The sequence below is a fragment of the Microbulbifer sp. 2205BS26-8 genome, from assembly GCF_030731025.1.
Lineage (GTDB): Bacteria > Pseudomonadota > Gammaproteobacteria > Pseudomonadales > Cellvibrionaceae > Microbulbifer > Microbulbifer spongiae.
The window spans coordinates 57672-104482 of record NZ_JAVAMR010000008.1 but is presented as its reverse complement, the minus strand read 5'-3'; the positions used below and the strand labels follow the sequence as shown (position 1 = coordinate 104482).

General features: G+C 55.6%; 41 protein-coding genes and 1 tRNA gene (1 of these 42 only partly in view). 15 read left to right on the top strand and 27 right to left on the bottom strand.

What is annotated here, in order from left to right:
- Positions 1–123: 123 nt before the first annotated feature.
- The 3 genes from nfuA to Q5Y71_RS04750 all read right to left on the bottom strand — a co-directional run bounded on the left by nfuA (position 124) and on the right by Q5Y71_RS04750 (position 2607).
- On the bottom strand, positions 124–714 hold the full coding sequence (nfuA, locus tag Q5Y71_RS04760) for a Fe-S biogenesis protein NfuA (RefSeq protein ID WP_306040513.1): 591 nt from the start codon (positions 712–714) through the stop codon (positions 124–126).
- 108 nt (positions 715–822) lie between these two features.
- On the bottom strand, positions 823–1503 hold the full coding sequence (locus tag Q5Y71_RS04755; RefSeq protein WP_306040511.1) for a type 1 glutamine amidotransferase domain-containing protein: 681 nt from the start codon (positions 1501–1503) through the stop codon (positions 823–825).
- A gap of 72 nt (positions 1504–1575) precedes the next feature.
- A complete protein-coding gene (locus tag Q5Y71_RS04750) occupies positions 1576–2607 on the bottom strand; it encodes an NADP-dependent oxidoreductase (protein WP_306040509.1) in 1032 nt (343 codons plus the stop codon).
- A 310-nt stretch (positions 2608–2917) separates the two neighbouring features.
- On the opposite strand from Q5Y71_RS04750, the gene metH reads away from it, so the two are divergent.
- The gene (gene metH / locus Q5Y71_RS04745) at positions 2918–6613 is read left to right on the top strand and encodes a methionine synthase (RefSeq protein ID WP_306040507.1); all 3696 of its coding nucleotides are present in this window, start codon (positions 2918–2920) and stop codon (positions 6611–6613) included.
- A gap of 4 nt (positions 6614–6617) precedes the next feature.
- Entirely contained in the window at positions 6618–6839 is a 222-nt protein-coding gene (locus Q5Y71_RS04740; RefSeq protein ID WP_301414319.1) for a DUF2970 domain-containing protein, read from the top strand.
- A 91-nt stretch (positions 6840–6930) separates the two neighbouring features.
- On the opposite strand, the gene Q5Y71_RS04735 is transcribed toward Q5Y71_RS04740, so the two are convergent.
- Complete coding sequence (locus tag Q5Y71_RS04735) at positions 6931–7068, bottom strand: hypothetical protein (protein WP_301414320.1); 138 nt, start codon at positions 7066–7068, stop codon at positions 6931–6933.
- A gap of 244 nt (positions 7069–7312) precedes the next feature.
- On the opposite strand from Q5Y71_RS04735, the gene Q5Y71_RS04730 reads away from it, so the two are divergent.
- From Q5Y71_RS04730 to csrA, 3 genes are all read left to right on the top strand, one after another.
- Positions 7313–8974 (top strand): nitrite/sulfite reductase, encoded by a 1662-nt coding sequence (locus Q5Y71_RS04730; protein ID WP_306040504.1) that lies wholly within the window; start codon positions 7313–7315, stop codon positions 8972–8974.
- Entirely contained in the window at positions 8958–9500 is a 543-nt protein-coding gene (locus tag Q5Y71_RS04725; protein ID WP_306040502.1) for a DUF934 domain-containing protein, read from the top strand. Before Q5Y71_RS04730 ends, Q5Y71_RS04725 begins: the two co-directional genes overlap by 17 nt.
- A gap of 705 nt (positions 9501–10205) precedes the next feature.
- A complete protein-coding gene (csrA, locus tag Q5Y71_RS04720) occupies positions 10206–10394 on the top strand; it encodes a carbon storage regulator CsrA (RefSeq protein WP_301414324.1) in 189 nt (62 codons plus the stop codon).
- A 461-nt stretch (positions 10395–10855) separates the two neighbouring features.
- Here the strand turns inward: csrA and Q5Y71_RS04715 are convergent, their stop codons facing one another.
- Positions 10856–11017 (bottom strand): hypothetical protein, encoded by a 162-nt coding sequence (locus Q5Y71_RS04715; RefSeq protein ID WP_306040501.1) that lies wholly within the window; start codon positions 11015–11017, stop codon positions 10856–10858.
- Between the two features lie 839 nt (positions 11018–11856).
- Between Q5Y71_RS04715 and Q5Y71_RS04710 the strand changes: the two genes are divergently transcribed.
- Both Q5Y71_RS04710 and Q5Y71_RS04705 read left to right on the top strand, forming a co-directional pair.
- Positions 11857–12561, top strand: a complete 705-nt coding sequence (locus Q5Y71_RS04710) for a helix-turn-helix domain-containing protein (protein WP_306040499.1) — start codon at positions 11857–11859, stop codon at positions 12559–12561.
- A 30-nt stretch (positions 12562–12591) separates the two neighbouring features.
- Positions 12592–12780 carry a SymE family type I addiction module toxin gene (locus tag Q5Y71_RS04705; protein WP_306040497.1) on the top strand — a complete coding sequence of 63 codons (189 nt, stop codon included), beginning with the start codon at positions 12592–12594 and terminating at the stop codon, positions 12778–12780.
- A 191-nt stretch (positions 12781–12971) separates the two neighbouring features.
- Here Q5Y71_RS04705 and Q5Y71_RS04700 read toward each other — a convergent pair whose 3' ends face one another.
- The 4 genes from Q5Y71_RS04700 to Q5Y71_RS04685 form a co-directional block, all read right to left on the bottom strand.
- Positions 12972–13640, bottom strand: coding sequence for a hypothetical protein (locus Q5Y71_RS04700; RefSeq protein ID WP_306040494.1), 669 nt, complete (start codon positions 13638–13640; stop codon positions 12972–12974).
- A gap of 1 nt (position 13641) precedes the next feature.
- Complete coding sequence (locus tag Q5Y71_RS04695) at positions 13642–14163, bottom strand: M91 family zinc metallopeptidase (protein WP_306040520.1); 522 nt, start codon at positions 14161–14163, stop codon at positions 13642–13644.
- A gap of 777 nt (positions 14164–14940) precedes the next feature.
- A complete protein-coding gene (locus tag Q5Y71_RS04690) occupies positions 14941–15516 on the bottom strand; it encodes a hypothetical protein (RefSeq protein ID WP_306040492.1) in 576 nt (191 codons plus the stop codon).
- 816 nt (positions 15517–16332) lie between these two features.
- A complete protein-coding gene (locus Q5Y71_RS04685) occupies positions 16333–17193 on the bottom strand; it encodes a delta-class carbonic anhydrase (protein ID WP_306040490.1) in 861 nt (286 codons plus the stop codon).
- 702 nt (positions 17194–17895) lie between these two features.
- On the opposite strand from Q5Y71_RS04685, the gene Q5Y71_RS04680 reads away from it, so the two are divergent.
- Entirely contained in the window at positions 17896–19110 is a 1215-nt protein-coding gene (locus tag Q5Y71_RS04680; RefSeq protein ID WP_306040488.1) for a sorbosone dehydrogenase family protein, read from the top strand.
- 222 nt (positions 19111–19332) lie between these two features.
- Positions 19333–19779: a DUF6265 family protein gene (locus Q5Y71_RS04675; RefSeq protein WP_306040486.1), complete on the top strand. Its 447-nt coding sequence runs from the start codon at positions 19333–19335 to the stop codon at positions 19777–19779.
- A 293-nt stretch (positions 19780–20072) separates the two neighbouring features.
- Here Q5Y71_RS04675 and Q5Y71_RS04670 read toward each other — a convergent pair whose 3' ends face one another.
- From Q5Y71_RS04670 to Q5Y71_RS04615, 12 genes are all read right to left on the bottom strand, one after another.
- Positions 20073–21071, bottom strand: coding sequence for a carbon-nitrogen hydrolase family protein (locus Q5Y71_RS04670; RefSeq protein WP_306040484.1), 999 nt, complete (start codon positions 21069–21071; stop codon positions 20073–20075).
- 559 nt (positions 21072–21630) lie between these two features.
- Positions 21631–21707, bottom strand: a tRNA-Pro gene (locus tag Q5Y71_RS04665).
- Between the two features lie 111 nt (positions 21708–21818).
- Positions 21819–22055, bottom strand: coding sequence for a hypothetical protein (locus Q5Y71_RS04660; protein ID WP_306040482.1), 237 nt, complete (start codon positions 22053–22055; stop codon positions 21819–21821).
- Between the two features lie 842 nt (positions 22056–22897).
- Complete coding sequence (locus Q5Y71_RS04655; RefSeq protein WP_306040481.1) at positions 22898–23929, bottom strand: NAD(P)-dependent alcohol dehydrogenase; 1032 nt, start codon at positions 23927–23929, stop codon at positions 22898–22900.
- Between the two features lie 202 nt (positions 23930–24131).
- Complete coding sequence (locus Q5Y71_RS04650) at positions 24132–24527, bottom strand: glycine zipper family protein (protein ID WP_306040479.1); 396 nt, start codon at positions 24525–24527, stop codon at positions 24132–24134.
- Positions 24528–24719: 192 nt separating this feature from the next.
- The gene (locus tag Q5Y71_RS04645; protein WP_306040478.1) at positions 24720–25424 is read right to left on the bottom strand and encodes a hypothetical protein; all 705 of its coding nucleotides are present in this window, start codon (positions 25422–25424) and stop codon (positions 24720–24722) included.
- Positions 25417–25932, bottom strand: a complete 516-nt coding sequence (locus Q5Y71_RS04640) for a DUF2878 domain-containing protein (protein WP_306040477.1) — start codon at positions 25930–25932, stop codon at positions 25417–25419. Before Q5Y71_RS04640 ends, Q5Y71_RS04645 begins: the two co-directional genes overlap by 8 nt.
- 1 nt (position 25933) lies before the next feature.
- Positions 25934–27202 (bottom strand): cyclopropane-fatty-acyl-phospholipid synthase family protein, encoded by a 1269-nt coding sequence (locus Q5Y71_RS04635; RefSeq protein WP_306040519.1) that lies wholly within the window; start codon positions 27200–27202, stop codon positions 25934–25936.
- A gap of 2 nt (positions 27203–27204) precedes the next feature.
- Positions 27205–27990, bottom strand: coding sequence for a DUF1365 domain-containing protein (locus Q5Y71_RS04630; protein WP_306040476.1), 786 nt, complete (start codon positions 27988–27990; stop codon positions 27205–27207).
- Positions 27991–28003: 13 nt separating this feature from the next.
- Positions 28004–29254: an NAD(P)/FAD-dependent oxidoreductase gene (locus Q5Y71_RS04625; protein ID WP_306040474.1), complete on the bottom strand. Its 1251-nt coding sequence runs from the start codon at positions 29252–29254 to the stop codon at positions 28004–28006.
- A complete protein-coding gene (locus Q5Y71_RS04620) occupies positions 29254–30033 on the bottom strand; it encodes an SDR family NAD(P)-dependent oxidoreductase (RefSeq protein ID WP_306040472.1) in 780 nt (259 codons plus the stop codon). Before Q5Y71_RS04620 ends, Q5Y71_RS04625 begins: the two co-directional genes overlap by 1 nt.
- Positions 30034–30465: a nuclear transport factor 2 family protein gene (locus Q5Y71_RS04615; protein WP_306040470.1), complete on the bottom strand. Its 432-nt coding sequence runs from the start codon at positions 30463–30465 to the stop codon at positions 30034–30036.
- A gap of 188 nt (positions 30466–30653) precedes the next feature.
- On the opposite strand from Q5Y71_RS04615, the gene Q5Y71_RS04610 reads away from it, so the two are divergent.
- Both Q5Y71_RS04610 and Q5Y71_RS04605 read left to right on the top strand, forming a co-directional pair.
- Entirely contained in the window at positions 30654–31271 is a 618-nt protein-coding gene (locus Q5Y71_RS04610; protein WP_306040468.1) for a sigma-70 family RNA polymerase sigma factor, read from the top strand.
- A gap of 7 nt (positions 31272–31278) precedes the next feature.
- Positions 31279–31953, top strand: a complete 675-nt coding sequence (locus Q5Y71_RS04605; RefSeq protein ID WP_306040466.1) for a ChrR family anti-sigma-E factor — start codon at positions 31279–31281, stop codon at positions 31951–31953.
- Between the two features lie 19 nt (positions 31954–31972).
- Here the strand turns inward: Q5Y71_RS04605 and Q5Y71_RS04600 are convergent, their stop codons facing one another.
- Entirely contained in the window at positions 31973–35485 is a 3513-nt protein-coding gene (locus tag Q5Y71_RS04600; protein ID WP_306040464.1) for an indolepyruvate ferredoxin oxidoreductase family protein, read from the bottom strand.
- 355 nt (positions 35486–35840) lie between these two features.
- Here Q5Y71_RS04600 and Q5Y71_RS04595 point away from each other — a divergent pair, with 355 nt between their 5' ends.
- Together Q5Y71_RS04595 and Q5Y71_RS04590 are read left to right on the top strand one after the other, a co-directional pair.
- The gene (locus Q5Y71_RS04595) at positions 35841–36332 is read left to right on the top strand and encodes an Lrp/AsnC family transcriptional regulator (RefSeq protein ID WP_306040462.1); all 492 of its coding nucleotides are present in this window, start codon (positions 35841–35843) and stop codon (positions 36330–36332) included.
- Positions 36333–36491: 159 nt separating this feature from the next.
- On the top strand, positions 36492–36866 hold the full coding sequence (locus Q5Y71_RS04590) for a DUF4870 domain-containing protein (protein ID WP_306040460.1): 375 nt from the start codon (positions 36492–36494) through the stop codon (positions 36864–36866).
- A 187-nt stretch (positions 36867–37053) separates the two neighbouring features.
- Here Q5Y71_RS04590 and Q5Y71_RS04585 read toward each other — a convergent pair whose 3' ends face one another.
- The 5 genes from Q5Y71_RS04585 to Q5Y71_RS04565 all read right to left on the bottom strand — a co-directional run bounded on the left by Q5Y71_RS04585 (position 37054) and on the right by Q5Y71_RS04565 (position 43915).
- The gene (locus Q5Y71_RS04585) at positions 37054–37824 is read right to left on the bottom strand and encodes a reprolysin-like metallopeptidase (RefSeq protein WP_306040459.1); all 771 of its coding nucleotides are present in this window, start codon (positions 37822–37824) and stop codon (positions 37054–37056) included.
- A gap of 237 nt (positions 37825–38061) precedes the next feature.
- A complete protein-coding gene (locus tag Q5Y71_RS04580; RefSeq protein ID WP_306040458.1) occupies positions 38062–38745 on the bottom strand; it encodes a hypothetical protein in 684 nt (227 codons plus the stop codon).
- Positions 38746–39081: 336 nt separating this feature from the next.
- Positions 39082–43035 carry a cobaltochelatase subunit CobN gene (gene cobN, locus Q5Y71_RS04575; protein ID WP_306040456.1) on the bottom strand — a complete coding sequence of 1318 codons (3954 nt, stop codon included), beginning with the start codon at positions 43033–43035 and terminating at the stop codon, positions 39082–39084.
- A 2-nt stretch (positions 43036–43037) separates the two neighbouring features.
- Entirely contained in the window at positions 43038–43385 is a 348-nt protein-coding gene (locus Q5Y71_RS04570; RefSeq protein ID WP_306040454.1) for a DUF2149 domain-containing protein, read from the bottom strand.
- Entirely contained in the window at positions 43385–43915 is a 531-nt protein-coding gene (locus tag Q5Y71_RS04565) for a MotA/TolQ/ExbB proton channel family protein (protein WP_306040452.1), read from the bottom strand. Before Q5Y71_RS04565 ends, Q5Y71_RS04570 begins: the two co-directional genes overlap by 1 nt.
- Before the next feature lie 396 nt (positions 43916–44311).
- On the opposite strand from Q5Y71_RS04565, the gene Q5Y71_RS04560 reads away from it, so the two are divergent.
- Positions 44312–46480: a TonB-dependent hemoglobin/transferrin/lactoferrin family receptor gene (locus tag Q5Y71_RS04560; RefSeq protein WP_306040451.1), complete on the top strand. Its 2169-nt coding sequence runs from the start codon at positions 44312–44314 to the stop codon at positions 46478–46480.
- A 206-nt stretch (positions 46481–46686) separates the two neighbouring features.
- On the top strand, positions 46687–46811 hold the 5' portion of the coding sequence (locus tag Q5Y71_RS04555; protein WP_306040449.1) for an amidohydrolase. Its footprint extends 1528 nt past the window's final position; 125 of the gene's 1653 nt are visible here — the first part of the coding sequence; it begins with the start codon at positions 46687–46689; the stop codon falls past the right edge of the window.

Below are 46811 nucleotides of genomic sequence, written 5' to 3'. Positions count from 1 at the left end.
CTAGGGGCAGCCGCTGGGGATGCGGACGCGCTCCGGCCTGTGGCCAACAACAGCGCGCCCGCCGGGTGCGCGGGTTCAAACAGATACTGCGAAGGGAGCTGTCCCTACGCTGGCAAGGTCCATTCAATAATAAGCCTGGGACTTGTCGGAGTGGTCGGTAATATCTTTCACACCGGCAAGCTCGGGAATTTTTTCTTTCAGCGTTTTTTCAACGCCCTCTTTCAGGGTCATATCCACCATGCCACAACCCTGGCAACCACCGCCAAACCGCAACACGGCATATTTGTCCTCGGTAACCTCCACCAGGCTCACCTGCCCCCCATGGGCCGCCAGGCCGGGGTTGATCTCGTTGTAGAGCACATAATTGATGCGATCCTCAATCGGGCTGTCATCGGTGATTTTGGGCATGCGGGAGTTGGGGGCGCGAATGGTGAGCTGCCCGCCCATTTTGTCCGGGGAATAGTCGACGCGGGCCTCGTCCAGATAGGGCACACTGCGCTCTTCAAAGTAGGCCCTGAAACCGTTCATCTCCATGACCACATCGTCTTCCTCCTCTTCCCCCGGGCGGCAGTAGGCGATACAGGTCTCGGCATTCGGCGTGCCCGGACTGGAGACAAACATGCGAATGGCAATACCCTCGCACTCCTGCTTGTCCAGCAGCTCTTTCAAGTATGCCTGAGCGGATTCGGTAATGGTCACATTCAAATCTGACATAAGCCTTCTCAAATAACCGAGTTTCTCTGTCGGGTATTTTACGCCCCCAAGCGCACAAGGGAAACCGCTCTGTTTGCGAGGGCGCGCGAGCAGCGCCCTCGCCCGGCCTCAGACCGGGATAAACCCCAACAGGGTTTCGGCGGCCTCCACAGAGGACGCGGGGTTTTGCCCTGTCACCAGCTTGCCATCCACCACCACATAAGGTGCCCAATCCGCGCCCTTGGAATAGTGACCACCCCGGTCCCGGAGCATCTCCTCCACCAGAAAGGGCACCACGTCCAGCAGTTCCACTGCAGCCTCTTCAGAGTTCGAGAAGCCCGTGACACTCTTGCCGGATACCAGTGGCACGCCGCCTTTGCGCTGGGTATGGCGGAATACCGCGGGTCCATGGCACACCGCGCCAATGGGCTTGTCCGCCCCGTGGAAATCCTCGATCAGGGCGATGGACGCCCGGTCCTCCGCCAGGTCCCACAGGGGACCGTGTCCACCCGGGTAGAAGACTGCATCGAAATCCCGCGCGTGCAGATGGGCAAGTTTCACTGTATTGGCCAGCGCCTGTTGCGCCGCCGGGTCGCCGTGGAAGCGCCGGGTGGCCTCGGTCTGGAACTCCGGCTCGGCACTTTTGGGGTCCAGGGGGGGCTGTCCTCCTTCCGGGGAGGCCAGGGTAACTTCGGCGCCAGCGCCCTTAAAGACATAATAAGGGGCGGCAAACTCCTCCAGCCAGAAACCGGTTTGCTGGCCGGTTTCACCCAGTTTGTCGTGAGAGGTCAATACCATCAGGATCTTCATCGCATTCTCCGCATGCTTTCATGTCCCTGGCAGCCCATCGGCGTGCCAGGGCGTCAATACAGACAGGACAGCTCAGTCGTCGGCGCCTACGCGCACCACCAGCTTGCCAAAGTTTTCGCCCTGTAACAGGCCCATAAACGCCCGCGGGGCCCGCTCCAGGCCCCGCACGATATCCTCGCGATAGCGGATTTTGCCCTCGCCGACCCATTGGCCCAAAGCCTCACTGAATGCACCGAAGCGCGCATACTGGTCGAAGATGATATAACCCTGGATTTTCAGGCGCTTGATCAGCACGTCGCGCATCAACAGGCTCATCCGATCGGGCCCCGGCGGCAGTGCAGTGGCATTGTACTGGGAGACCAGGCCGCACAGGGGGATGCGCGCAAAGTCATTCAGCAGTGGCAACACTGCATCAAACACCGCACCGCCAACACTTTCGAAGTAGATATCGATTCCGCTGGGGCAGGCCGCGGCCAGCTGTTCGGGAAAGTCGGCATCGCGGTGATTGAGGCATCGATCAAATCCCAGTTCCTCCACCCCGTAGCGGCATTTCTCGATGCTGCCTGCAACACCGATGACACGACAGCCCTGGATCTTGCCGATCTGTCCCACCACCGACCCCACAGGTCCGGTGGCTGCCGCCACAACGAGGGTCTCATCCGGCCTCGGCTCACCAATTTCCAGCAGGCCAAAATAAGCCGTGATACCCGGCATGCCCAATACGCCCAGGGCATAGGAGGGATGATCGGGGTTGGCGCCCATATTGACGAGACCGGTACCATCAGAGAGCGCATAGTCCTGCCAGCCACTGTAGCCCAGTACCCAATCGCCGACCGCGTAGCCCGACAGGCGGGATTCGACAACACGGCTCACGGTGCCTCCCACCATGGTATCGCCGAGGGCGACAGGCTCCGAATAGGACTTGGCATCGCTCATACGGCCGCGCATATAGGGATCCAGAGATAAATACACTGTGCGCAACAGCACCTGACCGTCTTGCGGCTGTGGCACGGCCACCTCCTCAATACGGAAGTTATCCTCTCCGGGGGGCCCCTCGGGCCGGGAGGCAAGTATCACCCGGCGGTTCTTATCACTGGTTTGCATCCTGTTCTTCTCCTTGTGGCTGTGCAATCTGGAACGCCTGGTATGCGGGCGCATTTTATGGACATTCAGTACACCCCGCCGCCTCAATCTGGTTTTCCAGGCACGCAAAGGTAGTACCAGGCAGACGGAACGTCTAGGGCTTTATGGCCTACGCGCCAGACCCTGTAGGATACAGTGCCTGTAGCAGACAAAAATCGACCAGTGAAGTGGGCGCAGCGGCCGAAGGCAATCAGGTCGCCATCCGTCAAAGGGCGTGCCTGTGCTAAGATTGACGCCTTTCCCGCCCCCGACACCAAGTAAGGACTGGTACATGTTGCAGCCGTCTCGCAACCGGCGCCTCGAGCAACTCAACACGGCACTGGCTCAGCGTATCTTGATCCTGGATGGCGCCATGGGGACCATGATCCAAAGGGCAAAGCTGGGGGAGTCCGACTACCGGGGCGAGCGCTTCGCCGACTTTGCCCGGGACCTCAAGGGCAACAATGACCTGCTGAGCCTGACCCGCCCCGAACTGATCGAGCAGATCCATCGGGAATACCTGCAGGCGGGCGCCGACATTATCGAAACCAATACATTTAACGCGACCCGGCTGTCCCAATCCGATTACGATATGGCGCATCTGGTGGAGGAGCTGAACCGCACCTCCGCCGAAATCGCCCGCCGCGCCGCGGATGCCCTCTCCACACCGGCGCGTCCCCGCTGGGTGGCCGGGGTGATCGGGCCCACTTCCCGCACCGCCAGTATCTCGCCGGATGTCAATGATCCCGGCGCGCGCAATGTCACTTTCGAGGCTCTGGTAGAGAACTACCTGGAAGCCGGGCGCGCCCTGATCGAGGGCGGCAGCGACCTGATTCTGATCGAGACCATCTTCGATACCCTCAATGCCAAAGCGGCCATCTTCGCCATGCAACGGTTGTTCGAGACGCTGGGTTTTGAACTGCCGCTCATGCTCTCCGGCACCATTACCGATGCCTCCGGCCGCACCCTGTCCGGCCAGACCACCGAGGCGTTTTACTATTCCATCGCCCATGCCAAACCGCTTTCCGTGGGCCTCAACTGCGCCCTCGGCGCCACCGAGTTGCGCCCGTATATAGAGGCATTGTCAGGCGTCTGCACCGCCTATGTCTCCGCCCACCCCAATGCGGGCCTACCCAACGAGTTTGGCGAATACGACGAAACCCCGGAGCAAACGGCCGCAATTGTGGCGGAGTTTGCCCGCAGCGGTTTTATCAATATCCTCGGTGGCTGCTGCGGTACCACCCCCGACCACATCCGCGCCATTGCCGGGGCAGTCGCCCCAGTGGCCCCGCGCCAGCCACCGGAGATCAAACCGGCCCTGCGCCTGTCCGGCCTGGAGCCCTTTGTCGCCGATGAAAGCGCGCTGTTTGTCAATGTGGGCGAGCGCTGCAACGTCACGGGTTCCGCCCGCTTCAAACGCCTGATTCTGGAGGAGGACTACGATACCGCCCTGCAGGTCGCCGCCACCCAGGTGGAAGACGGCGCTCAGGTGATCGATTTCAATATGGATGAGGCGATGCTCGATGCGCTCGCCGCTATGCGCCGTTTCCTCAACCTCGCCGCCACCGAACCGGACATCGCCAGGGTGCCGTTTATGGTGGACTCTTCCAAGTGGGCGGTGATCGAAGCGGGCCTGCAGTGCATCCAGGGCAAGCCCATCGTCAACTCCATCAGCCTCAAGGAAGGCAGGGAGGAGTTTATCGATAAAGCACGCTTGTGCCTGCGCTATGGTGCGGCTGTGGTGGTAATGGCCTTTGACGAGGAGGGCCAGGCAGACACCTTCGAGCGCAAGATCGCAATCTGCCAGCGCAGCTACGATGTGCTCGTACGGGAAGTCGGGTTCGATCCCACGGATATTATTTTTGACCCAAATATTTTCGCCGTCGCCACCGGTATCGAGGAGCACAACAATTACGCGGTGGACTTTATCCGGGCCTGCCGCTGGATTCGCAACAATCTGCCCGGTGCCCAGATAAGCGGCGGTGTCTCCAATGTCTCCTTCTCCTTTCGTGGCAACAACCCGGTGCGCGAGGCAATCCATTCGGTATTCCTGTTCCACGCTATCAAAGCCGGTCTCAATATGGGCATCGTCAACGCCGGCCAGCTGGCGGTCTACGACGAACTGCCGCAGGAACTGCGGGAAAAGGTCGAGGATGTCATTCTCAATCGCAGCAGTGAGGCCACCGAGGCCCTGCTGGATATCGCCCCCAACTATCAGGGCGAAGGCGGCGCCACCGCGCGCAAGGAGGACCTGAGCTGGCGCCAGCTACCGGTGAACGAGCGCCTGGCCCACGCCCTGGTAAAGGGTGTCAACAGCTATATCGAAGAGGATACCGAGGCGGCCCGCGCAAGCGCTTCCCGCCCCCTGGACGTCATCGAAGGGCCGCTAATGGACGGTATGAATATCGTCGGCGACCTGTTTGGCGAGGGTAAGATGTTCCTGCCCCAGGTGGTGAAATCCGCCCGCGTGATGAAACAGGCAGTGGCCTACCTGCAGCCGTATATCGAGGCGGAAAAAACCGAAGACAGCCGTTCCAACGGCCGTATTCTGATGGCCACGGTAAAGGGCGATGTGCACGATATCGGCAAGAATATCGTGGGGGTGGTACTGGCCTGTAACAATTACGAGGTCATCGATCTCGGTGTAATGGTGCCCGCCGAGACCATCCTGCAGACCGCGCGGGAAAAAGCCTGCGACATCATTGGCCTGTCCGGCCTGATCACCCCCTCCCTGGATGAAATGGTGCACGTGGCAGCCGAAATGGAGCGCCAGGGGTTTGATATGCCCCTGCTGATCGGCGGCGCCACCACCTCCAAGGCGCATACCGCCGTCAAGATTGAGCCCCAGTTCAAGCGCAACCAGGTGGTCTATGTGGCCGACGCCTCCCGCGCAGTGGGAGTGGCCAGCAGCCTGATTTCCGATACGCTGCGCCCGCCCTTTGTAGAAAAAATACGCGCTGAGTACGAAAAAGTGCGCCACCGCACCGCCAACCGCAAGCGCAACGACACCCCCCTGACCTATATGCAGGCGCGCGATGCGGCGCCGGAATTTGACTGCCAAAACTACCGCCCTACTCGACCCAACAAACTGGGCCTGACGGTCATTGACGACTTTCCCCTGCAAAAGCTGCTCGACACTCTGGACTGGACGCCCTTTTTTATTGCCTGGGATCTGGCGGGAAAATTCCCCGGCATTCTGGACGATGCCATCGTGGGTGAAGCCGCCACGGATCTCTACAGGAATGCGCAGCGCATGCTGGACGAAATAATCCAGCAAAAACACCTGCGCGCCCGCGCCGTGTTCGGGCTCTGGCCCGCCAACAGCATCGGCGACGATATTATTGTTTACAAAGACGAAAACCGCAGTGCAGAGCTGGCGCGCCTGCACCACATGCGTCAACAGGTGCAAAAGCGCGGGGGCGATGGGCTGTGCCGCTCCCTGGCAGACTTTGTCGCCCCACTGGCATCCGGCCAAATGGATTATGTGGGGGGCTTCGCGGTCACCACCGGTATCGGCGCGGATGCGCTGGCGGACAGCTACGCCGCCAAAAACGACGACTACAACGCCATTATGGTCAAGGCCCTGGCAGACCGATTGGCGGAGTCTTTCGCCGAAACCCTGCACCGCCAGGTGCGCACGGAATACTGGGGCTATGCACCGGACGAGGCGCTCAGCAATGCACAGCTGATCAAAGAGGCCTATCGGGGTATTCGCCCCGCCCCCGGTTACCCGGCCTGCCCGGATCATTCGGAAAAAGCCACCCTGTTCAGATTGCTGCAGGCGGAGCAAAATGCAGGGGTCAGCCTCACCGAGCACTTTGCCATGATGCCTGCAGCGGCGGTGAGTGGCTGGTACTTTGCCCATCCGCAGGCAAAGTACTTCAATGTCGGCAAAATCGGCAGGGACCAGCTGCAAAGCCTGGCAGAACGCAAAGGGGTCAGCGCGCGGGAACTGGCGCGCTGGCTGCGCCCCAATCTTGAGGAGTGAGCCTGTGCAAGAGAGCAACGGCAAGAAAGCAGACAAGCCCGGCTTTGGCCAGATAGTGCTCAGCACCCTGGCGGCCGCCATCGGTGTGCAGAGCAACAAGAACCGCAAGCGGGACTTTCAGAGCGGCAGCGTGATGCACTACCTGGTAGCCGGCATCGTTTTTACAATCCTGTTTGTGCTGATCCTGGCGGGGATTGTGAAGGGCGTGCTCAGCAATATGGGCTGAGCGGCGCACTTGCGCGGTCGCGGTATGCAGCCCCGGCCAGCGCTTGAGGAGGGTTTGCCCGGCACCGCTCAGCTCCGGGCCTGGGGGCCGACTATCGGGTGGCGACCCAGAAAACACAGGTAACGACGAACACAGCCACCAGTGCCACGGCGGCGAGGGCGTCTACGACGTTGTCATCTTCCGGGGCGGCAACAACTTCATCACTCATCGAATCTCTCCGATTGCTCATTATTGTTATTCAACGCAGATAGGCCGTTGGCAACGGCCAGTCAAGTAGACCAAATCCCCGCGGGGGGCGCAAGGCGGACCTGCTGGACCCACCACCTACCTTATAACCGTTGGTTACAGACATAGCGAAAAATATTGTTATTTTTTGCATAAGCGCGCTGGTATGTTATGCGCCCTCGGAGAACCGCCCGGGGCCCGCCCCTTTCTCCGCCACCAGCGCACACAGGCAATGGAATCAAGCTGTAATGTATCGATACGACGATCGGGACCGCGCCATACTCAATGACCGCGTGGCCCAGTTCCGCGGCCAGACGCAACGCTTCCTCGCAGGCGAGCTGAGTGAGGAGCAGTTCCTGGTGCTGCGACTGCAAAATGGCCTCTATATCCAGCGGCTGGCCCCCATGCTCCGCATCGCCGTGCCCTACGGCCTCCTCAACAGCACCCAGCTGCGCCGCCTGGCCCGTATAAGCCGCGACTACGATAAGGGCTACGCGCACTTCACCACGCGCCAAAACCTGCAGTTCAACTGGCCGCACCTGGAAGATGTGCCCGATATCCTCACCGAACTGGCCGAGGTGGAAATGCACGCAGTGCAGACCAGCGGCAACTGTATCCGCAACACCACCTCGGACCCCTTCGCGGGCATCGCCCCCGACGAGATTGCCGATCCCCGCCCCTACTGCGAATTGATCCGCCAGTGGTCCAGCTTCCACCCGGAATTCGCCTTCCTGCCGCGCAAATTCAAGATCGCGGTGAGCGGTTCCCAACAGGACCGCGCCGCCATCCGGGTACACGATATCGGCGTGCAGATCACCAAGCGCGACGGCGATCTGGGATTCCAGATACTCGCTGGCGGCGGCCAGGGGCGCACGCCGGTGATTGCCGAAACCATCCGCGACTTCCTGCCGGAAGCGGACCTGCTCTCCTACCTGGAAGCCATTGTCCGCGTTTACAATCGCCTCGGCCGCCGCGACAACAAGTACAAGGCGCGCATCAAAATCCTGGTGAAAGCCCTGGGTCCCGAGGAGTTTGGCCGCCGGGTGGAAGAGGAGTGGCAGCAGGGTAAAGACGGCGCAGAAAAACTGACCCCGCAGGCGCTGCAGTGGGCCAGATCCTTCTTCACCGCCCCCGCTTACAAAAGCTTCGACGGCAGCGCCAGCGAAGCCGCCCTGCAACAGCAGGCAGAGGGTGACAAAGCCTTCGCGCGCTGGTTGGAGCGCAACACCTATTGCCACCGGGTAGCGGGTTACCGCGCCATCAAGTTATCCACCAAGCCCACCGGCGTCCCCCCCGGCGATGTGACCGACCGCCAACTGGATGCCATTGCCGATCTCGCCGACGCGTTCAGTTTTGGCGAGGCACGGGTCACCCACGATCAGAATGTGGTGCTCGCCGATGTTGAACAGGGCAGGTTGTACGCACTGTGGCAGCAGGCGCGCCAACACGGTTTCGCCACCCCGAATATCGGCACCCTCACCGACATGATCTGCTGTCCCGGTGGTGACTACTGCTCCCTGGCCAATGCCAAATCCATCCCGGTGGCGGAGGCGATCCAGCGCCGCTTTGACGACATGGATTACCTCTACGACCTGGGCGATCTGAACCTGAATATCTCCGGCTGTATGAACGCCTGTGGCCACCACCATGTGGGGCATATCGGCATTCTCGGCGTGGATAAGAAAGGCCAGGAGTTCTACCAGATCCAGCTCGGCGGCAGCGCCGCCAATGATGCCAGCCTGGCCAGGGTGCTGGGGCCCAGTTTCTCCCGCGCGGAAGTCCCGGAGGTGATCGGCAAGATCCTCGACCTCTATGTGCAACAGCGCCGCACCGCCGAGTCGTTTCTCGACACCTACAAGCGCATTGGCCTGCAGCCCTTTAAGGAGAGCGTTTATGCCAAAGCCGGCTAAACCGGGCCCGCAGCCGGGCAACCCCAGCGAGCTGATTATCGACGGCGAGGTCCGCCCCAACCAGTGGCGCTTGCTGGCGCAAACAGCAGCGGGGGAAAGCCCCGATATCCCGGCTGCGGGAAAGGTGATTTTGCCCCTGCGCCAGTGGCAGACCCAGCGCCGGGCGCTCACTGCGCGCAGTGGCGAAATCGGCGTATGGCTCGACAGTGACGAGGGCGCGGAATCGATTGGCGCAGCGGCGACCGAATGCCCGCTGATCGCCGTGCACTTTCCCGCCTTCGCCGATGGCCGCGGCTTCACCACAGGCCGTTTGTTACGCGAGCGCTTCGGCTTCAAGGGCGAGTTGCGCGCCGTGGGCGGTTTTATGCGCGACCAGCTTACCTATCTGCGGCGCTGCGGCTTTAACGCCTACGCTTTCGAGGGTGACGAGCCCCTCGCCAGCCTGCACGACTCCCTGCACGACTTCAGCGACAGCTACCAGGCCGGTGTCGACCAGCCGCTGCCCCTGTTCCGACGCCGCCTGTAAACCGGCGTTTAACGCCCCCCTGCCAGGGTGCTGGATGCTTCCAGGGAAGCGAAAAAAGCATGGCAGGGGCAACCGCACATCAACAGCCGCCCCCTGCTGTGCCATGGCAACACCGGGACAGGCGCTGACAAGAGTCAATGCTACTTGTAGGTTTCAGGCGGGCATTGCCATTTTTCTATTCGCAGGCAGTTAGAAATACAGGCATCAAAATAATCTTATTGGATTGCATTTCGTTTTCTTTCGTGTCAAAGCGGCGTAGAATCCAGGTGCATTCAGCGGTATTGGGGCCGTGATTGGGCCAATGTCTGCTAACCCATAAGGCCCAAAAAAATCCGGGCATTTTCCAGCCCGGGCATAGTCTCTAAAAGCCCTCCCTGCAACAGGAGAACGGTACGTGACCTGAGCGTAAGTAAAAGGCGCTGACCCAAGGTGGTGCAACACCAGGGGCCAGCTAACCAAATTGATAACATCACTATCAAAATGGCTCTATGGATAATACGCTAGAAGCCCGCTCGTCTTCAATAAAGTGGGACATTATCAGACGCCAGGGGTGGTTGCCCAGGCTCTGGAAGCGTTGCACGCGCCTGTTTTGCTTTACCGCCTACCGTTCCCGTGCCCCACCCTGCTTTGCCTCCAGTCGTTATTTTCCAGCTATTCCCATCACGAAAAATCAATCCAGGATTTGCGATCCGGAAGGAAAGACTTATGTTGGTTGTAAAACGCCGGCCAGGCGAGAACCTCAGAATTGGAAAAAATGTTTCCGTCACCGTATTGGGTATTTCCGGCAACCAGGTCAGGGTGGGCATCGCCGCCCCCAAATCCCTGCCCGTGCACCGGGAAGAAGTGTATCTGCGCATTCAAAAGGAGCGGGCGCTGGACAGTGAAAATGGTTGAGAAACGGATTCTCCCGGTAGGGAGGGTCCGTCATACTACCGGGCCGGAAGGAAAGAATACCCCTCTCCCAGGACACGCTGTGAATACATCCTTGTACGCTCGTAATCGGCATCCATGCCTCATACGATCCTGAGAGAGGGGTATTCTTCCCTCCTGCTCTACTAGTAAATCGCCAACACTCTGCATTATTCACGGACGTGCCCGCCCATCAGGTCCAATTAGCGAGCCAGTAGAAATCGCAGCTGGGAAGGAAAACTCAGCACCCATTGGCGAATGGGTACTTCTGGAAAGACTTCATCCATGCTTTCTGCCAGCAAGCGGTTGTATTGCCGTGGCGGGCTGTGGGGTATAGAGACAGGGCAAACGCCCACAAATATAGCAAGCGCCCTCACCTAAAACCTAGACCACGCTACCAATGCCATGCGCGGATAGGGTTCCGTGCCGTATGGATTAGTGGGCCCTTAGATCAACTGGTGTGTTGATTCAAGGGCAAGCCAGTTGGTTGGGCCATTTCGCTTTTCACCCGCGCTTGCATGGTGTAGCGCATTCAGGTTGAAACGCTCTCCAACATCGGTGGTGATTGCGTTGCCGGCAATGACCGGTCGTTGGTGAACCTTACACATAGTTTCACTCCCTGTTGTCTTTTGGAGGTTCTTGGTTGCAGCGCGCAATAGTGTTTGCGCACGTTTGGCGCAATGGGAAGCTCATCAATTTTCATGTATAATCTCGCTGCTTACATTCATGCCTAAATGGCGTGAATATAAAGCAATCAAAAACGCTTGCTGTGGTAAGACTATTGTTACAATAGCGTGCAAAAAGAGCATATTAGATTAGCAGGCTGCTGAAAAACTCGGATTTTGAATTAAAGCATCATCATCTTGAAGTTTTAGAATCAAAAAAACACTTGTTTTGTAGGCTCTGAATTTTCTGATTTTATAAGAGTTAAGGTAAAAATTTCGTTAAAGGGACTTTTTCAGCAGCCTGTTAGTTAGGTAGAACATGAAAATTTTATATTTCGGTGGATAAAAGAGCGGCAAGGGTAATGCCGCGACGACAAGAGTATTGTCGTTAAGCGAGAAAAAGCCACATTGTGTTACAACCTATGGCAACTCGTTCCATAACGAAGTCAGAATAGAGTGCGTTATTAAGCATTAACAATCCCGTTTGGCTCAGCTACATACCATTGCAGCACCAAGAGATATTGCGAGCGTGCTTACGAATGGCGAGGGTTATTGGGCAGTGTGCCTTCCAAGCATTGTGATAAATTTTACCGAGTCAGTCTTGGTATTGAAGAGCGCCTAAAATAGATAATTTTATTTTTAACAACACCGTTTGGACAATTTTAAGCAATATTCCTAAGTATTCGTGGGTTATTCTAATAGTATTCCTGTTAAGACTTGCTAAGAATATTGGAGGTCAAGTCGATGAGATTAAAGATTAAATTATATCAAGGAAATCTATAATGAAATTTGGTGTATACCTTCGAAGCCTAAGAGAAAAAGCGGGCTGGACTCAGCCTGAAGCCGCTGAAAAAATTGAAATTGAGCAATCATATTTGTCAAAACTGGAAACTGGCAAGTGTTTTCCATCGGAAGATATATTTTCAAAATTAAGCCGTGTATATCATATTAATTCGCAACAGATGAGCGAGACGATAGATTCCAATGAACTGGAAAAGTTAAAAGAAGTGAGTGAAGTGCGTAAAGTGGTGTTGGCAAAGCATCAATCTCACAAGTTGGCATTTCGACGATGGCTAATCACTGGATTGGTGTTCCTTATGTTCGGCGGGGCGTTAATGGGTGCCAGTACATTAAGTCGCACTGAACGCCAGTATCACTATCGCAGTCAAGGTGTTTTGCTGGCTGGAGAGAGCTTGGATGCCTTCTCAATTCTTAACATGAGCACCAGCGGCTCTAAAGATGAGCGTCGTGATTTTGACAAACTGAAGCAGGAAATGACAAGTCGAGTTGATCAGCTGGATAATATTTCATCTATTAATCGCGGCAGGACTTATCTCGAAGAGGTCGATGGAGGCAAACGCCTCTATAAACTGTACGCAGACCCTTATGTTGGCGTTAATACAATACTGCAATGGTTCATTATACCGGCAATGATGTTTTTAGCTGGCAGCCTTGGTTGTTTTTTTATTAGTTATCGTTGGCGTTAATTGGCTATTCGATTTAATGGATAATGGCCAATGAAGAATTACGAGTATCCGGGCCACTGGCCCCCGCGACCCTCGAAGCAAGTACCCTGGTTGCGGATGGGAGACCATTGGCTCGCCGCCGCCGGGTTCAACATACAAGCCCCAGTGCGCGTGCGGGTGATGCCGGGATTCCTGGTGTTGGCCGTGGATCAACCCGAACAGGAAAGCGACAAAAACTGAGCAACCCAAAACAACAAAGCCCTGGCTGGTTATCCCTGCCGAGGCTTTGCTGGTGGGGTCGGGAAAAAAGAGGAAGCGTTCCCTTTTTCTCCGGTAGCGGAAAGGACTCGATCTCAAAACGAGATCTCTGTAAAAACTGTTGTGTCAAGATTTTACTCCACCTTCTCTACGTAGCGGCGCCATTCGTAAATTTATTGCTTCATTTCAAAAAATAGATTATTCCAAATTCTATTCTTCAATAAAATTAACTCTTCTTCTGAAGGGATTTTTCTTTCAGTATTTTCGGCAATCTTTCCATTCATTCTTTTGGTAGATTCTTTTCTGAGATCAAAGAATAACTTTGTAGCGTGGTCAAGTTCCGAGTCGTTAATCAAACCAATATAAACGATATTAATTTGCTTTTTCGGTGAGCTAAAGCGAATAAACTCACAAGGCACATGGCTGAGATTCTGAAAATTATTCTTGATAATTTTGCTTTCGATAGAACTTGATTTCTCAAGTACTGCAGCGAATTGTGCTGCATTATCACTTGAAACCTTTTCAATTATTGGGTTATCATACTTTGGGCTAATATAAATGGTTTTAAACTCACCGTCCATTTCGAGAATACCAAATAATTCATATGATGCTCTACCGGATATACCAGACTTAACAATTAACGATTTATCAGGCTTACCGATGTTCCGATCAATAAAAATTTCTGCTTCCTTAATCGTGTAGTAATTACCAACCCAATTGGTAACGCAAGATTGGGCGACTTTGGGCAATTTCTCAATACTACCGTCCCAGTGAGTACTTGATTCCTGGCAACCTACAAAACATACAATTACAAGTGGAATCAATAGATTAGCCAATTTCACTTTAGCAACCCTCGACACAAAATTGATTACCATTATGGCTATAGTGTGTGCGTATATATTTATATCCCAGTTGTCTGCGAACTAGGTTGGTATGCCTTGTAGCCCACATCTCTTGCCCAGGCAGCCCTCTAATGGCATTCCCTATTCGGGGTACGCCGCTACCAAACCAACCTGAAGCAGCGTTATTCCACGCATGACAAAGTTCGTGAGAAAGCACCATAGTTGTGTTTGCATTTCTGAAAATATTCCCAGAGGTCACTATTGATTCAACATGATTAGGGTCGAAGTAAATAGTAGAATTTTTCCCAAACCATTCACCTTCGGCAGCGAATACTCCTCTCCTATATTCAAACGTAATTTCACCCTTCGACGCTACAATTCCTCTTAAAATATCACCGCCTGCTTCTGTACCAGCTATTGTAGACAAACTCTTAGCTATTTCCTCTGAAAAAGAGTTATAACCGAATCTGGTGGCAGTGCATGGCGAGGAGTGTCGAAATGAGCGGCTTTCTGCCCAAGAGATCTGGGGATGTGCTTGATTAATATCGGACTTTCAATCCCGGCACTCACCTTGACGTAACCGCGGCAACGTCCACGGGCTTCAATACTGATGTTCAAAACCCGTTTAAGTCGCTGCATCCAGGTCATTGTTTCTTGCCATTCTATACAGCGCTTAGGGAGCCAGTCATCCCCTGGAAATGTCGGACTGCCCTGTTTACTGCCAAGAAAAACCGAAGTAATTAAGAATCCGGTGCTTGCTATTGGGCGCAAAGATGCCGTGAAATCGGATAAGATTGACAAAAGGAAAATTTTGGGCCAGCTTTCTGTTGAGTATGCAGTGGTTTGTAAACTCTATACCCAGTGGAGCACTCTACCACTGACAATAAACCACCCAAGATAGATCGCTGTCCTTCCAGGCGCTGTAATGCTGCCGCCAAGAATCGACTTTTCTCTGAGTGGCTTTTGACCCATTTGATCGTTAAAAATCAGGCGACTAGAGAAAATCTATCTGGTTGTTCAGATAGGAGTTAGTCCTCCCATTTTTTTCTGAAGTTAAAAATGGGAGGATTACCATAGCTCAGCGATTGACTTACTATGGCAGTCCTTGCCAGCAACTCAGTAATGATACAACACTGTTTAGGATAATCAACCGATTATCTCAATCCCAGCTTTATCTATAAAGAGCCACTTAATTTCCTTAGAGCAATTGGTGGTGCCTGAAAGTACCTATTTCAAGGGTAATTTTTGCATAGAGAAGATTTAAATATAAAAAGCCCCAAGCAAGGGGTTTTTTATATTATCATTGTGGATCAGGTATACAACAGACACCGCATCGGCAGCACCCAAAGGGATCACAGCAAACAAGTCTCCACCGATTATCATCTCTGCATCTTTTTTCACAACAGGGCAGCGCTGTTGTTGAGTCGTTAGAACTGCACTTTTCAAAACTTTTTATCTCCGATTCACTATTGCCAGGCTGTGTCGTTACGAACAACTCATAGTAATCTGTATCATCATTATCCCATCTTAAATACGCTTCCTGGCCAGGGGATGTGCCCATAAATTCCGGATAACCCAATAATTGCCAGGACCCATTAACATATTCCTCTATTTTAAAAGCGACTGGGATATAAAGATCGTCATCCATATATTGTTGCTTTGTGGTTACACGCATCCGCCAAAGTGGATCATCATTCTCATTATAGTTCTCTATAATTTTTGGTTCGCCGTGTTGAGTATTAATATGAAAATTGTAAAAGTCACCATTGCGATTATATATTACAGAAACCTCAGAGACTTTAATAGCTTTTTCGGACGCGAGTACAAATTGCGGGACGAGTAAAACAAATACTACCATTAAAGTTAAATATTTCATTGTTATTTAATCCTTTCTACAAGTTAACGTAATTATTGTGATTTCAGTACAGCATAACTCTACCCCTCCACCTCTGCTGCTACCATACCCTATCCTTTTTAGTATGGTAAAGCTGATTTTGTGGGCAATGCCGTACTTGCAGCCTGCACCTTTCTTGCCAATTCAAGCCTCTTTTTTGCTGGTGCTGGGCAGCTCCGGATATAACAGATGCCTGAGGAGGCGCGATTTACTTTGTGCGGCTGCTGATGATCGCGATAATTGCCAATAGGGAACAACAAAATAAATAATCGAACACTCTGAATAACAGGGCTTCAATGCGCTACTGTTAAAGTCAATTCTGTTTTTGTGCTGGATATGGTGACAAGGAATGAAAGTGTAATTTCATGCCAACTTAACAATTTAGAGCTGTTATATTCAATATGATTTTAAGAATAATTAATAAATTGATAATCCCATCTAAATAATAAGTAATTACGAGTTTTTGGCGTATTTACATGCTATAGATTGCCGCGTATTTTTTGTTTTTTATTTTCTGTCAGACAAATCAATCTACACATTGAGAATTTATTAAGTTGAAAGAATTAGATTATTTATCCTCCTCCTGAATTGGTGTGAGCACTCGACGGAAGGAGCTGACTATAACCCATTTTTTTAATTTGGTAAGTGGTACAGATGGGGCCCACAGGCCGTACTGTTCAATCCCATCGTCCAGGTGCTCTGGCAGTACTCATCAGCGCCAGCCCCTCCAGTCCTATTTAAACCTATAAACCAGATCTACAACCACAGCCAATCGGAAATACAGGCTGTATTGCTAGGTTACTGCTCAATGGGAGATAAGAGGTCTGTATTCATCACAAGGTTTCTTACACCATGCGCATGATTTTCATTGAAAACATTCTCTTCACACCATTTCCCAACGGTCTCTATATTGACCTTGGCAACATTGGGACGAACGCTCCAGGTTACCTGGAATGGGGAACCCACTTCATTGTAGCCAGGACCCGTTGTAGAACCACTGTACACAATGGGTGTGCCGGTATTATCGGGTATATTTAGGGCCTGGTAAAATGTATTTTTTTGACCAAGCTTGGCCAGCACCATAAAGTTCATCGCACTGCTATCATTGACTAAAACAACAACCTGGGCTTCCACACGTAATTGTGGGTTCTTGATCGAGTCACTCAGGCAGGCACCCAGTGTAGGACCGGGTTTTACCTGGGCCGAGGAATGCACATAGTGCACCTCGATAGTGTCTCCAGACTGGAGACTGCCATGCTTGCCAGAGCATATCTCTCGGCTCACAGGTAAAATCTCGCCCTGGGTTAACTTGCCTGAATAAACGTACCCGGTTTGATACCCATTTCCGTCACCGTTGCCCGCATATTTTGCATATTGACCGCCTGCATGCTCGGCAGACTTGTGAAAATGTATGTTGCATAAATGCATTTCGTTGTAGGCAGGCGCCGCGGCAAAAACAATCTGATTATTCCCCGATAGGGAATCGATGTTACGCGGGGACTGGGGACCAAACCCTTTACCCTGGGTATTTTTTTTAAGATTTAGCCGTTGCTTGGCAATTACTGCGTCGCCAACCGTACCCGAATGACGGGATTCAGCTGTAACACTGGGTGATAGAACCACTGTTGTCAGTGATAATAAGCAGGCTAATTGCTTCATAAGATCTCCCGGGGTTTATAAAAAGATAGCCAAAATGTCTGGATTACCATCGTGCTCATACTAGCTGCTGAGACGCCTGCCATCCCGGCCGGAGTCCAAGTTCACAGAGTGCGTTGTATAGTATGTCCAGACGCCAGACACTCCTGCCTCTGCCATCCGCTACAGGTTTTCCGTGCAGCACGGGCCTATCAACAATCGCCATCACTGACATCCAGACGCTGTAAGCGGGTTGGTTGGCGCCGGGAATTGCCCTGTTTACACAGTCTATCGCTCTTACGGGTGCCTGTGTGAACCGGGTGCCTGTGTGAACTCTGCTTCAGCAGTCCTACTCTGTCACAGGCGTTAGCGCGTTTTTTCTTGAATCCAGGAGTACCCCCCCCCTCTTTGTCTCTCTTGTTCCACACGGCTCAACGCACTGGCAGGAGACAGGAGCCCAGTTGGGCCTACAGACTATCTCCTTTTCACCAAAATAGGTGCAGACTGCAACTAAAAACCATCAGGCACTGGATAAATTCTATTCAAAAACCGGTATTTTCGTCCTGTCATAGCGGACAATTCATGCCCTGGACCGCCTCGGGTAATACTTGCGCCGATAAGGCTATCTGGCTGGCAAAGAATTTTATACACTCCAATGCGCTGAAATAATTATATTAGCGCTTGCACTCCACATAACATACAAGAAACTCAAGGAGAAGAGTACAAATGTCAATCACAACCCTCATCAGTTTGGCTGTATTGGGCCTGAGCATCACGGCACTGCAGGCGTCACCATTACCGCAAGCACCCGCCTCTCTCTCCGGGAATTCCCAACAGGAACAGATACAGCTTGTTGAAACTGGCGTCTTATCATCTTTTGAATTCGCCAGCGGCTTGACCCGGCCGGTTTTTGTAACCCATGATGGAACGAATCCCGACTGGATCTATGTGGTTGAACAGCGTTCCGGGTCCACCGGGCGGATCAAGATCCTTGATCGGGCAAGCGGCGCCTTGGTCTCGACTTTCCTGTCGATCAGCAACTTAAACACCAGTTCTGAACAGGGCCTGCTCGGCCTCGCATTCGACCCCGATTATGCAAACAACGGCTTTCTCTATATCAACTATACCCAAAACAATCGAACCTTTGTAACACGCTATCAACGCTCCAGTACCAATCCGCAAACAGCGAACCCCGACTCTGCGCAGGTTGTATTTTCCATCAGCCAACCTTTTGCCAACCACAATGGTGGCTGGATGGCTTTCGGTCCCGATGGTTACCTGTACATCGGTATGGGTGACGGCGGCTCAGGCGGTGATCCGGATAACCGCGCGCAGAACCTCAATGACCTGTTGGGAAAGATGCTGCGTATTGATGTGAGTTCGCTGCCCTATTCGATTCCTGCGAGCAATCCGTTTGGAGACGAAATCTGGAGCTACGGCCTGCGCAACCCATGGCGTTCCAGTTTTGACCGCGACACCGGCGACCTCTGGATTGGTGATGTCGGCCAGAACAATTGGGAGGAAATCAATTTTCAACCAGCCTCCAGTAGTGGCGGCAACAACTGGGGATGGCGCTGCTACGAAGGCAACAATGCGTATAATACCAGCGGCTGCCCGAATCCCAACACCTTGGACTTCCCAATTTGGGAATACAGTCACGGCGGCTCCCCTTTCCGCTGCTCCCTCACCGGTGGCTATGTCTATCGAGGCACCAGCATACCCTGGCTGGACGGAACCTATTTCTTTGCCGATTACTGTTCCAACCAGATCTGGTCGCTGAAGTATGACGGCAACACGGTATCCGAGTACACTGACCGCACCGCAGAATTGGCTCCGAGCAGCGGCAGCATTAGTAGAATTTCAAGCTTTGGTGAAGACTATTTCGGAGAACTGTATATCTGTGACATAAATGGAGACATCTACAAGATCATACAAAATTAGTCCAATAGAGATCGGGATGGTTTAATATTGACCGCCATTAAGCCATCCCTGTCGGTGTAAAGGGCATGGACGCTGGGAAAATACGCCGCCGTGAGTAAGACCCGGTCCCATTTGGATAAATGATCGGGGCCGGATTTTTACAACAAACTCAGTATTATTACTGCAAGCATAGTTTGATCAAAGGGTGTGACCACCATGTATTTACTGAGATATGCGATATTATTGACCATTATTTTTGCACCACTCACCCAGGCATCGACGGATTGCCGTTCTTTGGATGCACTTGACTGGATCCTGGGCAGTTGGGTTTCCGAATCCTCCCAGCGAACCTATAAGGAACATTGGAGTAAGGTCAGTGACGATACCTATGAAGGCTACAGTGAAGTCACTCTCAGCAGTGGCAAAAACTCCGGCTATGAGTCGCTCAGACTGGTAAATATGGCTGAAAATATCTTTTACCTTGCCAAAGTCTCAGAAAATACTCTGCCCATCGCCTTTAAATTGGTCTCCTGTTCAAAAGACCGGCTGCACTTCGAGAACATTGATCATGATTTTCCACAATCGATTCAATATTCCTATAACAGTGCAGGAAATCTCTCGGTATTAGTTGCGAGTAGTGGAAATAAAGGGTTTAAGCTCAATTTTGACCGCAGTACTCTGATTAAATAAAAAGCCACCAGCACAGGAGATCTATTGTTTGAATAGGCATAATACCACTGTTCTCCTGTTACAGAAGCAGCCGTGGGAAAACGTGAAATCCCTATTGATGACTTGGCTGTAAAGCAAGCGTTTTATGATAGTGTCCATAGCAGAAAACTCTGTTGAGCGGGAAATCCTCCGCAACAGCAATCTCAAGCAGGCTTCTCCAGCTCTAACCACAAGGAAACTGCCTGGCAGCTCTCGCCCCAAGAAGCAATAGGCCAAAGCAGGGCTTAAGCCCGGGATTGTACCGCGAGCCGGTTTTATTCGGTATCAATAAAATCGGCAAGCTGCTGGCGTTTGCGGTCAACCACCAGGCGGGTCACATCAGGCCTGCTGTAGTGGCCGGTGGGATCGAAGTTCTGGCGCTCGCCCCTGACAACTGCGTGGCCCAGCTCTGCGGTGATCAGGATTTCCTTATCCACCTGGGGTGCCACCACCCAGGCTCCATCCGGCGCAGCAATACAAGAACCTCCATTTGCCAGAAATGGGTCCGCATTCTCGAGTATTTCCGTCCGCGCCAGTGTATCCTCGGGAAAATCTGCAGGGCGCATCAGGCCGGAGACCGAGATCACAAAGCTTCTGCTTTCCTTGGCAACAAATCTGGTGGTGTCTTCTGTATTGTGTAGCCCTCCGGGCCAAACGGCCACATGCAGGTCTTCCCCTTGAGCATAGAGCGCCGCGCGTGACAGCGGCATCCAGTTTTCGTAACAATTGAGGCCCCCCACAGTAAAGGGGCCCAGGGAGTGCACACGCAATCCATTGCCATCCCCCGGCGCCCAGGCGAGGCGCTCTTCATAGGTCGGCTGCAGTTTACGATGCGCAGAACCGATCATCCCCTCCTGGTTGATATAAACCAGGGTACAATAGAGGCTGTGTCCGCTTCTGTTCGCAGCGCGCTCCATAATGCCGAGATACACAGCAATACCATACTGCCTTGCAAGGCTGCAGATTGTCTCCAGATGACCACCCTCAATGACCACACCCTGTGCAAGATACTCCGCGTAGATGGCTTTTTGCTTGGGATCATTGAAGCGGGCACCATTCGTGCGCTCAATCCAAAACGGGTACCCGGGCACCAGTGCCTCCCCAAAGGCAACCAACTGACACCCCTGCCTGCCGGCCAGTTCAACCGCCCCGGCAACTTTATCGAGTGTTTCCCCGCGTTTCAGCCAGACCGGTGCGATCTGGGCAAGGGCGACCTTGATTTTATCCACAGCAGAAATTGTCTGCACCTTATCCGCAACTGAAAAAATTTCCATAGAGGTCTACCCAGGTTGCAACAGACATAGCACAAAGCTGAAAAGCAGAAAAACAACCGAACTGTGATGCTTATCTTCACCATCACTAAATTTCGGCCTTCCAACACAATAACCTGACCGAGTTCATCAGGAGCGTGATTACCGGTTAGAGAGGACAGTGTTGATCCACAAGGTTAACATCGTCGCACCTGCCAAAACAGCCACGACCCTGGTACCAGCTTCTCCGCGGGGTTTTCCCCTGCCGCATCATAACCCTGTCAGAATGCCATTTCCATTGACTGCAAGCAAAAGGGTACGCCGGATATAGCAACCGCGGTAATGCGGCACTGCAGGGAAACGTCATGACAGGCTCTTCGCAAAAAATATACTGTGGATCGGAGAGCAACAAAGAGAAGGCCAGTAGACAAAACGGACATAAACCACAGACACGCAGGGCAACAGGCGCTGTTAGATTCGGACCCTTGAATGGATGGTATGCGTGAGGCGGGATGCCACACCCGAGCAGGTTACTTTCTCCTTCGACTGTAGGTTCTGTTGTTTCGGCGAGGGGAGAGAAAATTGGTCGGGGATAGAGGATTCGAACCTCCGACCTTACCGTCCCGAACGGTACGCGCTACCAGGCTGCGCTAATCCCCGATAAAGGCGGTGCGGATGGTAGCGGTAAGCCTGGCCCTTGTAAAGAGGATTGTACCGCCCTGCGCGCACCGGTGCGTAATACCGGTATAATCTACTGCTTGTAAAGGGATTTTAGATGCGCTCAGCGTGTTTTTCTGCAGCAAAGGGGACCACATCGGGGCTGCCCCCGCCTCTAATGCAAAGGCCTCGCCCCTGGCGGGTTTTTGATGGTTGAGGCAGATTTTTCAAGATGGGTATCACCCGCTCAAGAAAAATTGGCAGCATCGCGCTTTCGTTGAAGACCGGTACAATGATCGACAGCAACACACCCTCAAGATGGTTTGCTACCGCGTTAAGAGTTTTTTTCATGGAATACCAATCTTTTATAAACAACAAAATTCAAGCCGGCTACCAGTGCGGTAGTGGCCACCTGTGCTGTAACGATGAGAAAATGGACAACTCGGGTTAGCAGGAAAAAGAAAGTCACATTGGCACTCTATGCAAGAACACAGGGGGCGAGGTAGCGAAAAAATGTCCGGGCATATATGTCGGCATCCGGAAAAGCCAACCGGTGCTGAAGCCAATAATTAGTTATCGCACCGAAGGCAATACCGATCAGGGTGGCAAAACAGGCCGATCAGTCAGCCCGACAAACAGTGCCATGACCGCCCAGCGCACTGTGGTAGCCAGGCCTCCGGCCGCGAGGAATCCAATAAAGGGCGCACGAAAACGGCTGAGCGAGAAATAAGCGTGCATAGGGCTCCGGGTCTTGAAACTTGGGGCGCTGGCCCATTGGCCACAATGGCTATAGGTCCGTATTCTATGAATTCGTGTGTCAGCCTGTTGTGCGGTTTTTGTCAAGAAGGTGTCAAATCATCGAAGCTTGTTCATTCTTCGACGTGGGTGTCTATGGAAGCTCGCACCAATGGTATCTGGCTTTAGCGGGAGGATATGACTTTGGCCTTCGTGCCTGGCCTGTTAGAATACATTACTCGCAGGCACTTTCAAAATGCGAAGACAGGCTTGAGTGTAAAACCGGTAGGTTGGTAAACCCATGCAATTCAAGTGCGCCGCGCTGACCGCTGTTTGACTCAAACCACCAAAAGTGCAGCACATCCACCCACTGACCCGAACATTTCCTCGGTGATCAATCAAGGGTGTCTGGAATATCCAGTGGATCAGCGGGAGAGAGTTACCAGCACCGCGCTGGTTCAATTAGGAGTGTCCCCCTCCCGCGAAAGCACAACCCGGTAATTTGCCTTGCCGGATTTCAGGTGCTGAAATGCCGCTTCAATCCGGTGCATGGGGTAAACCTCCACCCGGGGTCTGATGCGGTGGCGGGCGCAGAAGTCCAGCATGGTCTCCATGGTCGCCGGGCTGCCCACCGGTGAAGCGGACACAGTGCGCTGGCCGAGGATCATGGGCAGCAGCGTGCATTGAATGGGGTCTACGACAACACCCACAAAGTGCAGACGCCCCTTTGGTTTTAACGCCTGGATGTATAAATCCCAATCCAAATTGACATTGACTGTCGAGAGAATGAAATCAAAGTACGAGTCGGCCGCTTCAATCTCTGCCGGGTCAAGGGAATTGAGGGTGTTGTGCGCACCCAGGGCCAGTGCATCCCGGCGCTTGTACACGCTGGAAGTAAAAGCGGTCACTTCACAGCCCCAGGCATTCAAAAACATCACCGCCAGGTGCCCGAGCCCGCCAATGCCAATCACCGCCACCCTATCGGTTGGTTTGATATCAAACTGCAGCAGCGGGTTGAAGACGGTAATGCCCCCGCACAACAGTGGACTGGCAGAGACGAGGTCAACCCTGTCCGGAATCGCCACCAGGCTGTTCACATCCGCGCGCACTTTATCTGCAAAACCCCCGTTGGTAAGCACGGTGAATTTGGCTTCCCTGCAGAGGTTACGGTCCCCCATCCGGCAAAGGTGACATATTTCACAATACCCCGAATTCCAGCCCAGTCCCACAATCGCCCCCGGCGCAAAGCGCTTCACCTGCCTGCCTGTGGCCGCAACCCGCCCGATCACTTCGTGCCCGGCGATCATCGGGTACTGGGACAGCCCCCATTCGTTCTCAATCATGCTGAGGTCACTGTGGCAAATGCCGCAGTAGAGGACATCCAGTTCCACCTCCGTCGCCCCCAGCGCACCCATCCGAACCCGGTAGGGTTGAAACGGCCCGCCGGCTTGCAGAACCGCATAGGCATTGATGCCGGTCGTGTTAGACATAATGGCTCCCAGTGCTGTTGCCAGTGCGCTGTCCGGTGTCTGCCGCAATTCAATGTGCTATTGGGGGAAGCCCATCGGGCAATCGGCCGCGCACACCCCTAAAAAAAGGGCCGGTGTTTATCCCGGCCCGAACCAAGTCCTGTGAGGTTGCCGTATACCAGAGGACCTGCGGGAGAAGCTGGTCACTCCCCGGCGGGAGAAATCAATTCAACACGCGATAGCCGCGGCCACGCAGACAGTTCTTGATAATCTGATTGGCTTCAGAGCCGGCACTGCCCGCGCCGGAGAGGCCGCCCACCAAAGCACCGGCACCGGCACCGGCAGCGGCCGAACGGCTGCTGTCACCGACAATGGCGCCCAGCGCACCCCCAACTACAGCACCCCCGGCAGCACCGGTCAGGCCGCGGCGCCCCTGGTCGCTGTAAGTGGAGTAGGCAATGCCCTTGCACTCGACAAGGTCAGCCTGGTACTGATTGATGTTGACACCCCAGGTGTCGATCACGATGCCCCCGGCACCGGGTACCTGCTCCGGTTGGGCGGCACAGGCCGCGATCAGTACCATGCAGAATCCATTGGTGGCAGCAAAACCCGTTTTCATCGGATACCCCTCAGAGCGACAGCCAATAGCGGAGATGTCACGCTTTTCTTCTTTAGGTGTAGCTGTTGGTTGAAGTTGGCGCCAGTATCCCAGGGAAGAAAAACACGGAAAAAATGACCAATTGGCCGGGCTTGGGAGGAGACACGCCGGTGAGGGGTTATTCCCACACACTGGCCAAAGCCAGCGGGCAGGTCAGGGACTGTACTGGTAGTAAATTCTTAAACGCTGGGTTTGCGCCTTGGGATCGAGAATATTCACCACGCCGTCAAACCACAGGAGATTGCGGCTGGCCCCATCGTAGACAAGGTCGAGATTCCCCGCGAACAGGCGCAACAGCGGTTGCGCAACATCCACGCGGATACACACCGCTTGCGGCCGGGCATTAAAACAGGCCACCTTGCGCGCACGCAGCCGAATCGCGCGGCCGTGGAGGGGTGAGGCGAAATTGAAAGTCAGGGTGTCGCCGCGCACCAATTCAGCCCAGTGCTCGCGCACATAGACATCAAAGCCGGCATCCACCACATCGATACCGGCAAGATCGTAGCGAGCTGTTTTCCAGTCCGCATGCGCAGATTTTCGGTAGCGCATCAGCCACTGCCCCCGCTCCTGGCGCACCTCGCGGATTTCCCCATGGCGAAAGTCCCTCTGCACCACTTCCGGCACCGCCGTGCCGCCGCGGGGGCTGCCCGAGTGGTCCAGCAGGGTTTTCTCGGCAAAGCGCTGCCCATCGGCAGTAAAATACAGGACCTTGATTTGGTTCTGTGCCGAAGGCAGGTAATACTCGCAGTATTCCAGCGACTGGCTGTCGGGGTCGAACGCCAGGCCCCAGGCTGTGGACGGCCCCTGGTATCCGCAGCCTGCGGCTGTCACCGCCAGGGCGGTGAGCAGTTCAAGCATGTTTCCTCTCCTTCAGGTATTGGCTGCGGGCAATGCGGGCAAACCCCGGCAGCATCAGGGCCCAGAGCAGCGAGAGTACCAGCAGGGACTGCCAGAGGGGCTGCTGTAATGTCACAGTGCCATTGAGGAAGGCACCTGTATAGTAGCTGAAGGGTCCGAAAATCCCGCCCAGTAACGCCGCTAGCCACAGATTGCGTTGTAGAAAAACCAGGCTGTAGCGGAGCGTCATGGCAAAATTCAACCACAGGCATATCAGCCATAGCGGAGGCCAGAGGTGTCCACTTTGATTCTGTAACAACCCCAGGTGAAAAAGGATCGAATCCACTCCCACACCAAACAGGAAGACGCCGGCCAGCCACAGGGGCTCCCTGCGCAAATTGGCCACAAACACCAGGTGCAGGAACAGATTAATCAGGGTAAAGGGCACAACGATCCAGGGCCTGGCCACAATCACGCAGAGGGGCCAGGCAATATCGAACAACAGGGCATTGGCGACAAATCGCCACATGTCAAAAGCCGCCGAGAAACCGCGGCTTGGCGAAGACACATTGTGCGGTACTGATTACTCTCTGCATGAAGCCACCCTGGCAATAGCACAAATAGAATTCCCACAGTCGGATAAAGCGCTCATCGAATCCCAGTGCCCGCACTTCGTCTGCCCGGGCCAAAAAGGCCCGGTGCCAGGCACCCAGGGTACGCGCATAGTGTGCGGTAATATCTTCCAGGCCCACCATTTGCAGATCCGTGGCTGTGGCAATATGGTGGGCGATCACCTGATTTGATGGCAGGCAGCCGCCGGGGAAAATATAGCGCTGGATAAAGTCAACTTCTTTGCGGTAATACTGATAGCGTTGATCCTGGATAGTGATAGATTGCATGAGCATCAGCCCATCCTTCTTCAGGAGCCGGCTGCAGGTGGAGAAAAACTGCCGGTGGAATTCGTGCCCCACGGCCTCCACCATCTCAATGGAAACCAGTTTGTCATAGCGCCCGTGCAAATCGCGATAGTCCTGCAACAGCAGGGTAACGCGGTCCTGCAGCCCCTCCCTGCTCACCCACTGCTGCGCATACGCGTACTGCTCGCGGGAGATGGTTGTGGTGGTTACCCTGCAGCCGTAATGTTTTGCAGCATAGATAGCCATGGCACCCCAGCCAGTGCCGATTTCCAGCAGGTGATCGCTTGCCTTTAACTGCAGCTTGCGGCAGACAAGTGCCATTTTATGGACGGAAGCTTCGTGGAGTGTGGCGGATTGCGAGGGAAATACCGCCGAGGAATACAGCATGCTGGGATCGAGAAACAACCGGAAAAAGTCATTGCCCAGATCATAGTGTGCGGCGATATTGCGACGCGAGCCGCTGCGGTTATTGGCATTGAGACGGTGCAGTCCGCGCAGTAGCTTGCGCGGCAAGTAGCTCCAGCGGCTGTCCATATTCTCGATCAACGCCATGTTGTCAACCATCAGGCGAATCACATCCACCAGACTCTCTGAGCGCCAGGCACCCTGCATATAGGCCTCCCCGGAACCGATGGTACCGTTTGCCAGCACCTGCATATAGACACTGCTGTCCTCTATGCGGATATGCGCGCACAGGTGCGCCTGCTCCCGGGGTTCGCCAAAGCTGTAGCAGCGCCCGGCCTCTTCCAGTACCAGGTGCCCCCGCTGGATCAGGCGCAGCTTGTTCAGCACCAGCTTGCGGGCAAACTGTATCAGCCGGGACCTGCTGGCCCGCGCCATTGGGGCCTGCGAAGTCCGCCCCGTGTCCTGCACGGCTCTCATCACTACTTCTCTCCTGTACGAGCTCCGCGACCACCACGGGGATGTGCAAACACCGGGCTGCGCTTGAGCCACAACTTGAATGCTTGCCAGTAGATGGCAGTGATTACTTTTACGGTCATGAGCGGGTACTGGATCAGAACCCCGTTGAGGACGCCGGGACTCGGATCCTGCCTGCGCAAACTCAAGGTGGCATCAAACAGGGGGCACTCGCCCTCCCCCGCCGCATTGGAGTCGACATTCTGCAGATAGGCAGTAAGCCGCTTTCCAGGGGTGGTACTTCGCCAGCGATAGCGCTGTGCCATGGGCATAAACGGGGAGACATGGAATGTCTTGGCAAACGCAGCCCGCTGCACCCGGGCACCGGAACGGCAGTCCAACACATAGCTGTGGCGCTCCTGCCAGGGGGTGTTGTGGACTTCCAGCAATAACCATTGCACCGCCTGGCCTCGCGCATCGAAACAGTAATAGATACTGATGGGGTTCATGTTATAGCCAAAGTAGCGCCAGTTGGCCAGCAGGCGCACGGGGCCCTGTGGACGCTCCCCGCAGGCTTCCCAAACCCGGCGCCGCACCGCTTCGTCCAGGCTGAGGGACGGATCACCGAAAAAATCCTCCCGGCAAAAGCGCGCCGGCGCCCAGGGTTTCCTGGACCACCAGGGGGACAGCGCACACAGGCTGTCCAGCTCCGCCAGGTCTGCGTACACCATAAACACCTTGTAGCGGAACCGGTGTGCACGGGGAGCGAATCTTCGATGCTGTACCCACCCGGTGTAGATGGCGCTCTCCATCAATCCAACCCTCTCACCAGCGCACGCCCAACTGTTCGGCAACGCGCAGGGCGCTGTTCACCCCGTCTTCATGAAACCCATTGGCCCAGTAGGCCCCGCAAAACCAGGTGCGATTCACCCCGTTAATGTGCGCCCACTGTGCCTGCGCCCGGCTGCCGGCCACGGAAAATTGCGGGTGGGCATATTCGAACCGGGCAAGCACTTTGTCCGGCTCGATACGCGCTCCCGCATTCAGGCTGACACAGTAAGTTTTGCAGGTTTTCAGCCCCTGCAGAATATTCATGTTATAGGTGAGCACCGGCAACTGGTCCCGCTCTGCGCACAAGCGATAATTCCAACTGGACCAACTGCGCCGGTGTTTTGGCAGTAAGCGGGTATCGGTGTGCAGAACCACCTGATTGCAGGCATAGGGAATGGCACCGAGGATCTGCCGCTCACAATCGCTGGCATCCCCCAGGCACCTCAGGGCCTGATCCGAATGACAGGCAAATACCACCCCGTCAAAAGACGCCTTTTCCCCGGCGCCGGTGACCAAATCCACCCTTCCGGGCCCGCGCAGTACGGAGTTTACCGGCGTGGAAAGGCGTATACGGTCGGCAAAAGGCGCACTCAAGGGGCCGATATATCCCCGCGATCCCCCCTTGACCACGCGCCACTGGGGGCGCCGGAACACATTGAGCAGGCCGTGATTAAAAAAGAAACGCACAAAGAAACTGACCGAGAACTCCAGCATCTGCGCCACGCTGGCAGACCAGATAGCCGACCCCATCGGCACCAGGTAGCGATTGGCAAATTCCGCCGAATAGCCGTTGGCTGGCAGATATTCCCCCAGAGTCAGGCCCTCGTGCAGGCGCCCCTGGCGCCAGTCCCGCAGGGCCCCATGGTTGAAGCGTACAATGTCCCACAGCATGCGCCAGTGGCCGGCACTGAGCAGGTTGGCACGCTGGGAGAACAGCGCATTCAGATTGTTGCCCGCATACTCGAATCCCTCCCGCTCACAGCGCACACTAAACCCCATGGACGTGGGCTGGGATTGAATACCCAGTGTCTCCAGCAGGCGGATAAAGTTCGGGTAGGTCCAGTCGTTGTATACAATGAAACCGGTATCGATCGCCAGCGCGCGATCCCCCTCCTGCACCATCACGGTGGCGGTGTGCCCACCCAGGCGCTCGCGAGCCTCGAACACAGTGATCTCATGTTTGCGGCTCAGCAGATAGGCCGCCGTAAGCCCGGCAATACCGCTGCCGACAATGGCGATACGCATCAGTGCTTCCTTAACGTGCGAATTCTTGTCAATTTGGGCACACAAAGATGGAACCAAAGCGCCTTGCAGCTACCCAGAAACCGCAAAGGCCAGCTCAGGCGCCGGGGGAAATCGATGGTGCTGCGCCCTTTGCACAGCTCCAGTTCGATACGCTCCGCGGCCTGTTCGGCGCTCATTAAAAAAGGCATTGCGAAATCATTGCGCTCAGTGAGTGGAGTGCGCACAAATCCGGGGCGAATCAGCACCACTTTCAAGGCAGTACGGCAGAGGTCTGCACGCACTGCACCGAGGAAGTAATCCAGCGCGGCCTTGGAGCTGCCGTAGGCCTCTGCACGGGGAAAAGGCACTACCGAAGACAGGCTGCCCAACGCAGCAAAGACCGGTGCGGGACTGGCGCCCAGCAGTGGCAAGGCGCTGCGCAGGGTATTGACCACACCGAAGAAGTTGGCATCGAAGACCCGCCGGTAACTATGCCCATCGAGCTGCAGATCATCATCGTACTCACAGGTACCGGCACAGGCGACCACCATATCCAGATGACCGGTCAACGCCCCCAAACGCTCGGGGACGGCCGCCATGGCATCGTCATCGGCCACATCGCAATCGAGTACGCGGATACGCTCGGGGCAGTGCTTTTGCAACTCGGCCAGGGCCTCGTAACGCCGCCCAGAGGCAATGACGATATTGTCATGGCGGGCAAGCCGCAGCGACAGGGCGCGACCGATACCGGAACTGGCACCGGTCACCCACAGTGTCTTGTTGCGAATCTGTTTCACCACTCAACGCCCTCCCAGTCGCGCCTTGATAAAGCGCACCAACGAGCCCAAAAGTGGTACCTGTTCATAGACCATGGCACCCAGGTCAAAAAAATCCTCGTGATAAAACACCTTATCGGAATATCGCAACAGACTGCAGCCACGCAAGCGCAGCGGGCGCCCCCCGCGCAGGGACTGATGGGCGTAGTGCATATACCAGGGCAGGCAGGCGCTGTCTCGGTCGATCGAGGCCTTGTCAAACTGAAAACGGCACTGGGTAAGCCCCCGGCTCATATCCGAAAAGTGCGCTTGCAGGGACGGGAGGCCTTCAACACGACGCAGCGGATCACAAAAAACCACATCCTCACTGTAGATCTCGGCCAGATCCGCCGGATCCTTGACCAGGAAATCCGTGTAGTAACTCTGCACTTCCTTTATCAGCGATTGCCCGCTCATGGTTGCTTCCATTTTATTCCGCCTTGCACACTCTGGTGAGATACGTCCCTACAGGGAGTATGGATCACAACACGACAATCGATCCCGATCATTTTCAGACACGCGCACCAATAAAAAAACTGCCCCGGCTGGATCCATTTGCATCGGTGATACGTAGTAGGATCGACAACACCGAAAAGAACGTTAAGATGGTGCAGAGATACAAACTCAACCGATCTGAAACTGCCGTGAGAGATCCCCAGGACCGCGAAAATGACTGGTCTTTCCTCCTTACGCTTGTGGGCACAAAGCGCGACCGGCAGGCGTTTGAGCGCGTATTTCAGCATTTTGCCCCCCTGATCAAGGGGTTTCACCACAGCCGTACCACGGCGCATCTCAATACCGAAGCGGGCGACGAGCTGGTGCAGGAAGTGATGCTCAAGGTCTGGCACAAAGCCCCCCGCTTCGATGCCAACAGAGCCTCTGCCAGCACCTGGATCTACACCATCATGCGCAACTGCCGTATCGATATGCTGCGCCGCAGCCAGCGCCACAGGAACCGCGACGACGATATCGATGTGGCCGATATCTGGGATGAAACCCTGGAGAGCCAGCCACTGCTCTCTTTACAACACAAGCGCAACGAGCGGGACATTGCCGAAGGCCTGAAAGCCCTGCCGGCGGAACAGGGCCATATTCTAGAAAAAGCCTATATGGAGGGCAAATCCCACAGTGAGATTTCCGCGGAGTTGAAACTGCCCCTGGGCACGGTCAAATCCCGCGTGCGCCTGGCAATGAAAAAACTCCAGGGCAGATTGAGCAGGTAGGTACGCTATGATTCACCATCACCCAGATCACAATCTGCTGCTGGAATATGCCTCGGGGAGCCTGCCGCTAGGCCCCAGCCTGGTGATCGCAGCCCATGTGCAATTGTGTGCAGAGTGCCGCCGCCAGTACCATGCACTGAACAGCCTCGGCGGTTCGATACTCAGGCAAAGCCCCGCGCAGCCTTTGCAGTCTGGCGCCTTTGAACGGGTAATGGCGCGCATTGAGCGGGCGCCCGACGGAATACCCGGCAATTGTGAAACCCCGCCGCCTCCCCCGCCCGACTCAGCCCTCGCCGATGTCCCCCCGGTTCTGGGCAGGCTGCTGGCCCAAAACCCCCCGCTGCGCTGGGAAAAAGTGACCCGCTCCCTGCAAATATGCCGGCTCAGGACTGGGCAGAAACACTACGAAGTAGCTTTCCATCGCTTGTGCAGTGGCGGCGAGATGGCCGAACACGATCATCGCGGCAACGAACTCGCGCTTGTGCTGAACGGCAGTTTCTCCGACCAGTTTGGCGTCTACAAGCGGGGGGATTTTATTCTGCGTCAGCCGGGCCAGGTGCACAAACCCATAGCCACCCAGGACCAGGCCTGTGTGTGCCTCTCCGCAGTGAGCGCGCCGGTGGCTGTTACAGGGATCAGTGGCTGGTTGCTCAATCCGCTGATCTCCTTCCGGCCCGGGTGACAGGCCAGCACGTGCCGGGTCAGAGCGACACTGCCGAAACCCGACCGTTGTCCTCACCGGCGAATCGCTCAAGCAGGTGAGCCCAGCGCGCCTTCACCCGGGCAAAGTGCTGTTCGCGCACGTGACCATATCCCCGCACCTGCAGCGGGATCTCCAGCAGTTCCTGCGCTGCGGCCACCGTGTCGGGGCAGAGCCGGGCTGCCACTCTCTCCACCGCCTGCGCCACCTGGCACGACCAGGCGCGCTCGGCGCGGCGCTCGCGGGTGTAGCCGAACATATCCAGAAAAGTCCCGCGCAGCACCTTGCCCCGCGCAAGCAGCAGCATCAACCTGCCCATCCAGGGGCCAAACTGCATTTTGCGCACGCGGCCACTAGCATCGGCCCGCGCCAGTAGCGGCGGCGCCATATGAAATCTGAGGGTGAAGTTGCCACTAAAAGTCTCGCGCAGCTGGCGAGCGAACGCTTCGCCACTGTAGAGACGCGCCACCTCGTACTCATCCTTGTAGGCCATGGCCTTGAACAGACTGTTGGCAGCCGTGCGCGTGAGGGTGGTGCCAGCGCCCGGCAAGGCCTGCTCCGCCCGGCGAAGACACTCAATACGCCGGGTGAACTGACGGGCATAGGCGGCGTTCTGGTACTCGCCTAGTTCCTTTGCCAGGCGGGCTATCAGTTGCTGCACAGACTCCTGGGGGTCCGCCAGTTGCACCGGTTGCGCCGGCACCGCCAAGTGTTTGACCAACTTAGGGTCCACCGCCAGCAGGCGCCCTGCGCGAAAGGCGCGCAGGTTGTTTTCCACCGCAACACCGTTCAGTTGGATGGCCCGCTCCAAAGCCGCCTCGCCGATGGGCAGCAGGCCCTGCTGGCAGGCGAAACCCATGATCATCAGGTTGCTGGAAAGGGTATCGCCGAACAGGGCCTGCGCGGTTTGATTGGCATCGAAAGCGTAGTACTGGGCACACAGGGTCTCGATACTCTGCCGGGTTTCCTGCGCCGGGAAGGTCAGGTCGTTATCGCGCACAAAGGCCGCCACCGGCACTTCGGCGGTATTCACCAGTGCGCGCATTTTGCCTGCCGCAAACTTGGCGCGCTGCCCGGCGGCAGTCACCATATCACAGCCCAGCAACAGCTCTGCGGCACCGTCGCGGATACGCGCAGTGGTAATATCCTGCGGTCGCGCAGCCACTTTTACATGGGCCACCACAGCACCGTTTTTCTGCGACAGACCGGTGAAATAGAGCGTGGTACTGCCCTTGTCTTCCAGATGCGCCGCCATGCCCAGAAGCGCCGCCACAGTGAGCACACCGCTGCCGCCGATACCGGCAACCAGAATACCCAGGGGCCGGTCCAGTGCAGCGACGGGCGCTGCGGGCAAGGTGGCAATGGCCGCATCCAGGGATTCCGCCAGGCGCTCCAACGGTGGTTTTTTCAATGTACCGCCCTCGACAGTGACAAAGCTCGGGCAGAAACCATCGGCACAGCGCAGGTCCTTGTTACAGCTGGACTGGTTGATCTGGCGCTTGCGCCCGTAGGGGGTTTCCAGGGGCTCCACGGCGATGCAGCTGGACTGCACACTGCAGTCCCCGCAGCCCTCACACACCCGCTGGTTGATCAAAAGCCGTTGCGCCGGGTCGGCCAACTGCTGTTTCCTGCGGCGGCGGCGTTTTTCCGCCGCGCACACCTGCTCGTAGATAATTGCGGTCACACCGGGGGTCTCGCGCAGGCGGCGCTGCACGCTATCCAGTGCCGAGCGGGGCAGGATCTGCACCTGCGCCGGCAGCTCGCTGCGGTGCTTGTGCCAGTGCTCCGGGTGCTCACTGAGCAGCACTACTGTGCCCACCCCTTCGGCCAGCAACTGCGCCGACAGGCTGGGCGCGCTCACTTCGCCATCGGCGGGCTGGCCACCGGTCATGGCCACGGCATCGTTGAGCAGGATCTTGTAGGTGATATTCACGCCGCTGGCCACTGCCTGGCGGATAGCCAACAGGCCGGAGTGATTGTAGGTGCCGTCGCCCATATTCTGGAAAATATGCCCGGTGCGGGTGAAGCGGTGCAGCCCCACCCATTGAGCACCCTCGCCGCCCATATGGGCGTAGGTGTCAGTGCGCAGGCCCTTGCCCAGCGCCATAATATGGCAGCCGATGCCGGCGCTGCCGAGGCTGCCCTCGGGCAGCCGGGTGGAGGTATTGTGGGGGCAGCCGGCACAGAATATCGGCTCCCGCACCAACAGGCCCGGGGCTTGTTCCGGCACATTGCCACCGAGCTTTTGCGCCAGTGGAATCAGTTTCGCTGCCAGCTCGGTATCCGCGAGCCAGCGCGCAATGGCCTTGGCTACCTGGTCTGGCCCCAAGCCCCAGGCTGCCGGCAACAGGTCCTCTCCATTCAGATCTCTCTTGCCCACCACCTTCGGGCGGCAGGTGTCGTCCCAGCCGTACAACTGCGCCTTCAATTGGTCCTCCACCAGCGGGCGCTTCTCCTCCACCACCAGCAGCCGCTCCATATCCTCGGCAAATGCGCCTATGCCCCTGGGTTCCAGTGGCCAGGACATGACCACCTTGTAAATGGAGATGCCGGCTTCGCGCAGGTCGGATTCATCCAAGTTGAGCAACTGCAGGGCCTCGAGCAAATCGCCGTGGGCCTTGCCCACGGTCACAATGCCAAAGCGCTTGCGCTGGGCTTCACAGGTGACCTTGTCCAGGCGGTTGGCATAGGCGAATGCCTGCGCCGCCGGCAGTCGCTCTTCCAACAGCCGGCGTTCGTATTCCAGGCGCTGCGCCGGCCAGTTGAGGGTGGGATCGTAATTGAGGCCGTGGGCCGGAAGGGGGAAGCCAGCGGGCAGCGCAAACTGCGGCAACCCGGGCACAACCAGGGAGGCCCCGGCCTCTACCGTCTCGGTGATCGTCTTAAAACCCACCCACAGGCCGGAGAAGCGCGACAGGGCGATACCGGCGAGACCGAGGCTCAGGTACTCTTCAATAGTGGCCGGAAACAGCAGCGGCATCATTACCGACTCAAAAATCTGGTCGGTATTGTGGGAAAACATGGAGGATTCCGCAGTGTGGTCATCACCGCACAGGGCCAGGACCCCACCGCACTTCGAGGTGCCCTGAATATTGGCCTGGCGGAACACATCTGCGCTGCGGTCCACCCCGTGGCCTTTGCCATACCAGATCGCAAAGACCCCGTCGCGGGTGGACTGCTGGCGATAGTGGTCGAGCAGTTGGGTACCCCAGATATTGGTGGCCCCCAAATCTTCGTTGATGCCCGGCTCAAAGTGGATATCCCGCCCGGCAAGCAGCTTTTTGTGGCGCCACAGAGCCTGATCATAGCCGCCCAGTGGCGATCCGCGATAGCCAGAGATAAAGCCGGCGGTGTTAAGGCCCGCCTGTTCATCCAGCCGTTTTTGCATCAGGGGCAGGCGAACCAGGGCGTCGATACCCGTTAAAAAGACCCGGCCGGATTCACGGGTGAATGCGGCTTTGAGAGAATACGCTGTATCAAAGCCCAACTCCTGATCGCCTTCAACCATTGCCATGGGCACCACCTATTGATTCGTTTTTGCTCTTCTCGCTCGCCGGCAGGTGCCTGCAACACCGATTCAGGCCTGTGTAAATAGCGGTTAAAATTACCATCGCCCGACCGGGCAGGTCATACCAAAATAAACCCAGCTAAGGCATAATACGGCCATAAATCGCTAAAGGGTGCCCGCTGGTGGCAACAAATCACCCAGATTGCCGGGTTTTGAAGGATATAACATTTAAGAGCCCTCACCGCAGCGCGCTGCCGGAGTGCAGGGCCCGAGCTCGCCGATGGCAAGGACACCAAAACCCGACAAAAGCGCGGGAAAGGTGCCGGTGGGGATTCAGAACCTTGACATACGGGGAAAAACCATGGCCTATTTACTGGATGCCATCGATAAAAAGATCCTGGAAATTCTGCAACGGGACGCCACCATTGCAAATATTGAACTGGCAGAGAAGGTTTGCCTTTCGCCCTCCCCCTGCTCGCGGCGGGTAAAAAATCTGCACGAGCAGGGCTTTATCAAACGCGCTGTCACCCTGCTTGAACCGGAGAAAGTGGGCCTGCCGGTGAGCGTATTTATTCAGGTCACCCTGAATCACCAGGTGAAAAAGGAACTGCAGGATTTCGAGTCCGTGATCAGCCAATGGCCGGAAGTCATGGAGTGCTACCTGATGACCGGCGATTTCGATTACCTGCTGCGTGTTGTGGTACCTAACCTGCAGGCCTACCAAGAGTTCCTCGATCAAAAACTCACCGAATTGCCGGGCATCGACCATATCAAGAGCAGTTTCTCCTTGAAGCAGGTGCGCTATCACACCGAACTGCCGCTGGAGCAGTTGCTGGAGAATCGGGGGCAGTGACAAAGAGCCAAGTATGCCCTGTATGTTGATCCGGCAAGCGGATAACGCCGCACCGTGGCACAACGATAACAAAGGTGAACATCCAGGGGAGCCTGCAACTGGCGGGCAGCGGGCCCCTCTGCAAACCCTTTTGCCAAAAAAAATCGGGAGTGACCTGTAATGGAAGAATACAAACCCTGGGGCTTAAAAAGAAACACCTTTTTAATGCTGCTGCATTTGAGTCAATTGGCCTGGATCATTATCCCCGGCGCAGGATTTGTACTACCTGTTATTATGTGGGCGACGACCAAGGATCACTGTTCAGAAGTCGACAGGCATGGAAAAGTGATTTTCAACTGGATGCTGAGCCTGTTTCTCTACTCTATTGCCTGCACCATTTTAATACTGATCGGTATAGGCCTGTTGGGACTGCTGGTACTGGCCCTGCTCAATATTGTGTTTATCCTTATCGGCGCAGTAAGAGCCAACGACGGGATATTTTGGCGCTATCCCCTCAGCATTGGCTTTTTTCACTCCGGTAACCCGGTGGCTTGAAATTTCAGGACCGGTTTGCGACTTGTATCGCTGCTTGGTTTTCAACGCCTTCCCCAGCCGGTGCGGTGACGCCACCTCCCTGTGCCGATGCCACAACCTATTGGTTAACCGGATCAATAGTGGTGCCCGCCAGCAGGGCCTGCGGCCCTATTTTCCCCTAACTTTCCAGCGGGCCCAGCCCGTTGCCTTAATAGTAGGATGCAATGTCATCCACGATCGGACCAAGGGCCCGATAGGCGTTGGAAATGTCCATACCATTTCTGCGCTCGCCGCACGGCAGACCGCCACACTCGTTCCAGTCCGGGTCGGAGAACCAGTCATACTGGGTGACATTGGCACCGTACCGCCAGGGATACGCCATGATCGTGGAGAATCGGTTGTCAACACCGTGTCCCAGACCGTAGGAGTAAACTCCGCCTGTGGTATCCCCCTGCTTGGTGGAATGTGTCAGCCCCATATTATGGCCAAGCTCATGCACAAAAGTGTTGTAACCGCAGTCGACTCCGGTAACGCTGTAGGCACGATCGCGGGCACTGGCATACATTCTGCCGTTCGCACCCTGACCAACCCAGGCGATACCACAGGTAATATAGGTGCTGCCGCCAATCACCTGCTTCTCCGCCTTGCCCAGCATAACCACCATGTCGGCATTTTCCGATGCGCGCCAGTTATTGACGGTTCTGTGGAAGGTAACCAAGTCCAGGGTGTCTTCATTCACCCGCAAATCCGAGCTGGTGGCACGCCAGGAATCCACCAGACGAAGCTGGATATCCACACCATTTCTTCGGTAAGAGTTATTCGCATAACTGATATAGTTGTCGATTTTTGCAGAGATATCACCGGTATGCTGCGCCGCAGGCGCAGTGTACATAATAGCAATGTCAACCGTGTCTGCCGTTGCGACACTGGAAACAGTCAAGGCCGCAATGGCCACTGCCAGGCTTTTTTTGAAATCCATTATAAACTCCCATTATTATTACTTGTGCATACCCTAATCCCCACAACCGACAGGGCACTGCCGGTTGTGGGGCAGTATATGTGCGATACACTTTTTCATACCCTGACTCGATAAAACGCGCATCCATCCCGTTTAATCGCCTGTGAAGATAAACTTCCGGTATCCGCAGGATTTACACCGATCCCTCCCTTGCCCGATGATCAATCCGAAGCCAATCACCCCGGACCAATTCTTGCCCTAGTCAAAATCATTCAGAGGTAAGTCCTGCTCCCCAAACGATTTCTCACGGGGCGCTTCCGATGACAAATCCTGATCATGTTTCTCTACGTGATTTTGAATCAGTGCACCGTTGGGGGCGATCCACGCATAGCCACCCTGGGCTTCCAGCGTGTAAGAACCCGAAGGCAAATTCAGTTGTGCGTACACGGTATCCTTCCCGAGGGTAAAGGTAGCCCCATGCAGGCGGGTCAAACCGGGAAAGTTCATTTGCAGGCTTTTATTGCCACTGGCATGTTCCTCAATATCCCCCACCTGGGCGTCATAGCTGCCTCCCACCCCCGGCAAAGTGATATCCAGGTAATCCCCGATCGCCAGGTTCCTCAAGGTTGCCACATCAATTTCCAGGTAGGTTTCCCCATTCAGATCAACCGGTAAGCGGCCGGATTCCTGCAGCACTTGCCGTGCCAGCTCCGATTCTGTCCATAAATTCTTTTCGACATCTTCGACACTTTCTACAGGTTCGTCACTAACGGAAGTTGGTGTCGTTTTTTCTGCAGAATTGTTTTCAGGTAATGTCTTATCCAAAGGGGCCACGGGCGCGCGTTGCTGCGCAGTGGGCCCGTGGGTATCGGATTGACTTTTCACCCAGAAGAAGTAACCCCCAGCCAGGAGGAGGGCAACGAGAGGAATTATTTTTCTCACAATCTTTTTCTCGTAAAAATAACGCAAAATACTGCTTAAAGAACCAGCCAGTGGCCTGCACCAAAAACACTGCCGTGTCAAGACTGAACCCACCGCAGCAGCAGATACTTAACTGAGACGCTTAATGGTAATTTTCACGCAAAAAAAATTTAGGGAATGCTTCACAGAAGCTTCATAAAGCTGAAAAACCGGTGAATTTCCCTGTGGTTTTGTGGGCTGCGGCACAGGGTAGGAGGAGCGCAATAGTCTTTGGGAAAACCGCCCGCACACTGCCGGCGGCTCTTTTTGTGCTGTTTTAAGCCGGCAGTGGACTGGATGGGAAATCGGGTAATGCACTCACAGCGCCGAGGCCGTGCGGCGATAGCGGGAGTGCATAAGAGATTCAAAAAAACTACTGCCAAAACCAATGAACACTATGCCCAGAAGCAACAACCATACCAGCGCGTGGGTGTTGTTCTGGGAACTGGGTTTTTCAACCTGCTCCAGCTTCTGGCCGCTGACCTCTGAAGTTGCAGCCGTACTGGCAGAGACAGGGTCGGGTGCCTGCCCGTTCAACAGGGGAGTCAGGCCAAAGCCGAGCGCCTGGGTATTGACATACTCGGTGAACGTTTCATTGTCCGTCGCAACATCATGCCGATTCGCCAGCTCCGTATAGGTCTCCAGCATTTTTTTCAGGGTTTGCGCATCCGCAGGCCAGTAGCCCTTGCGCACCGCCTCCAGCATCCGTTCCAGCATCTGCGCCAGGGCTTCGGCATTGTGCGTTTCAAAAAACGTGCGCATCTCCATCTGGTATTTGTCATCCACATAGACTTCAAACATCTCCTGCCACTGGTCATCGCGGATGGTTTCCGGGGTCATCACCTCCCAGCCCCACATATTATTCACACGATCAAGAATGGCCGTGGCACCGGCGTAGCCGGACGCCTGCATAGCTTCAATCCAGCGGGGGTGGAAGTAACGGCTGCGCATTTCCTGATTGATAAACGCCGCCAGTGTCTGGGTTTTCACCGAATCCCTGCGGCGCAGGTTGGCAACGTACATCTCCGGTGTTTGTCCGTCCAGATTGCGCACCGCAAGCCCCATACCCCCGAAGTACTGAAAGGGATCGTCATTGGTCATCATCGCGTAGAGATTGGTGGAGCGCGAGAAAATCACCCCATCGGTGCCGGACAATACCTTGCCATATAGCGCGATATTGCGCTGGTCCTCACCCCATCGGGATTCATCCCTGCCGTAGACAAAACCCATACGGCGCAGATACAGGTCTGCCAGCTTGTCATCCGTCTCCCAGCTGTCGGAAGCCAGGCTGGCGCCATTCAGTCCAGTACCGTAATTGCCACTCTCATTGGAGAAGATCCGCACTGAGGAAAGATAGCGGGCGTCTTCCTCGGAACTGCCCTCCTCCAGTAACTGTTGCTGCAAGGCCTGGCTGTGGCGGTAGACAAAGTTATTTTCCTCCTTCATCTGTGCCACTTTATCGATCGCCTCTGCCAGCCACAGCATCACATTGGGGAAAGCATCCCGGTACAGACCCGTCGCAGAGATCACGACATCGATTCGCGGGCGCTTCAGCTCTGAGTAGGGAATCACCTCGGTCCCGGTAACATTGCCCTGCTGGTTCCACTTGGGCTTGAGACCCAGTGCATGCAGTATCTGCGCTTCCAGTGCCCCCTGGTGGCGCATGGTTTCCAGGGACCAGAGGGAAAAGGCCAGCTTGTCCGGGAATCGGCCGTGCTTTTCGCGATAATCGGCAATGGTCTGCTCCATCAGCTGCACACCGGCTGCGTAAGCTTCCCTGGAAGGCACCTTGGCCGGGTTGAACCCGATCAGGTTGCGCCCTGTGGGTATGGCCTGCGGATTGCGTATGGGGTCCCCCCCATGGCTCACCGGAATATACTTGCCGTCGAGTGCAGACATCAGGTTTGGCAGCTCGGCGATATGGGCGAAATTGTCCGCATACGCCCGGCCCTGTTGCAGATGGTTTTGCAGCTCTTCGGACAATTCAGGCAGCTTGCGCCCGGCCAGATAGGCATCCAGTAGCTGGTAGCCCGGCTGGGCTTGCAGCGCTATGACATTGCGTGCATCAAGCACCTGCTCCTGCGGCAGGCTCAACTGCTGCTCCACTTCGTATTGCCCGGCAGCTGCAATGAAATCCTCACCCAGCATTTGCAGCATGGTGCTGGTAAGGTGCTCAGGCTTGGGCAACTGGCCAAAACGGTGGATGCCGAGGGGCTGGCTCATTTCTGCCAACTGGCCCAGGTGATCCTGCAGGCGGCTGAGCTGGCTGTCGAAATCCGCCCGCAAAGTTTCAGCGCTGATTTCCAGGTCCTTGAGCATATTCAGCTTTTCCGCCAGGGCGACAATACGCTCCCGGGTATTCAGCCGGGTCTGCCCTTCCTCCAAAATCAGGTAGTTGCCAATCAGCTCGGAAAGCTCTGCCACTTCTGCATAGAGACCCGCTTTGGCAAAACCCGGTGTCAGGTGGCTGATCATGGTGGCGCGGCCGCGGCGTTTGGCCTGCATGGCCTCGCCCACATTGTCGATAATATAGGGATAGAACACCGGGATATTGCCCAGGGCCAGATTGGGTGCATCGTAGACGGACAACCCGCGCTCCTTGCCGGTGAGCCACTCCTGGGACCCGTGGGTACCCAGGTGGATATAGGCATCGGCCCCGAACGTCTCGCGCGCATAGAGATAAACCGCCAGGTAGGCGTGGTTCACCGGGGTTTTCATATCGTGATACAGGGATGAATGATCCTTGGCATTCCCCGCCCGCACGCCCTGGGGCAGGACAATCAGGTTGCCCAGCGTCATGCGCGGAATCACAAACGCCCGCTCACCCTTGTGCTCTGCCAGCATGGCACTGTCTTCCGGCTTGCCCCAGCGCGTCACAATGGGATCGCGCACCGCGGATGGCAGGGTATTGAACCAGTCGACATAGGTGGAAAGTGGCATCCAGTCTGCCAGGCCCTTGTCAATCAGCGCGGCACTGTCTTCGCGGCGATAATATGGGCGCAGCAACTGGCCGGCCCAGTCGATCAGGGTATTGGAATCCCGCTGGTCTATTTGATAGCCGCGCTCCGCCATAGCCCTGGCAATTGATTCAATGGAAGAGGGTACATCGAGAAAGGCCGCACCAATATTCTTCTCCCCCGGGGGATAATTCCAGATAAAGGTGGCGACTTTTTTCTGCGCATTCGGTTTGTATCCCAGTGAGGCCTGGCTCCAGGCGCGCTCCACCAACGCATTGAGTGGGTCTGCCATCACCACCTTATTGCCACCTTCGCTGGCGGCGATGATGACCGGGTCAATACTGCCGGTATCCTCGGGCATCACCAGAAAGAAAGGCGTTAAGGACGGAGACACCCCGCTGTTATCGGCGAGGTAATCCGCTTCGCTACCCTCTGTGTAATTCAAAGCGTGAATAACCGGCACCCCCAGTTTCTCGAACTCTGCGCGGCGCTTACTCACATAATGCAGGGAGCGATAGTTGATCATCAGGTCGATACGGGTTTGCCCCGCTTCATCCTGCAACAGGTCCGGGTAAGCAAGTGGCAAGTCCTCACCCTCAAAGAAAAACCCAAAGGCTCTTGCCCCTTTTCCCTCCAGGCCACTCAGAAGGGCATCGACTACCTGCTGCTGTTCGTAATCCACCACCGAGCGATGAATAGCCAGGGCAATGACCAGTTGCTCACCGGAGGCCTGCAACCACTTAAAGAAATTCTCTTCATTATCGGTCACCAGCTGCGGCAGGCGTGGATGATAGAACCCCACTTTCGGCATTGTGATGGGGTCCGCCACAGCAAGCTCGGAGAGACCGAAGACCTCAGCGGAGAGAAACTGCAACAAGTGCCGGTAGTTCTGGCGCCCGGCATTGTTGAAGTATGCAGCGATGGCCTTGTGCTGCCTGGTAGACAGTCCCTGATTCATGGATTCGTTATCCGCATCCCCGAGAGAAATCACCGGCACTTTGGGATATTGAGCCAGCATTGGCTGGAATTTTCCAAACATAAACTGCGACAGCGCCGGATTGATACCATCGAGCATCACCAGGCTTGAGGAGGCCCAGGCCTGCGCTATTTGTTCTTCACTCTTCCCCTTGCTGTTAAAAATCTCCAGGGTAAACGGCTGGTCCGCGGCCAGATCAGTTAACAGGTCTCCCTTGGCTTTGGCAGTGTGACTGGACATCATCAGCAATACACTGGGTGTATCCCCGGCCTCTACCGTCAAAGCACAAAGAGCGATCAGAGCCATACCTGCCAGGCGCAGACTATAGTTCTTCAGCATGGCTATTTACCCCCTGTAGCTTTGTTGAGTGAAGGCGCTTCCTTTTCTTCCGGTACATACACCAGGCTGCCATCGGCCATCTGGTAGGCAACCCCCGCACGAGTGCCCTCGCCCGAACCAATTTCACCGCTGGACTTGTACTGCCTAATCTCCCGGCCATCTTTTACGATCACTTCCATATTGGGTTCGCCGGCATTCTTGATCACCGTGACCTTTTCACTGGAAAAAACATTGAGAGGGTTTTGCGCGATGGCAATCAAAAGTGCAGCGATGATCACCAGGAAGACATCAATCAGGTTGACCGCGCTCAGAATCGGATTGAGTTCTTCATCTTCATCCAGAAAGCGCATCAGGCCAACTCCTTCAACTTGCGGATATTGATCAGCTCAGCGGCAAACCAGCGCTTTTTCACCGAGGCGGGCCAGAAGGTGAGTGTGGCAATCACCAGCCCCCAGATCACCGCGGCAAAGGCAATGATCAGGTTTTCGCTGATGCCCTGGATATGGCCATCGGCCAGGGCACGCAACGCCGGTCCCATGGGGATCATGGTGGCAATCAATCCCAGCATGGGAGCAATGCGGGTGGCCATACGCAACGTCTCCAGTTTCTTCAATGCAAAAACCTCCAGTTCGTCCTCACAGGCCGTGGGGTGACGCACAAAGTAGTTGTGTACCTGATACCCAGGCAGCCACTCGGCCCGCCCCTGTTTCAGTGCCGACCAATAGGCAGCGGCGTTGCGGCGGCGCAGCAGCCACAGGGCAACAAAGCGCCCCGCGGCGTAGAGGGCATAGACAAACAAAGCCAGGATCATGAGCAGCACCGGGGTCATCAGCACATCGGCCACATTCGCCATCAGGTTTTCAATCGTTGCAATAATCACCGCAAGCCTCCCCAGCCCGGCTGTTGTCGTTGTGTAGCAAAGGCCGCGAAAAGTACCTGAACAATCCGGCAGGGTCAAATTTAATCTAATTAAAATTGATTATCATTTAGCTTTACATTTGTTATCTCCTCCCTATAATCCGCTTCCGGTAACCCGGCAACCAAAAAGGTCGCGGGCTTGCTGCGGCACAGAGAGCTGCCGCTGCCGGCTTGCCGCCGGCACGGGCCCCGAAACACCAGTGATTCCTCGCAGTTGCGCAGAGTTCGGGAGCGGCCCCCAACAGGTCACGGAAGGCCTGTTGGGGGCCGGGCTGACACCGGGCCAACGCGGTGGACACTGTGCCGGCGCACCACCCTGGCCAGCTGGCAAGCGCAAAAACAACGCAAGGACAACACCATGCAACTTCGCCCACTCGCAGCGGCCTTTCTGGGCTTGGCTTCCTCCTCCAACCTCTTTGCAGAGACTGCACCCGCCCCCTCCGCCGATGACCTGGAGCTGGTTGTTGTCAGCGGCCGCGCGGAAAAGCCGCTGAAAGACGTTACTGGCAGTATTTCCGTGGTAACCAATGATGAAATCGAACAGCTGCAGCTCAACGATATGAACCAGCTGTTTCAATACGAGCCGGGCGTCGACGTCACCGGAGTGGTGGGCGGTGCGCAGAATATCCTGGTGCGCGGTATGGGCGGAGACCGCGTGCTGATTATCAAGGACGGTATGCGGGTCAATGAGGGCTATGGCGCAAATGGCCTGAACGATATTGTGGGCCGCGGCTTTATTGAGGTGGACACCCTGAAACAGGTGGAAGTGGCCAAGGGCGCCGCATCCTCCCTATATGGCTCCGATGCCCTGGCGGGTATTGTGGTCTTTGTCACCAAGGACGCCAGCGACTACCTGGAGGATGGGGCGCAGTTCGGCGGCGCCCTGAAAACCGGTTACACCGGCATTACCCACCAGACACATCTCTCCCCCACCCTGGCCCATCGCGCGGGCAATTTTGAACAGCTGCTGCAGATGGCTTACCGCGACGGCGAGGAACAGCAAAATTACCATGAGACCCGGATCCCCTTCCAGATTGAATCCGAAAGTCTGCTGTACAAGGCCAGGTACAATCTGGGCGGCGAGGATTTTATCGGCTTCAGTATCGACCACTGGCAGCAGGAAACCGAGGGTGGGCGTGCCAATGGTCTGTTGAGTAACTTCCGTGGCTTAGCCAGTTTCGGCTACAACATCGTTGAGGAACACACCGTTTCCAACAGGGAAACCCGCGCGTACCAGCTGCGCTATCACAGTGCAACCCCCGCTGCCGTCTACGACCAGTTGAATATCAGCCTGTACCGCAACGAGTCAGAGCAGGAAGACGAGCAGTATGCACGCCTGGATATCAATGCGCCCCAATTCGGCGTATTCGAAATCCGCGACATGTGGGAAACCGGTCTCTACCGCCAGGATACCCTCGGCCTGCTGTCCAATGCCAGCATCACCCTCAACGACACCCATACCCTGGGCTACGGTCTGGACCTGGAGCGCACCGAGAGCCGCCGCACCGTTCACCAGTACCGGGAAGTGGAAACGACTACCACCCGGGATTTGACCACGGATAAATTCCCGCAAAACGAGGTAAGCCGTGCCGGCCTGTTCCTGAACGACGAGATAACCCTTGCCGCCAACCGGCTCACGATCACGCCGGGACTCCGGTACGACTGGTACGACATGGATCCCGGTGGTGCCCTGAAATCGGACGGCACCCCCTACACCACCATTGAGGAGAGTAACCTCTCTCTCAACCTCGGCGCCCTGTACAGAATCAATACGCACCTGTCCGCCTTTGCCCAGTACGGCCAGGGCTTCAGGGTGCCGGCTTACGATCTGGCCTATATCGAGCATGAGCAGCGCTTCTCGGACTACATTTACCAGATACTGCCCGCCGATGATCTGGCGCCCGAAACCAGCGATACCTTCGAACTGGGCCTGCGCGGGCACTGGGGCTCCCTGACCTTCAGCAGCGCTGCTTTCTACACAAAGTACGACGATTTTCTGCAGGCCGCCCTGATCAACAGTGCGCGGATATTCGACGACGCAGGCAATTTCTCCCACGACCTGGAACAGTACCAGTACCAGAACATCGAGTCAGTCACCATCAAGGGGGTGGAACTCGCTGCCAGCTGGTCCCTGTCTGCGGCCATTGAGTTGTTTGCCAACGCCAGCTACCAGCACGGCAAAGACGACGCTACCGGCGATTATCTCACCAGTATCAGCCCGCTTTCCGGGGTGGTCGGGGCCAGCTACAGCGGCACCAGGCTCTCCAGCCAGTTGCTGCTGCGCTGGGCAAACCGCATGCACCTGGTCAACGACAACGAGACGGAAACCGCCGGCTTTGGCACCGTGGACTGGGTGATGGGCTACCAGCTGTTGGATCAATTGTCTGTGAATCTGGCGGTCAACAACCTGTTCGACAAATACTATGTGCCCTACCTGAATGTGGCGGGCCGCGACGCGGTCAGCGATCTGTCGGTCAATGCCGCGCCGGGGCGCACCTTCTCCGCATCGCTCCGATACACTTTTTAATTACCCCTCCCACGTTTTATTCAGTCTCTTTTGGCCGCCCCCATGCGGCCTTTTTTATTTATTGGTCAGCAAGTTTCCAAAGCCCTCCTGTGGGAGCCGGCGAGCCCGGAAAAACCCGCGCGCCCCTGTGCCGAGGGCAGAGGCGGCACACAGCCCGTGAAACAGATACAATACGCACAAAAAGACCAACAGAAAGGCAAATCACCATGCAGATTCTCCGCACACTGGCAGCCGCACTGGTGGCCGCCGCTTCCATGGGTGCCCAGGCCACCACGCTGATACACAACGTTTCCGGGTACCAGACAACGGACAGGGCCCTGGTCCGCTTCAA

Excerpts from the sequence above, each read along its gene's own strand:
- nfuA (WP_306040513.1), bottom strand. The coding sequence starts at position 714 with ATGTCAGATTTGAATGTGACCATTACCGAATCCGCTCAGGCATACTTG.
- Q5Y71_RS04690 (WP_306040492.1), bottom strand. The coding sequence starts at position 15,516 with ATGAAATATTTAACTTTAATGGTAGTATTTGTTTTACTCGTCCCGCAA.
- Q5Y71_RS04630 (WP_306040476.1), bottom strand. The coding sequence starts at position 27,990 with ATGGAGAGCGCCATCTACACCGGGTGGGTACAGCATCGAAGATTCGCT.
- Q5Y71_RS04710 (WP_306040499.1), top strand. The coding sequence starts at position 11,857 with ATGAAATTTGGTGTATACCTTCGAAGCCTAAGAGAAAAAGCGGGCTGG.
- Q5Y71_RS04640 (WP_306040477.1), bottom strand. The coding sequence starts at position 25,932 with ATGTGGCGATTTGTCGCCAATGCCCTGTTGTTCGATATTGCCTGGCCC.
- Q5Y71_RS04750 (WP_306040509.1), bottom strand. The coding sequence starts at position 2,607 with ATGCAAACCAGTGATAAGAACCGCCGGGTGATACTTGCCTCCCGGCCC.
- Q5Y71_RS04610 (WP_306040468.1), top strand. The coding sequence starts at position 30,654 with ATGGTGCAGAGATACAAACTCAACCGATCTGAAACTGCCGTGAGAGAT.
- Q5Y71_RS04685 (WP_306040490.1), bottom strand. The coding sequence starts at position 17,193 with ATGAAGCAATTAGCCTGCTTATTATCACTGACAACAGTGGTTCTATCA.
- Q5Y71_RS04615 (WP_306040470.1), bottom strand. The coding sequence starts at position 30,465 with ATGAGCGGGCAATCGCTGATAAAGGAAGTGCAGAGTTACTACACGGAT.
- Q5Y71_RS04645 (WP_306040478.1), bottom strand. The coding sequence starts at position 25,424 with ATGCTTGAACTGCTCACCGCCCTGGCGGTGACAGCCGCAGGCTGCGGA.
- Q5Y71_RS04595 (WP_306040462.1), top strand. The coding sequence starts at position 35,841 with ATGGCCTATTTACTGGATGCCATCGATAAAAAGATCCTGGAAATTCTG.
- Q5Y71_RS04570 (WP_306040454.1), bottom strand. The coding sequence starts at position 43,385 with ATGCGCTTTCTGGATGAAGATGAAGAACTCAATCCGATTCTGAGCGCG.
- Q5Y71_RS04680 (WP_306040488.1), top strand. The coding sequence starts at position 17,896 with ATGTCAATCACAACCCTCATCAGTTTGGCTGTATTGGGCCTGAGCATC.
- Q5Y71_RS04605 (WP_306040466.1), top strand. The coding sequence starts at position 31,279 with ATGATTCACCATCACCCAGATCACAATCTGCTGCTGGAATATGCCTCG.
- Q5Y71_RS04635 (WP_306040519.1), bottom strand. The coding sequence starts at position 27,202 with ATGAGAGCCGTGCAGGACACGGGGCGGACTTCGCAGGCCCCAATGGCG.
- Q5Y71_RS04660 (WP_306040482.1), bottom strand. The coding sequence starts at position 22,055 with ATGAAAAAAACTCTTAACGCGGTAGCAAACCATCTTGAGGGTGTGTTG.
- cobN (WP_306040456.1), bottom strand. The coding sequence starts at position 43,035 with ATGCTGAAGAACTATAGTCTGCGCCTGGCAGGTATGGCTCTGATCGCT.
- Q5Y71_RS04755 (WP_306040511.1), bottom strand. The coding sequence starts at position 1,503 with ATGAAGATCCTGATGGTATTGACCTCTCACGACAAACTGGGTGAAACC.
- Q5Y71_RS04560 (WP_306040451.1), top strand. The coding sequence starts at position 44,312 with ATGCAACTTCGCCCACTCGCAGCGGCCTTTCTGGGCTTGGCTTCCTCC.
- Q5Y71_RS04670 (WP_306040484.1), bottom strand. The coding sequence starts at position 21,071 with ATGGAAATTTTTTCAGTTGCGGATAAGGTGCAGACAATTTCTGCTGTG.
- Q5Y71_RS04585 (WP_306040459.1), bottom strand. The coding sequence starts at position 37,824 with ATGGATTTCAAAAAAAGCCTGGCAGTGGCCATTGCGGCCTTGACTGTT.
- Q5Y71_RS04625 (WP_306040474.1), bottom strand. The coding sequence starts at position 29,254 with ATGCGTATCGCCATTGTCGGCAGCGGTATTGCCGGGCTTACGGCGGCC.
- Q5Y71_RS04705 (WP_306040497.1), top strand. The coding sequence starts at position 12,592 with ATGAAGAATTACGAGTATCCGGGCCACTGGCCCCCGCGACCCTCGAAG.
- csrA (WP_301414324.1), top strand. The coding sequence starts at position 10,206 with ATGTTGGTTGTAAAACGCCGGCCAGGCGAGAACCTCAGAATTGGAAAA.
- Q5Y71_RS04715 (WP_306040501.1), bottom strand. The coding sequence starts at position 11,017 with ATGTGTAAGGTTCACCAACGACCGGTCATTGCCGGCAACGCAATCACC.
- metH (WP_306040507.1), top strand. The coding sequence starts at position 2,918 with ATGTTGCAGCCGTCTCGCAACCGGCGCCTCGAGCAACTCAACACGGCA.
- Q5Y71_RS04725 (WP_306040502.1), top strand. The coding sequence starts at position 8,958 with ATGCCAAAGCCGGCTAAACCGGGCCCGCAGCCGGGCAACCCCAGCGAG.
- Q5Y71_RS04655 (WP_306040481.1), bottom strand. The coding sequence starts at position 23,929 with ATGTCTAACACGACCGGCATCAATGCCTATGCGGTTCTGCAAGCCGGC.
- Q5Y71_RS04600 (WP_306040464.1), bottom strand. The coding sequence starts at position 35,485 with ATGGCAATGGTTGAAGGCGATCAGGAGTTGGGCTTTGATACAGCGTAT.
- Q5Y71_RS04735 (WP_301414320.1), bottom strand. The coding sequence starts at position 7,068 with ATGAGCAATCGGAGAGATTCGATGAGTGATGAAGTTGTTGCCGCCCCG.
- Q5Y71_RS04590 (WP_306040460.1), top strand. The coding sequence starts at position 36,492 with ATGGAAGAATACAAACCCTGGGGCTTAAAAAGAAACACCTTTTTAATG.
- Q5Y71_RS04650 (WP_306040479.1), bottom strand. The coding sequence starts at position 24,527 with ATGAAAACGGGTTTTGCTGCCACCAATGGATTCTGCATGGTACTGATC.
- Q5Y71_RS04730 (WP_306040504.1), top strand. The coding sequence starts at position 7,313 with ATGTATCGATACGACGATCGGGACCGCGCCATACTCAATGACCGCGTG.